Origin of the sequence: Indolivaga capnocytophagoides DSM 22835 (assembly GCF_000426485.1) — a bacterium.
Classification (GTDB): Bacteria; Bacteroidota; Bacteroidia; order Bacteroidales; family Dysgonomonadaceae; genus Dysgonomonas_A; species Dysgonomonas_A capnocytophagoides.
This window is the reverse complement of the sequence record NZ_KE384529.1, coordinates 860,779-918,449: the sequence shown is the minus strand read 5'-3', so window position 1 is coordinate 918,449 and position 57,671 is coordinate 860,779. Positions and strand designations below refer to the sequence as shown.

Below are 57,671 nucleotides of genomic sequence, written 5' to 3'. Positions count from 1 at the left end.
CCCAAAATACATTCTATTTAGATCGACCAGATAAAACTGAAAATCTTCAACAGATTGCTTGTAGAGAATATTCCCGGGCGAATAGTCCATATGCAGGATTTGCTTTTCATGCATATCTGCTGTGAATTGAGCAAACTGTTGCAATAATCTTTCCCTGCCTGCTAAAACTCCCTTTTGGAATTCTCTCATGATTCCGTCAAAGTCTTCTTGTATTGAAATATAGAAACTTTCACCAAAGCTTATTCCAGATCTTAACTCCATATATCCGATAGGATTAGGAGTGTGGATGTTATTTTTGATTAGTATGTTAGCGTATTCAAATGATCTCTGAGCTTTAGATTTTCTAAAATTCCCGTATACAAATTTATTTATAATATTAGGTTTCCGAAATGATTTAACGTTAACTTTTATATTGTTAGTATTTATTATTTTAATAATATTCCGTCCGTCATATATGGTCTGGCCTGTAAAACCAAATATTTTCGGAAGATTTCGGATGAAATCTTCCAACTCTCTATACTCGGGGTTTATGATTAATTTAGTTTTCAAAATTCGGATGTGAAGTGGAAACGTATATCTTTAAAATCTTGTTGAGCCATCATCAATACATAGTTTGAGTCGGCAAGAAATACATCTCGCCCTTCCTTGTCTTTTGCCATGTATTGGGATTTTCGTTTTTTGAAGTTCTCTAATTCATCCTCATTGTCGCTTTCTATCCAACATGCTTTGAACAGATTGATTGGTTCCCATTTACACTGAGCTCCATATTCGTGGAGCAGACGGTATTGTATAACTTCGAATTGAAGCTGACCAACGGTTCCGATGATCTTACGTCCGTTAAACTGGTTTATAAAGAGCTGTGCGACACCTTCGTCCATCAACTGGTCAATACCTTTTTGCAACTGTTTGGTTTTCATCGGATCTGCATTCTCTATGTATTTGAACATTTCAGGAGAGAAACTTGGCAAACCTTTGAAATGGAGTTCTTCACCTGATGTCAGAGTATCACCGATCTTGAAGTTTCCGGTATCGGGTAATCCCACAATGTCTCCGGCAAAAGCCTCATCTACAGTCTCTTTTTTCTGAGCCATAAATGCCGTTGGTGAAGAGAATCGCATCTGACGGTTAAATCTTACATGCTTGTAATTGACATTACGTTCAAATTTACCTGAGCATACTTTTACGAATGCAATACATGAGCGATGGTTTGGATCCATATTGGCATGTATTTTAAATATAAAGCCTGTAAATGCTTCTTCTTCGGGTTTCACTACACGTTCTACAGCCTCGATAGGGCGGGGAGAGGGGGCGATTTTTACAAAACAGTCCAAAAGCTCCTTTACCCCGAAGTTATTCAGCGCTGATCCGAAAAATACGGGAGCTACTTCTCCTTGCAGATAGGTGTCTATATCGAGTTCGGGATATACTCCCTCTATCAGTTCGATGTCTTCTCTTAATTTTGCAGCAAGCGAGTCTCCGATATGTCTTTCGAGTTCGGGACTGTTTATGTCCTTAAATTCGATAGATTCAGTAACGGTCTGTTTACTTGGTGTATATAGGTCAAGCTTTTCCTGATATAAGTTATATACACCTCTGAAGCTTTGTCCGCTGTCGATAGGCCAACTCAGAGGACGTACTTTTATTTTTAGTTCTTCTTCGAGTTCGTCTAATAAATCGAAAGGATCTTTTCCGTCCCTGTCCATCTTATTGACAAAGATCATCACCGGAGTTTTCCGCATGCGGCAGACTTCCATTAGTTTTCGGGTTTGCGTTTCAACCCCTTTGGCAACGTCTACTGCTATGATAACACTATCTACAGCTGTGAGTGTACGGAAAGTGTCTTCTGCGAAATCCTGGTGACCGGGTGTATCCAGAATGTTGATTTTATAGCCATCGTATTCAAAGCCCATCACAGATGTTGCAACCGATATACCACGTTGCTTTTCTATTTCCATCCAGTCGGATGTGGCTGTTTTTTTTATCTTATTCGATTTTACAGCCCCGGCTACGTGGATTGCACCCCCGAATAGCAGAAGCTTTTCTGTTAAGGTAGTTTTACCCGCATCGGGATGGCTGATAATCGCAAATGTACGTCGTCTATGAATTTCTTTGTCTAACTCGCTCATATATTTACTTAAGGTCACAGACCTATTGTTGTTATGCTTGATAAAACCTGAAAAAAGTATCAGACCTTTTTCAAGAAGTGCAAAGATAATACATAAACCGAAGAGTGGAAAATATCAGGCAGTTTATAAAGGATTTATGTACTTTATATCCGTATGATAGATAGGATTGATACATGCTGTAAAACATCTTTAATTATTTGTCTCGAATCCTAATCAAAGTTAAATAATGGTTAGTTAGTGTAAAAAATACTCTATTTTTTTTCAAAATTGATAAGACATGTCTATATTTGCAACGTGTTTTTCATAGTATTAGATTTAAGGTTAATAATTGAGAATTAGGTTGTCGGGATGACAACCTTTTCTTTTTTATATAAGGTTGTCGAGTAAGTTTTTATAGGTGATTTGATAGCCCCCAAACTATATATTTGTAATAAAAAACGTTCAACCTATCAAAAAATGAAAGATTGAACGTTAACTGAGTCGACATGGACTTATGCTTCTAATTGAGCTCCTCTGAATTCAGATTTCAGCCTTTCGATAACTTCTTTCACACTCGAAATTTTTTCAGAAAGGTGAACATTGATTCCTGTGAAGGCATATCCTTTTTTCATATTTCCTTTTGCTGCCTGATAAAGAGCTTGTACGATACAGTAAGGGCTTTTACTATAGTCGCATGTCTTGATACAATGAAATGGACAACTTTTGGGCACTTCCTGTCCTTTCTCCACACTTCGGATAAATTCTCCGTCAATAGCCCGTCCGGGCATTCCCACAGGGCTTTGGATTATTTTTATATCTTCTCGTTTAGCATTAACGAATACATTTTTGAATTCGGTTGATGCATCACACTCTTCCGTAGTGACAAATATTGTTCCCATTTGAACTCCTGAAACTCCCATATCCAAAAAATGGTGTATATCTTTACCCGAAGAGATACCTCCCGCTACTATTACTGGTATGTCCTTTTCCTCTTTGTATTGAGTAGTGATATTTAAGACTTCAGGTATGATTTGTTCGAGAGAGAAATGTTCATCGTCTATTTGTTCTGTTTTAAAACCCAGATGTCCTCCCGCTTTAGGTCCCTCTATGACGATAGCGTCGGGAAGATAATTGTAGTTGTTTTTCCATTTATCGCATAGTATCTTAGCAGCTCTCGATGAAGATACAATCGGGACTAATTTTGTGGTGCTTTCTTTGGTCAGATAAGACGGCAGATCGAACGGCAGTCCGGCTCCTGCAAAAATCACATCTACTTTTTCTGAGATTGATGTTTTTACCATATCAGCATAATTGGTAAGTGCCACCATGATATTTACTCCTATTATGCCATTGGTTTTTTCTTTAGCCTTGCGTATTTCTTCTTTCAATCCAGAGATACATCGGCTAAGGTAGTTGCCCGGCTGTTTGCTGTATATCAACCCTAAGCCTGCACACGATATAACTCCGATACCTCCTTCATTGGCTACTGCCGATGCTAATTTGGATAAAGAAACCCCAACACCCATTCCTCCTTGAATGACAGGAAGTTTTACTTCCATATTTCCGATAAAAAATGATTTCATGAAATTATTATATGTTTAATTCTGAAAAAAATGTTGCTTAAACAATGAAATTGCTTTCTTATTGCAATCTCGTTTCAAAAGTAACTATTTAAAATGAAACTATTTTTGATTGACATAGATTTTTATTTTCTTTTTTGTAAAATTCTATAGTATAGAGTGTTAGTTTGTGTTTGATTGTTCCTTATTAGAATGCAAATGATTGTATTTGTTCTTTTGTCGCTTGATGGAGTTAGGCTGATATCAGTATTATTGCTACTTTTAGGTTTCATTTAGGGTCTCGGACTTTTCTCCTGAGATAATTATAATTACTAATGCTGTTCTGGCTTAGAAGTGTGACATATATAACTATAAAACCAATGCGAAAAATCATCTCATATCCTCTTTCTGTAATTTATTACCTGCTTTTTGGCTTGACTCTTGTTATTTTCCATGTTATACAATGGCTGAGTTTCAATTTATTCGGATACGATGCCCATAAGAAAAGTGTAGATGTATTGTGTTTTTTCTTGGTATTTAATACATACGTTCTGGGAACCCGATATAAAATAGAGGGGATTGAGAATCTTCCGGCAAATGAACCCTTGATAATTGCATCTAATCATCAGAGTTTGTATGATATAACTACGATCGGATGGTTTCTGAGAAAAATACATCCCAAATTTGTAAGCAAGATAGAGTTAGGAAAAGGTATTCCCAGCATTTCATATAATCTTAATCATGGAGGTTCGGTACTTATCGACCGAAAAGACGCTAAACAGTCGTTGTCTGCTATCAGAAAATTAGGAGAATATATTGAGGAGAATAAACGTGCAGCGGTAATATTTCCTGAAGGAACAAGAAGTGTAACCGGAAAACCCGGGAAGTTTGCAGAGAACGGTTTGAAAATACTTTGTAAATATGCTCCGTCTGCTTATATGGTTCCCGTAACAATTAATAATGCATGGAAAATGACTCGATGGGGTGTATTTCCTCTTGGAGCCGGAAATACCATTATATTGACTGTTCACAAACCGATTGCAGTGAATAGTATGCCTTTTTCTGAAGTTTTTGAGAAAACAGAGCATGCTGTTGTAAGCCGGATTATTTAATTATTAAAGCTCTCAGACCCACTCGTTATGTTGTGCAGGCGTTGCAATACGCCCGCACAATACAATTATTTGTATATGGCCTTTTTTCCTGCTAAAAGAGTATTTCCCATAAGCGAGATAATAGTCATCGGTCCCACACCTCCGGGAACAGGAGTAATATGACCTGCTTTTTTTGCGACTTCATCGAAAGCTACATCACCTTTTAATTTAAAACCCGATTTGGTTTCTGTTGAAGGTACACGGGTTGTACCGACATCAATAATGGTAGCACCATCTTTTACCATATCACCTTTCAGAAATTCGGGTACACCCAATGCTGCGATAATAATATCCGCTTGCAGGCATATTTCTTTAATATTAGGAGTGCGGCTGTGGCAAACAGTTACTGTTGCGTCTCCGGGATAACCTTTCTGCATCATCAGATTAGCAACAGGTTTGCCTACTATATTACTTCTGCCTAGTACAACACAGTTTTTACCCGCTGTGGGTATTTCATAACGTTTCAACAGTTCCAATATACCGGCGGGAGTTGCCGATACAAAGCAGGGCAGCCCGATAGACATACGTCCTACGTTGATAGGGTGAAAACCATCTACATCTTTTCGATAGTCGATGGCTTCAATTACTTTTTGTTCGGATATATGTTTGGGCAGAGGTAATTGAACAATAAACCCGTCAACATCAGTATCGTTGTTCAGACGGTCTACACAAGCCAGAATCTCATCTTCGGTTGCATCGCTTTCGTATCTGATAAGAGTCGATTTGAATCCTACTTCTTCACAGGTTTTTACTTTATTGGCAACATAGGTTTCGCTTCCTCCGTCATGACCAACCAATACTGCGGCCAAATGAGGGCGTTTTCCTCCCTGTTCTACTATTTGTTTTACTTCTGCCGCTATTTCCTGTTTCATTTGGGCAGATACTGCTTTTCCGTCTATTAAAATCATTGTTAAGGAAAGTTTTGGGTTGATATAATTTTCTGAAAAATGAAAGAGGAATATCTCAATGGAATATTCCTCTTTATATACAGGTGGATAGTTTTATCTTCTCATTCCCGGCATTTTTGACATCAGTTTGCCTGCGCCTTTCATTTGAGTCATCATTTTCATCATTTTGCGGGTTTCGTCAAATTGCTTGATCAATTTGTTCACTTCCTGTATCGAAGTGCCGCTTCCTTTTGCTATACGTTGACGGCGGCTGCCGTTCAGTAACTCGGGACTTGTACGCTCTTGTGGAGTCATCGAGTAGATAATGGCCTCGATACTTTTGAAAGCATTGTCGTCTATATCTATATCTTTCATTGCTTTGCCGACACCGGGTATCATTGCAGCAAGATCTTTGAGGTTACCCATTTTTTTGATTTGCTGTATCTGAGATATAAAGTCGTTGAAATCGAATTGATTTTTTGCAATTTTCTTTTGAAGGCGACGGGCTTCCTCTTCATCGTATTGCTCCTGTGCACGCTCTACAAGTGAAACGATATCACCCATGCCGAGTATACGGTCAGCCATACGTTCGGGGTGGAACACATCTAGTGCATCCATTTTTTCGCCCATCCCGACAAACTTGATGGGTTTATTCACAATCGAACGTATCGAAAGGGCAGCACCACCACGAGTATCACCATCTAATTTGGTAAGAACAACACCGTCGAAGTCTAATCTGTCGTTAAATTCTTTGGCAGTATTTACAGCATCCTGTCCGGTCATAGAATCTACGACGAACAATATTTCATTTGGTTTTACGGCTTTTTTGATTGAGGCGATTTCTTCCATCATCGCTTCATCTATCGCTAAACGTCCGGCAGTGTCTATGATAACTACATCGTTTCCGTCGGCTTTAGCTTTCTTTATTGCGTTTTGAGCAATTTCAACCGGATTGTTATTGCCCTCTTCAAAGTATACAGGAACATCTATTTGGGTTCCTAATACTTTCAATTGTTCTATTGCAGCCGGACGGTATATATCATCTGCTACAAGCAGAGGTTTTTTCCCTTTTTTTGTTTTAAGCAGATTCGCTAATTTTCCCGAGAAAGTAGTTTTTCCCGAACCTTGCAAACCAGACATCAAGATGATCGAAGGAGAACTTTTCAGGTCGATGTCTACAGCAGTTCCACCCATAAGCAAAGCTAGTTCGTCATGAACGATCTTTACCATCAATTGTCCCGGTTTTACGGCAGTAAGCACGTTTTGTCCGAGAGCTTTTTCTTTTACGGTTTCAGTAAATTGCTTTGCTGTTTTAAAGTTTACGTCGGCATCAAGTAAAGCACGGCGTACATCTTTTAAAGTCTCCGCTACATTGATTTCGGTGATTTTTCCTTCACCTTTCAAGAGTTTAAACGATCTGTCTAATCTGTCACTTAAATTTTCAAACATAGAATTATGGTGTATCCTTAATTATGTAAATTGATAGAATTAATGATATGTTCTCAACCATAACCAAACTTCGGTTGTTCTATTTATCGAAGTGATAAAAGACTTATAACCTTAAATTCTGGAATATGTGTTGATAGACTGCACAAAGATAATAAAGTTTTTTTATCTCTGGTTGAGATTACTAGGTTAGCTTTTCTCTTGTATTTTTGGAATTAAGTAAAAAGCGTATATTTGTTTATGAATAGAGTGGTATAAGAGATGAACTGTTATTGATTATGCCATTGTGACGGGGATATATTAGGTGTAATATAAGCTTATCCTTCGAGCGTGAAATGAAAAAATAAATGGGTCAAAGACCTTAAAAAACAGTAAAATAAATAATATGAGCAAAGTAGTAATTAATTCATTCGAAGATTTTGAAAAATATGTAGGACAGGAACTTGGTGTGTCTGATTATCTAAAAATAACTCAGGACAGGATCAATCTTTTTGCAGATGCTACATTAGATCATCAGTGGATACATGTTGATGTAGAAAAGGCTAAAGAAAAAAGCGCTTTCCATAATACTATTGCTCATGGGTATTTAACTCTTTCGTTATTACCTTATTTGTGGGATCAGATTGTGGAAGTGAATAATCTGAAAATGATGATCAACTACGGTATGGATAAGTTGAAGTTCAATCAGGCAGTGGTGGTTGACAGTGAAGTAAGGATCAGGGTGAAGTTGTTAAGCCTGCTCAATTTACGAGGAACTATCAAAACTGAAATGAGAGTAGTAATGGAGATTAAAGATTCTAATAAGAATGCTTTCGAAACGAATGTATTATTCTTATACCATTTTAATGATTGATTTAATAAATATTAAGGGGCTGATGAAGCCCCTTATTTTTTAGAAGTTCAGACTTGTTTATAGCTTAATACAATTACTTGCAAAATAATTTACGATGAAAAAACAATTGCTTTTTTTTAGCTTTTCTATGCTGAGTTTAATTTCTCAAGCACAATGGAAAGACGGAGGGACGAAAATTACCACAACTCAGAATGTCGGCATCGGAACTGAAAATCCGGGATATAAATTGGATGTGGCGGGGGATATTCGGTCTCAGAATATAATAGTACCCAATGGTTATCGTATAACACGCAGTCCTAATGATAATTTCAATTATGACAGTAAAGTAATGGGCCATTATGCTCTTCAATGGGCACAAGACTCATGGAATACAGGTGGAAGTTCTTTTGGTTAAGTGCATATGGTGGAATAAAAATCTTTACAGCGGGGTTATATCGTTTAGGCATTACTGGAAATGGTAATGTTGGCATCGGAATAGATAATCCAAATTATAGACTTGATGTAAATGGTACAATTGCAGCAGGCAAATTGTATTTAAGAGCGAGTGGTGTAAATTCTGGTTGGAGACAAACTATTGTAGAATATGATGGTCATGATTTTATTATAGGGAGTAAAGTTGGAATAAATGCTCACAACCAGTTACTATTAAGACCGGGAGGTGGAGGCACAGAACAATTGTACAGTGCTATTGAGATGTATAGTACTACAAAAAATAATGAGTATCAGCGTAAAGTGTCGATTAGTACCGAAAGAGCGACTTTCTTCAATGGGGGCAATGTCGGCATTGGAACAGATAATCCCCAAAATAAACTAGACGTAGTAGGTACCATTCGTGCAACCGAAGTAAAAGTAGAGACCGGTTGGGCAGATTTCGTTTTCGATAAAGATTATAAGCTTCGTTCCTTAGAAGAAGTCAAAGCTCATATAGATGAACACAAACATTTACCTGATATTCCATCGGAAGCAGAAGTTAAAGAGAACGGAGTAAGTTTGGGTGAAATGCAAGCTAAATTATTACAGAAAATAGAAGAGCTGACTTTATATGTGATAAAACAAGATGAAAAAAATAGGGCTTTAGAGAAGGAAATTCAAAGCCTAAAAGCTATCTTAGCAAAAGAATAAGGGCGTAGACCTTTTTTGTCTACTGTCATACTTATACAAAACTTACCCGACTGAATTATGAAAATAAAAGAAATATTATCAGTGATAGAGCATTTGGCTCCGTTGCCATTACAGGAAAGTTTTGATAATAGTGGCGTTCAGATCGGCGATGTAAATCAGGATGCCAAAAGTGTCTTGGTTTGTATCGATGTAACGGAAGATGTAATGACCGAGGCTATTCGTCTTGGCTGTAATCTGGTGATATCCCATCATCCGTTGGCTTTTCGCAGTTTTAAATCTTTAACGGGAAAGACGTATGTCGAACGATGTATGATTCAGGCATGTAAGCATGATATTGTTGTATATGCAGCTCATACCAATCTGGATAATGCTTTTGGTGGTGTAAATTATGAACTTGCCCGAATCTTGAATCTTGAGCATGTGAAAATTCTTGCACCTCAGAAAAAAATGTTGACCAAGCTGGTAACCTTTGTTCCTCAGTCGCATGCCGAAAGTGTACGTGCCGTACTTTTCAATGCGGGAACTGGAAATATCGGGAATTACGATGCCTGCAGTTTCAATGTTCCAGGTGAAGGAACATTCAGAGCCGGAGAAAATACCCATCCTTTTGTCGGAGAGAAAGGGGCACTGCACATAGAGGCGGAAGTTCGTATAGAAGTCATTCTTCCTGTATATAAACAAAACGATGTACTCAATGCTCTATTAGCTATTCATCCGTACGAAGAGCCTGCTTATGATTTCTATATGCTCGAAAATTCGTGGGCTCACGCCGGCAGCGGTATAGTGGGTACATTGCCCGAACCGATGGAGGAGGAGGATTTTCTCTATCATTTGAAAGATACTTTAGGCTTGTCCAGTATTCAGCATTCGCCATATTTAGGAAAACAGATACACGAAGTCGCCTTATGTGGTGGTGCGGGTGCGTTTTTGATACCTCAGGCTATTGGATACGGTGCGGATATATTTATAACGGGAGAGGCTAAATACAATGATTTCTTTGATGTTGAAAATAAAATACTGCTGGCTACCGTAGGACATTACGAATCGGAAGTTTGTACAAAGAATATTTTTTATAATTTACTATCTGAAAAATTTCCGGATTTGGAACTCAATTTATCTCAGTTTGATGAGAATCCCGTAAAATACTTGTGAAATATAGAAGCTAAAATACAATTATTAGCCCTGAATATATTATCTTTGCATCCGGATAACAAATAGTAATCCGTTGTACGACGGCAGAGATATACTCCTGCAAAAGTATAAGATGTGGTAAATAAACAGGCGACTGTTTGCATACCGCATTTTTTTATCGAGAAAATTGAATAAATTAAATAAAAATGGCTAAGAAACAAGCAGAAAAAGAAATTCAGGTAGAAGATAAGCTGAAAACGCTTTATAACCTACAGGTTAAACTATCGGAAGTAGATAAGATTAAAATACTTAGAGGTGAGTTACCTTTGGAAGTTGCAGATTTGGACGATGAGATTGCCGGTTTGAAAACCCGTATCGGAAAGAATGAATCGGATCAGAAGGAATTCGAAACAGCTGTTTCGCAACAAAAACAAAAAATACAGGATTGTAACCTGAAAATTGAAAAGTATAAAGAACAGCTAGATAATGTTCGTAACAACCGTGAGTACGACCATCTAAGCAAAGAGATTGAATTTGAAACTCTTGAAATAGAACTGGCAGAAAAACGTATTAAAGAATTTACTCAGAATGTGAAAGCTTTAAAAGAACAGATCGAAAAAAGTAAAACATTCTTAGAGGAACGTTCTGCAGACCTTCATCAGAAGAAAGACGAATTGGACGAAATTATTGCTGAAACCAAACAGCAGGAAGAACAACTTCGTGACGAGATCAAAGGTATTGAAGCCGAAGCTGATCCCCGTTTGCTACAAGCATTCAAACGTATACGTAAAAGCGCACGTAATGGATTGGCTATCGTAGCCATCGAGCGTGGTGCATGCGGAGGTTGTTTCAATAAGATTCCACCTCAAAAACAAATGGATATTAAATTGGGTAAAAAAGTAATCGTGTGCGAATATTGCGGACGTATTATGATTGATCCTGAAATGGTAGGTATGGAAGAATAAACATTTTTCGATATATCATATAGGGGGCTTTTGAGTAAAATCAGAAGCCCTCTTTTTTGTATAGTCGTTAATTTTTCTTGTTAAAATAGAGAACTCACCACGAAAAAAGTATCTTTGCTTTTGGTTATTTTTACAAAGATTAAGGTCTCAGACCTATTTTATTACTTTGGTAATTATAAATGTAACAGATAGCTAAATTGAAATAATATATCGTTAAATACTAGCTTTTGCTTAATGGGAAAAATTCACATTTCATTTTATGCAGTACTTGCTGTATTGCTTTGTTCGTGTGGCTCATCTAAAAATATATCCTATTTTCAGGATCTGGATTCTTATTTACAAAAAGAAGTGGCTATGAATGATTCGTTAAATCCGGTGCAGATTAAAACCGGAGACGAACTTGCAATTGTCGTTTCATCGGTCGAACCTCAGGCTGTAACTCCATTTAACCTGCCTTCGGGGCAAGGTAAGATGTCGTCGTATATTGTAGATGAACAGGGAGAGATCAACTTCCCGACTTTAGGTAAAATAAGGCTGAAAGGGCTATCTACAGATGAAGCCGTTGATTTATTACAGACCCGTTTGGAAGATTATGTGAAGAATCCGATTGTAAATGTACAGATCATGAATTTCAGAGTTTCGGTGTTAGGCGCAGTAAATGCTCCGGGTCCCGTCTTTTTTACAGGACAGCGGATGTCTCTGCTCGATGCTTTGGCTAATGCACGTGATCTGACCTTATATGGCAGGCGTGATAATGTTCTCCTGATAAGGGATAATGATGGTAAAAAGGAATTTATCCGTTTTGACCTTACAAAAAGCAGCGAAGTGTTTTCTTCCAAATATTTTTATCTGCAACAAAATGATATTATCTACGTTGAATCTAATAACGAGCATCAGAAAGATGCTAATATGAGCCAGCAAAAGCAGTTCAATCTGACTTTGATTACGACTGCTATTACTACTGTGATCAGTACAGTATCTTTAATTATTGCGGTGTCAAATAAATGAGGCTGCTTGCTGTTAAAAAGTATGAGTAAAAAAAATAATTCAGAATTTGTAAATGTAGGGGACGTTATTCTCAAATACAGCCGGCATTGGAAATGGTTTCTGATATCCATTGTCTTGTGTGTATTTGTTGCTGTAGCATACATTAAAACGGTAGACCCTACTTACTATATATTATCGAACATAAAACTGAGATCAGAAGAGGAGGGGACAAAGATAGCATCGTCTCTTGTGAGGAGTTTTGGTTTAGGCAGTATTGCCGGATCGGATAATATTACTGACGAATCTGCTGTTATCAGTTCACAGAGCCATATGCGGGATATGATTTACAGTCTCGGTCTGCATACTACATACGACCTTAAAAAAATTCCGTTTGATAAATCTTTGTACAATTCGTCTCCTGTTATTTTGGATGTATCTCGGAGTGTGATGGATACTTTATCAATGCCTATTGAATTTACGGTGAAGGTAAATGACGACAAGTCGGTAGAAATAAAAGCTGAGGCAGATGACAAAAATATAGGAGAATATAACTTTTCTACATTACCGGCTGATGTGAAGACTATTTACGGAAGTTTCCATTTTAAATATTCAGGGAAATCAATTGGTAAAACCTCTTATAAACTCGATGTTAATTTATACGGGTTGGATTATGCCGCCGAAAAGTTTAAAGACCGCATAACTGTTGCGCCAACTACTGAAAAATCAGATATTATTTATCTAGGCATAAAAGATGTAGACCGTCAGCGTGGGCGGGATATTTTGAATAAACTGGTGGAACTTTATAATGAAGATGCTAAACTGGAGAAGAATGAGGAAGCCGAAAATACGGCGTCATTTATAAAAGACCGTATTGATTTGCTTGCGACTGAGCTGAGTGTTATAGAGAAAAAGCAGGAAGCCTTCAAGCGGGATAACGGTATAACAGATATTGCCATAGAGTCGAGAGCGTTTATCGATAAGTATCACGATTTGCAAGAGAAAACAACCGAGGCTAATATTCAGATGGATATTGCTTCGATGCTTGATAAGTATGTAAACGATCCGAGGAATAAATACGAACTGATACCTACCAATACGGGTGTTCTTCCCGGAACTATAGACGCTATACGAGCTTATAACAGTGCCTTATTGGAACGTACCCGCTTACTTCAAAATACAAAAGAAAGCAATCCTGTACTGATTTCTCTGAATGAACAGATCGACTTGCTCCGTAAGAATGTGCAGACCAGTGTAAGCAACTCAAAAAGAGACTTGACTATGCGCAAAAAGGATTGGGCAGGTCTGGAAGGTGAAATGCAGTCTAAAATGTCGGGGATGCCAAAACAGCAGCGTGAATATATCGAGATAGAACGCCAACGTCAGGTTAAATCAGATTTGTATGTTTTCTTATTGACCAAGATGGAAGAAACTCAGCTTACTCTGGCATCTACTACACCCAAGGCAAAGGTGATAGATGGTGCATATAATATATGGAAGCCTATTGCCCCCCGAAAGATGATGATATTGGCTATAGCACTGCTTATGGGGGTGCTGTTGCCTGTAATTATTCTTTATCTGATAGATGTATTTAAGTTTAAGATAGCGTCGAAAGAAGAACTCGAAGAGGCGACCTCGGTTCCTGTTTTGGGCGAGATCTGCTTAGATAAAAACGCAGGGAATATTGCTGTATCCGAAGGAATCAGCACTTCTACGGCTGAACTGTTCCGCCTGGTGAGAACCAATCTTCAGTTTTTGATGAAGAAGCATGAGAAGGTGATATTGGTTACATCGAGTATCTCAGGTGAAGGAAAATCTTTCTTTACGGTGAATCTGGCTTTGTCTTATTCATTGATAAAAAACAAGAAAGTAGTACTTGTAGGTTTGGATATACGTAATCCTAAATTGAGTGAGTATTTATCCATTCAGCGCAAGGACGGGATGACCGTTTATCTGGCATCGGATGAAATGAAACCGGAGGAGATAATTATTCACAGACCCGATTTGCACGAAAATATTTATGTTGTGCCTGCGGGACCTATTCCCCCCAATCCTGCTGAACTGTTATTGAATGATCGTCTGGATGAAATGTTCGATTATCTGCGGGCTAATTTCGACTACGTTATTGTAGATACGGCTCCTGTAGGGATGGTATCGGATACTTTCAGTCTCGATCGGATTTCTGATGCAACGGTTTACCTGTTTAGGGCAAACTATACGAATAAATCTCATCTGAAATTTGCCGAATCGATAGTAAATGAAGATAAACTGAAAAAGATGTCGATCGTAATCAATGGCACTACAACCAAAGCTGCTTATGGATATGGGTACGGACATCAGCACAGTACTGTAAACAAGAAATAGCATATCATTTTGAGTAAGATAGTTATCACCCGCAAAGATGTTATATGGGGATATGTAGCTCAAGCATGTAATATCGGGGCTAATATTCTTGTTCTGCCCGCTATTTTTAAATTTCTACCATCCAGCACCTTAGGAGTCTGGTATGTATTTGTTAATCTGGGAATGTTCTCCACTCTTATAGGAATCGTTTTCCAGAATTCTTTTTCCCGAAATATAGCTTATGCTTTCGGAGGGGCAACCTCTTTACTCGAAGACGGAGTTGATGAAGAAGCTCAGGTATTGACCGATGCCAACTATCCGTTTATAAAATCTCTTTTGTATGCTATGCAACGCTTTTATGTCTATGTCTCGCTGGGGATGGGCGTATTGTTGATTTCAGCAGGTTCATTATATATCTATTATCTGACAAGGGATTTTCCTGATCAGTCGGTTGTATTATATTCGTGGGTGTTGTATGTCGCCAGTACTGTATTCGGTTTTTACTGCATCAACTTTTATAGTATTCTGCAAGGACGTGGATATATAAAAGAACACAATCAACTGATGATTATCAACAGGACAATTTACTTGTTGTTAGCTTATATTTTCTTGTTCTCTGGGTATGGGATACTGGGTGTTGTAGCAGCTAATTGCATTTCAGGAGTAGTTAATTTTCTGACCGGAAGGTTAATGGCGTACAAAGATGGTTTAAGACATATTCTCAAAAATGTAGAAATATCTTCGGTAAATATGATGTTGGTAGTCTGGCGAAATACATACAGGCAGGGTATAGCTAATCTGGCTATGTATATTTCGACTAAAGGCAGTTTATTTTATGCATCACTCTTTATTCCGCTTGCTACAATCGCTAAATACGGATTGAGTTTACAGGTTATAAATGTATTGACGACTATAGCTTTACTCTATTTTTCCAGTTATCTGCCTTATGTTGCCCAAAGTTGGATTACTCATAATTATACGAATATCCGCCGGATATATACTAAAAGTCTCGTATTGATGCTTATTCTGTATATTTCGGGATGTACCGCTGTATTTCTATTCGGAAACTGGGGATTAAGGCTTATCGGTAGCGGAACTACCCTGCTGCCTGCAGAACCTCTGTTGTTATTGTTCGTTGTATATCTGCTTGATTCCAATCAGGCTTTGGCCATCAATCTGATATCATCGAGTAATAAAGTACCCTATATGCCGGCTGCTATTGTGTCTGCCGTTGCAATATTTATACTTATGCCCGTATTGATTATTGTATTTGATCTGGGTGTTAGTGGGGCTATACTGGCAATAGGACTGGTGCAATTATGTTATCAGAATTGGAAGTGGGTTGCAGATGTGTCAAAACGTCTCAGATTAAATTATATACAACAGATACAGCTGGGTGTACAATGTTGGTTAACTAAGGATAGGGTAAGGCGATGAATGATATTCTTGAGAAAATACGAAAGCCCAGCTTATTTATCTTGTTGTTGATACTCAATTTCAGATTTCTATTTACGGTGGTATTAAACGACCGGATGGAGATTCTCTCTGTATTGACAATTGTGTTTTGTCTGCTGTCTTTCGATTATTCATCCCTGCGTAAAGAATACCTCTATTGGCTGGGAATATTCATTGTGATTTCGGTTTTCGATTTTACGAAATATAAGCTCAATGTACTCACTCCGTTAATTATAATGCAATGTGTTTCTACATTTAATCTGAAAGAATACCTTCGTTTCAATATACTGATTCTCGGAACAACTGCGGTAGGTATGCTGCTTGTTTTTGGAACAGGGCATGTTATTCAATCCGATTTTTTCAGTATAATACGTGTCAGAAGTGATTTTGGATACGGGCATCCCAATACTGCAATGATTTATTACTGGGGGCTGTTTGTTTCTCTCGTTTTATATTGTTATTTGTCGAAATACCGCAACTTTATGTGGCTATTGTTGGGAGGGCTTCTTCTGGCTAGTACTTATTTCTATTTAGAGACTGATTCCCGAAGTTTTCTTTTTGCGGTGGTTGTTTTTGTTTTTGTGCTTGTCTATTATGGTCTAAGAAAGAGGTCGGTACGTGATTATCATATAGGCTATTCCAGATATATATTATACGCTTTGCCCGTTGTTTTTACATTGCTGTCACTGTACTTTGGAATATTTGCAAATGATTATCCGAAGATTAATATCCTGTTCAGTACTCGTCCTGCCTTATATAACGAGTTGCTGCAAAGTTTGTCTCCTCTGCAATACCTTTTCGGAACAACCGCATTTGACCGTATTATTATCGACAGTACCTATATGCATTTGCTTTTCGAAGCGGGTGTTCTGTTATTTGTGTATTTTGTCTGGCTGTATTATTTCGCCATGAAGAATATTGTAAAACAGCAAAATTACATTGTGATTGCGGTGATGGTCAGTTTTCTGGTATACGGATTGATGGAGTCTTTGCTTTTGTTCTGTGTAATTATCGGCAATAACCTGTTTTGGGTATTGATGTATCGTTACCGCTATGGAATAGAAGACGGCTTTGATGTTGAACGAAAAACGGAAGAAGAATGAAAATTGTATATTGTATGATAGATTCCTCATCATCAGGAGGTATGGAGCGCAGTATATGCACTAAAGCTAATTATCTGGTTGATGTATGCAGATATGATATCACCATAATAACGACTGATAGGGGAGAGCGTCCTAATTTTTTCAATTTCTCCACAGCCATACGCTTTATAGATCTTGGCATTAATTATAAAGAACTACAACAAAAATCATTTATAAAAGGAGTCTTCAGCCAGATAAGAAAGAGAAAACTCCATAAAGAAAGGCTGGAACAGGTTTTGAATGAACTAAAGCCAGATATATGTATTTCTACATGTACCCATGAGTTTACGATTTTACCCCGTATTCATGATGGAAGCCGTAAAATAGCAGAGTTTCATTTTTGCCGTCCTTATAAAGAAATAGAATACAGTTTATTACCTGTCTCTTATTTAACACGTCTCAAAGCATTATGGGGAGAGAAGAACAAATACCGCTATGTGGGTAAGTATGATGCTTTTGTTGTTCTGACCGAAGAAGATAAGAAGCGTTGGAGCGAATTTTCGAATGTGGAGGTTATACCGAATGTGCTTTCTTTTTATCCTGAAAATTATAGCTCTTACAGCGAAAAACGTGTGATAAGCGTGGGACGGTTATCTCCGCAGAAAGCTTTTCATTATTTGATAGATATCTGGAAGATAGTAAATGAAAAACATCCCGATTGGGTTTTGGATATTTATGGCGAAGGCAGTGAATATGATTCTATTGCAGAAAAGATCAAGATAGAAGGCTTAAGCAGTAAAGTATTTTTGCACAATCCCGTACAGAATATAGAAGATGCTTATCAGCAGGCATCGATTTATGTGATGTCATCACTGTATGAAGGTTTTGGTCTGGTTTTGGCTGAGGCTATGGCATACGGATTGCCCTGTGTCTCCTTTGATTGTCCGAGCGGCCCATCGGAGATTATTTCGAATGATAGGAACGGATATATTGTTCCTGTTGGAGAGGTCAATCTTTTTGCAGAGAAGATTATTTCTCTGATCGAAAACGAAGAACTTAGAAAACAGAAGGGAAGTATGGCTCATGCTGATATCAAACGCTTTTTGCATAATAATGTGATGCCGGATTGGATTCATTTATTTGAAAAGATGAAGGGTAAGAAGTCGGAATTTTATCTATAGAGAACATCAGTCATCAGTCAACAGGTATCAGCTGAAAAGGAAAAAAGGAACATCAGAAAGTGTACATAAAGTGTGTTACCTTTGTAACCTTTTGAACAATTATCAATGATCAGTAAGTGATGAACGATGAAGAATTACCGCTGATAATTGTTTATTGATAATTGAACATTGAGATTGTTACTTTTGTAACCTTTTGGAAAAATAAATAATGCTAACTGATTTAGAATAAAAGGAATGGAGGTAAATAGAAATATAACGGTAGTCGCTTGTTATTTCGGTCCTAAATTGGGGGTAGGGGTTTTTACTGAAAAGCTCTTAACACATCTCTGTCCTTTATTGTTAGAGAATGGATACAACGTATCCTTAATCACGAATAACAATGTTTTGAATAATTCGCCTCAGATTAATATTGACGGTGTCGATATTGTCTGCCCTGCGGAATTAGACAAAACGATTCCTTCTAAAATGTATTTTCTGCGGAAGTTCGCGAAGACCGTTTATGTGAAAGATGCTAAGTATGTTTTATTTCTTGCCGATTCGGTGATTGGTGCAGGTATAACTAATGCGGTGTCTATCGTTCATGATATTAATGAGTTTGATATCGAGAATAAATTTGGATTGATCAGAACATGGTTTCGTAAAAAGATGATCGGTTCGGTTATTGAGAGGGCGTATAAAATTGTCACCATTTCGGAGTTTGTGAAAGATCAGATTGTTAAATATTTTCCATGTAAACAATTCGAAGGGCGTTTATCCGTTATCCATAATGGAATAGATTTTGCGGAATCATCTGCGATTGAGATTTCAGGCGATAATTCGGCTCCTTATTTTTTGATTGTCGGGCGTATAGATCCTAAAGGGAAAAAATTATATGAAGCTTTAAAAATATATAAGGCATATAAAGCTAAAAATCCGGAGTTCAGATTAAAAATAGCCGGAGCTGTAAACGAGTTCTGTGAAAAAGAGGCGACCGTATTTTTGTCCACCATTGAGAAAATGGATGGTATAGAATATTTGGGGTATGTGAGTGACGAAAATCTCGATGGCTTATACCGGAATGCTTTTGCTACAATCTTTTATTCGGAATTTGAAGGATTTGGATTTCCTTTGCTCGAAGCTTTTTATAGGGGATGTCCTGTGATAACAAATTCGGATAATCAGGTCAATAACGAGCTGGCTGAGGGGTATGATGTGAAAATATCTCCACAGGATCTGGATAATCAGGAAATGATTTGCTGGAAGATCGACATGATCCGTCAGATGGATCGTGAGGCTCTCAAGTTAATAGCAGGGCACTATACATGGAGCAAAACTGCCCGTGCATATTTTAACTTACTCAACGAATGATAAATGAACAAGATACCATTACCAACTGATGTTTCAATAATAACAACCTATCGATGCCAGATGCGTTGCCAGATGTGTAATATTTGGAAATATCCGTCTGATTCGAAACTCGAAATATCAGCTCGTGATCTGGAAATACTGCCAAAGTTGAAGTTTGTTAATATTACCGGTGGAGAACCGTTTCAGCGGAAAGATATATCGGATATCGTTGCCGTTGCATTCGAGAAAGCTTCACGTGTAGTTATTTCAACATCCGGATGGCATTACGACAGGATTGTCGATTTGGCAAGACAGTATCCGAATATAGGAATAAGAGTAAGCATAGAAGGGCTTTCGCAGCTTAATGATGAATTGAGAGGACGTGCCGGAGGTTTCGACAGAGGGCTGAAATTGCTTTTCAAACTTCGTGAAATGGGTGTAAAAGACATTGGCTTTGGCATTACGGTTTCGAATCGTAATTCTCAGGATATGCTCCAGCTGTACAGATTGGCAAAGGAACTGAAGCTTGAGTTTGCTACTGCCGCTTTTCATAATTCATTTTATTTCCACAAGGAAGATAATGTTATAACCAATCAAAATCAGGTTATTGCCGATTTTGAAGAATTAATCAATCTGTTGCTGAAAGAAAATCATCCTAAAAGCTGGTTCAGAGCTTTTTTTAATTTAGGATTGATCGGATATGTTAAGGGTGAAAAGCGTATGCTGCCATGTGAAGCCGGAACGGCAAACTTCTTCATCGAACCTTATGGAGATGTATATCCGTGTAACGGCCTCGAAGACCGGATTTGGAAGGAAAGTATGGGGAATATTAGAGATTTTTCGTCATTCGAAGATTTATGGTATAGTGTGCAGGCGGAACGGGTTAGGGATATGGTTCGCCAATGCCCTAAAAATTGCTGGATGGTTGGGACTGCTGCTCCCGTGATGAAAAAGTATATAAAGCACCCTGCTATGTGGGTGATTAAAAATAAGATAAACAGCTTATCGGGTAAAAAGGCCGATACTGGTAATATTCCATATTTTAATGTCGGACAGGATATACGGCAGGGAGACCTTGATTTCTCGAGGATGCAGCCGTTTACCGATACCAATGGGGTAAGACCCGATGCCACACTGCCCTTAGTTGAGGAATAGGGATTTATGCCTTTTTTTGATTCATATTATGAAAATATTTGTTACAGGTACACGAGGAATACCCCATATACAAGGGGGAGTAGAAACACACTGCGAAAATTTGTATCCACGTATCGTAGGGATAGGAGGAGATGTTACACTTATACGACGCTCTTGTTATGTAGATGAGAACAATAAGATTCGGATTTTTAAGGGAGTGAAGCTGAAAGATACATATGCTCCGAGGAAGAAAAGTCTCGAAGCTATAGTGCATACATTTCTTGCAGTGATATATGCTTTCTTTAAGAGAGCTGATGTGATCCATTTTCATGCAATCGGACCATCTATATTTTCACCTTTGGCAAAAGTTTTAGGTATGAAAGTGGTTGTAACACATCATGGGGCTGACTATGAAAGGGAAAAGTGGGGATTGTTTGCCAAATTTATTTTAAAGACCGGAGAGCGTATGGCTGTATTATTTGCCGACCGTATTATTGTAATATCAGATAAGGTTAAAAATGATGTTGCCTCTAAATATGGGAGAACCGATGATGTGTACCTTATTTATAATGGAGTAAATAAAGCTCATATAATAGAGTCTGCAAGTTACATCTCGACTTTAGGTTTGGAGAGCAGAGGTTATATTCTGGCTTTAGGACGATTTGTTGAAGAAAAAGGCTTTCATAATCTTATAGATGCTTATCTGGAGAGTGCAGCAAAAGATCATTATCCTCTGGTGATAGCAGGTGATGCAGACCATGCTACTAAATATTCCATAGCCTTGAAGAAGAAAGCAAAGAACAGTGGTGTAATTTTACCCGGAATGGTTATGGGTGATAATCTGGCTGAATTATATTCGCATGCCCGATTATTTGTGCTGCCTACATTTCATGAAGGTATGCCTATTTCCTTATTAGAAGCTATGAGTTATAACTTGGATGTGCTTGTCAGTAATATTCCTGCAAATATGATGCTGATAAGAAACGATGAATCGTTGTTTAATCCACATGATATAAGGGAATTATCCTCTAAATTAGATAGTAAGATACAAAAAGGATTAGTCACAAAAATATATGACCTGTCAGATTATAATTGGGATGAAATAGCTGATAAAACTTTTGATGTACTGAATTTTACGAAGAAATGAACTTTTCTTCACTTTAATATGTTTTCCAATAGTATTAGATTCAAGGTTCGGTTATGCAATATTAGTAAATATTTTATCAGAGAGTTAGAAAAAATATATGTTCTTTAACATCCTTTAGATTTATCGTGTTCTAAAGACTATTTTTTATTAAAGAAGTGAAGTCAGACTTGATAAATAAATTCTATTGACTTTTGTCGTTTCTGATATTCTTTGCTTCGCAATAACTTTTATCTTTGTATTATGAAAGAATTCTCCTTACATATAAACTCCTTGATTCAAAAGCACGATTGTGTTATTATTCCTGATTTTGGAGGATTTGTCTTACGGCGTGATGTTGCTAAGATTGCTGATGACGGAGCTATTATACCTCCTCAGGTATCTGTCGGCTTTAATCCCGATCTGAAATACAATGACGGGTTGTTGGCTGAGTCTTATATGAATATGTACTCTATATCTTATGATATTGCTTGTAAAAAAATAGGTGATGTTGTGTATCGCCTGAATACGATATTAGGTTTGAGACAACCTGCGCCTATAGGCAATCTGGGTACTCTGATTTTAGATGAGGAAAAAAGGTTGAGTTTTATTCCTAACAGAGAATTTTCTTTATATCATCCTGAAACATTTGGGTTGGATACCTTAGAAATAAAAAAACTTGCTGATATTGAAGTAAGCCGTAAAGTGGAGATTGTTGCAAATCGCAAAAATCTATATCAGAGGATCGTTGTTAGTGTAGGTGCTGCAGCTGCAGCTGTTGCTGTCTTTTTTGTGACATCAACTCCTATATATGAACCCAAAGAAAGCCAGATGCAAAAATCGGGATTCTTTACAGATATCATAACACCTTCTCAGTCTGCAAAAAAGATCTCTCAATCTGAGATAGCTCATAATGCTTTGAGTAGTGTAGATGTTGTTGAACCTTCTGAGAATGCTCTTTCTGAGTCTGTTTCAGGTAATGATCCTGAAAATTTGAATAAGAACGAGATTAAGTCGGTCTCTGATGTTTCGAATAATGCCTCCTTGAATAATAAAGGACAGGATAATAATAAGAATTTGTCAGCCGCAAAAACAACAGCAGTAGAGAATACTGTGAAAACTAATTCTCATCTGTATTATGTTATTATAGGTAGTGCCAGCTCTAAGACTGAAGCAAAACGTTTGTTACTTCAATTGAAATCTCAGGGTTATAGAAATGCTTCGGTTCTTGAATCTAAAGAAAGACCACGTATATATATAAGTGTATTCGAAGATAAGGGGCAAGCTGAACAATATGCAGCTAATTTTAGACGCAATAATCCTAAGTTGAATGATGCTTGGATTTACTCTAAAAGAAATTAAGTTTATCTCCTTTGTAATAAGAATTATTCTATTTGACTATATTTGAATAAAAGCCGAAAGTTTAACTTTCGGCTTTTTATTTACTTGAAAACTAGAAGGTTTTTGTTTCTTTGTTTTAGTGATATATAAAACTATGTCTTTTATGAATCCTTTATTTGATTAGTTTTATATAATTGTAGTTTTATTTATTTAGCTCCTGTTTCAACTGAGCTACCCAATTGCTGATGCGTTCTTCATTTTTGCTTGCCTGATTTTCATAATCGATCACCAAACCTAAGAACTTTCCGTCTTTAAGAGCTTCTGAATGGTCAAATTTATAACCTTCAGGAGATGTAAATCCAACCACTTTGGCTCCGTTTGTCTCGAATAGTTTGGCCAGAATTCCTATGCCATCAGCAAAATTATCAGGATACTTTACTTGATCTCCAAGACCGAAGATTGCCACTTTTTTACCCTTCATCTTTACTGACTCCAAGTCTGGTAATAGTTCGTCCCAATAGGATGGAAGTTCTCCATCAAACCAGGTTGAAGCACCGGCGATAATATTGTCGTACTTTTCGAAGTCTTCAGCTGATGCTTCTTCTATGGCTATTATATCTATATCGGCATCACCAAAAGCTTCTTTGATCTTCTTTCCGATCTTAGAGGTTTTACTAGTTTCTGTGCCGAAGAATAATCCTATCTTTTTCATAATTTCGTGTTTTGTCTATTTTAAGTATATCCCGTTTTGTTAGAATTCTAATATTCTCTTTGCAGCCTCGTAGATCTTTTCTTCATTTGGTAAAACTGCTCGTTCTAGAATTGTATTGAATCCTACAGGGGTGAAAGTTGAACCGACACGTTTAACCGGAGCATCGAGATATTGGAAAATCTCTTCATTGATAGATGAAACAATTTCACCGCCAAAGCCGCCGAATACTTTATCTTCGTGTACAATCAATGCTTTATTGGTTTTCTTTATAGATTCAAAGATTGTTTCTTTATCAAGAGGCATCAATGTCCGCAGGTCTATTACTTCAACACTCCAACCATTTTCCTGAGCCAGACGTTCGGCTACAGTCAAACTAAATAAGAGGGTATTACCATAAGTGATGATTGTAAGGTCTTTTCCTTCTCGTCTGATACGGGCTTTTCCGAATGGTACTTCAAAATCATCGGGAATCACAGCTGATGCTTCTACGGAGTTATATTGGCATTTGGGCTCTAGGAATACTGTCAAGCCCTGTGAGCGTAAGCTCGTGCGAAGCAAACCTGCTGCATCGTCGGCGAAACAGGGATACACGACGCGTGATCCTGGTAATGTTGTAAATACGGCCTCGAGATTCTGAGAGTGGTACATACCACCTCCGATATAACCTCCGGATGCCAAACGAAGTGTAATATTGGGTGAAAACTGTCCGTTACTTCTCCAATAATCATGTGTACATTCTATATATTGTTCCATTGCCGGCCAGAAATAATCCGCAAATTCAGCTCCTTCGACAACTACTCTGATCTTCGGATCAAACCGGCTCATTCCGTTGGCTGTACCTACAATGAAGTCTTCGGCAATCGGAGCATTGAATACTCGCTCTTCACCAAATTCTTGCTGCATTCCCTTTGAAACATTAAAGACTCCGCCTTTCTCCTTGTTAGCGACATCTTGTCCCCATAGGAAAGTATCAGGATTGTGTCTGAACTCGGCTTTAAGTGTTTCATTGATAGCTGTTACCAGATTTTTCTTTTCTCCTTGTTCGTCATGAGTCCCGTCAACATACTTTTGAGGCACATAAGGATCAGGAGTCACAAAATCGAAAATAGATTTAGGATCCGGATCCGGTGCAGCCAATGCTTTCTTATTAGCCTGACTCAGTTCTTTTTTGACAGCTGCTTCAATTTCTTTTAATTCTTCTTCGGTAAATCGTTTGTAACGTATCAGCATTCTCCTGAATTTCAACAATGGATCGGCTGCTTTAACATAAGCCAATTCATTTTCGTCGCGGTATAGTGTATGTTTATCCGAATTGGAGTGAGAGCCTATACGAACGCAGTTGGCTTGTACTATTACCGGAGTACGGTTTTCGATAGCATATTCGCGAGCTTCTGTCATTGCATTCATAGAATCGAAAACGTCTTTTCCGTTACAATGAATAATGCGTAGATTTTTAAAGCCACTGAAATTATCTGCAACCTTACGGTTTGCGGTCTGGTCCTTTTTAGGAACCGAGATACCATAGCCATTGTCCTGAATAACGAATATCACGGGCAGGCGTTCTTTTGATGCTCCATTAATAGCTTCATATACATAACCTTCGGATGTAGCTGAGTCTCCATGAGAAGTGATCGCTACACCTTTATGTTTATAATAAACCATTGCACGAGCTACCCCTACAGCATGTAAATCGTGGTTACCTGTTGCTGATGATACATTTTCGATGTGCCATTCGGGTTTAGCGAAGTGATTTGACATGTGTCGTCCTCCACTCGCAGGATCGGTAGCTTTAGAGATACCATTAAGAATCAGTTCCTCGGCTGTTACTCCCGCTGATAATACTGTAAGCATATCTCGGTAATAAGGGAACATAAAGTCTTTGCCTTTTGTGAAAACCTGTCCCATAGCCAACTGTATCCCATCGTGCCCTGCATAAGGAGCATGGTAGGACCAGCCTAATGACTGCAAGAGATATGCAGGAGCTTTTTCGTCGATAGCTCTACCTAGTGTCATCAGGTGATACCACTTTTTCAGAGTTTCTTTATCTGTACTTTTTATGTCGTATTTCTTATTCATGTCTGATTTGTTTTAGTCATTGAACATTGGAAAATTAAGGCTTTTAGCCTTAATCTTCCCAATTTTGTAAATATTCGGCAATGCGGTGCAGGAAGTTTCCTCCGAGCATACCGTCTATTACTCTGTGATCGTATGATAATGACAAGTACATTTTATCTCTGATAGCGATAACCGGCCCATCAGGAGTTTCAACTATCGACGGTTTCTTTTCGATGATACCGACTCCCAATATAGCTACCTCGGGTTGGTTTATAATCGGTGTTCCGAATAAGCTCTTGAATGATCCGAAGTTAGTAATCGTAAATGTACCACCCTGAATTTCATCGGGCATCAGTTTATTACGTCTTGCTTTGTCGGCCATTGATGCGATATTGGCTGCCAGTCCACTTATATTTAACTTGTCTGCATTCTTAACCACGGGTACTATCAGGTTTCCGTCTGGTAGAGATACTGCAAAGCCGACATTGATATATTTCTTTTCGATAATGTTATAACCATCAACCGAAGAGTTTACTCTAGGGAAATCTTTCAATGCTTTAGCAGAGGCTTCTACTATTGCAGGCATGTATGTAAGGCTGATACCTTCGCGTTTTTTGAATGCGTCTTTGTTTTGCTCGCGCCATTTTACCAATTTGGTAACATCCACTTCTATCACATTGGTTACGTGTGGAGAAATCTTCTTGGACGAAACCATACGGTCTGCAATGATTCTGCGGATAGGATCCATAGCGATAACAGTTTCGTTTTCGCCTGCAGAAACCGGAGCAGAAACAGTCTTCGGTGCACTTTCCTGAGCCTGAGCTGGTGCTGCTTTGGGGGCTTGTGGCACTTCTGCCGGTTGAGCTTTTGGTGCGGGTGCCGGAGCAGGTATACCTGATTTTTTACTTGCGATATACAAATCGATATCCTTTTTGCTCAAACGACCTTCGTAGCCTGTGCCGGGGATGGCATCAAGTTCTTCTTTTCCTATTTTAGCGGTTTTTGCTACTTGAAGTACAACAGGTGAATACCATCTGTCGCCGCTTGATTTGCTTAGCGGTTGATTTGATGCTTCCTGTGCCGGAGCTGCTACCGGAGTTTCTGTTTTTGTTTCTGCTGCCGGAGCAGATTCTTCTACGTCGCCTTCTCCATCGAGCGAAACTATAGCAACAACAGTACCTACGGCAACGGTGTCTCCTTCGTTGAATAACAATTTCAGAATTTTACCTTCTACCGGAGATGGTATTTCAGCACTTACTTTAGCCGTGTTTACTTCAAATAATATGTCGTCTTCTTCGATATTATCTCCGACCTTAACAGACCAGGAAATAATAGTACCTTCAGTGATACTTTCGCCCAACTTGGGCATTTTTATTTCAAATGTTGCCATAAAATTTATAGTTTTAAGGTCGTGCAGACCTATTTGTTATTTTTTGTAATATGAAATCCTTTTACGGTCTCAGAGCTTTTTATTGACTTTGCAAGCATAAGAGCAAGACTTGATTATGGTTTACAATGTGTCATTAAATACACTCGGTTGCTTAGGGAAACGCCGTTGACTTAGAGACTTGTTTCTCTGCTTTTCCGTAAAAGTTCCATTCTTTAGTTGAATATTTTTTTTCTTTTAAAATGTTGATAGCATCTATATCCGTATCGTTGATCTTGTATATTTTGTTTTGCGGGTTTTCATTCAGAAAATAATTGAAAACGAAATCCTTTAAATAGGCGATATCCATAGGACGATCCAGATTTTCGAGAATATTGGTTACCGGGCTTTTTACTGATTTGACGTAAACTTTCGAATCTTTTATATTTTCAACCTGTTTAGGGTCACTGTCCAAGGTGGTCGTTAAAGTTTTCAAATCAGAAGAGAAGAGCAATGTAGCGTGATACATGACCCTATCTTTGTGGACGCACTGCGCACTTCCCGATATTTTCAAGCCGTTGACATTAATCGTGCGTCTATTGTCTGATTGAGCCTCTATACCGAGGTTTGACAATAAATCTACAGTCCGAGCCGTAAAGCGGTCGAAATCGGCATTGTTGTTTCGCTCTATAAATGTCAGGTTAATGTTCCCGAGATCGTGAAATACGCTGCCGCCTCCGGTGAGCCGTCTAACTATTTTTATCTGTTTTTTCTCTACAAAATCAAGATTTACTTCTGCCAGCACATTTTGATATTTACCTATAATGACGGATGGCTCATTTTGCCACAACATAAAAATGTCTTCCGAAAAATTTTTCAGAAGATATTCCTCCATTGCCATATTGAAATAAGGATCAGTGTATGTGTTGTTGATACAGAGCATATATTTGGTTCTTTTTAAGAGAATAATGTTTCGTGAATGATCTCTCCCACAGTAGGGTGCGGGTAAACATGCTTACGGAATTCTTCTACTGTATCACCGTTCTCGATAGCGATTCCTGCGACGAGTATCAACTCCGATACAGGGTTGCCTAACATGTGGCATCCGATAATCTGCTCATTCGAATTGACTATAATTTTGCATAGTCCGCTTCCTCCTTCGTTTTCAGCTATAAAACGACCCGAATATGACATGGGCAATTTCAAAACCCGGAATGCTTCGCCATTGGCTGTAAGCTCTTCTTCTGTTTTGCCTACTCCTGCAATTTCGGGATTGGTATAAACTACTCCGGGTATAGCTTTGTAGCTCATGCGGTCGTCTTCGCCGGCAATATGGTGAATAGCTACCTCTCCTTCGCGTATAGCTGTATGCGCCAACAGAGAGAATCCTGTGATGTCTCCGGCTGCATATACACGGGGATGTGATGTTTGCATGAATTCATTGACTGCAACGCCATTACCCTTCATTGCAATGTTTAGCGTTTCGAGTCCGAGGTCTTTAGTAACAGGACGACGGCCAACACTAACCAATACTTTATCGGCTTCTATGGTTTGAGATTTTCCGTCCTTTTCGACTACTACACCTTTGGCGGTTACTTCGGTAACTTTGGTATTCAGATAAAATTTGACACCTTTCTTGCCATAGTCAGTACGGAGCATTGCAGATGTTTCTTTATCCATAGCTCCAAGTATTTCGGGCATCATCTCGATAATGTGTACCTGAACACCCATGCTGGTGAATATTGAAGCGAATTCCATCCCGATAACACCACCGCCTATGATCGCCAGTGATTTAGGAAGCTCAGTGCTTTCCAGAGCTTCTTTAGAAGTCCAGAATTGAGTATCGGAAAGTCCTTTGATCGGAGGGATAACTGTTTCTGATCCGGTGCATAGCAGTATATATTTTACACTGTAAGTTTTTCCGGCAGCCGAAATTTGGATTTCATCATCTTTTTCACCCAGAATGGTTGCCGTTTCTTTCACTACGGTTACTCCTGCCGATGACAGTTTATAACCGACTCCTCCCGTTAGTGTCTGTACAACTTTGTCTTTGCGCTTGATTATTTTGGGATAATCAGCGGACGGGTTTCCGTTAACCGAAATTCCATACTTATCGGCAGTTTTGAAACTGTCGAATATCTTAGACGAATACAAAAGTGTTTTGGTTGGTATGCAACCCTCATTCAGACAAACACCTCCAAGATATTTTTTCTCGAAGAGTATTGCCTGCAATCCGTTTTCGGCAGCCTTTTCTGCTGCGTTGTATCCGGCGGGGCCTCCTCCAATAATTGCTATATCAAAATCCATGATTTATTTATAAATTTATAGTTGTTTATTATAAGTAACAGTAAGTATTTGGTGACATATTCGGCTGGATAACTTTTTATAGAAATTCGGCTGATAAATCACTAAATAGGTCTGAGACCTTCTAATGATAGTCTTAAAACACTTATATGCTGAAATATGTTTAATAGACTATGTTTATGTGAGATAGAGTTATTGCTATCTGCACTTGAAAGTATCCTATGTTTTTGACGGGCAGAGAGAACAAATGGTCGATGAATTTTTATTTTTTATCGAATAAAGTGTATAGTTCTTGGGTATTTGGTTTTCTTTGTAGAAATTTGTATGAAATAGCTTCATTTATTTCTTAACAACTTTTCTGCTAATGAGAACTAAATTTTTCCTTTTTTTATTTTTAGCTGCGTTCGCTCCTTTGTTTTTTGCTTGCAGCGACGATGATAATAATGACGATGCCAACGTCGATAATCCCGGTGAACAATCGGATAATGCTTATGTAAATAACTGGACTTATGAGAAGATGGACGAATGGTATTTGTGGCGTGACCAGATGCCCCAGAAAACATCTCTGAATTTTGAGTCCAATCCCGAAACGTTTTTTAATAGTTTGTTGTATTCTAATGAATGGCCTAAAAATGCAGGTTCTTATTTTTCAAGAATAGAATCTTCTCACGATGATCTGTTGAAAACTGCGTCTTTAGAGTCTTCTACCACAACTGCTTCTATTGGATTTGAGTATATCGCAACTTATACTGATAATACTTATACTGATGTTGCATTTATAGTAACATATGTGTATCCGAAAACTAATGCAGCGGAAAAAGGCTTGAAACGTGGCGATATCATTTTTAAGGTTAATAACCAGACAGTGACGAAGACTAATTACTCTACGATCTTATCGGGGAGTGACAGCTACACTTTCTATATTAATAATTATGCTGATTATAAAGAGTTTAATCTTACCATAACCGCAACTCTTAATTACGAAGAAAATCCGATATTTACTGATAGTATTTATGTTAAGAATGGTCATACAATAGGATATCTGGCTTATAATTCATTTACTCCGAAAGATTTGATAAATAGGGAGTACGATGTTCAATTGCTAAATATACTGTCTGATTTCAAATCGAAAGGGGTTACCGATGTCGTCTTGGATCTCCGTTACAATGGTGGTGGATACTTATCCTCTGCTCAAGCATTGGCCAGTGCTTTAGTTCCGACCCTGAACACATCCAATATAATGGATATAATGAACTATAATTCTGTGAAACAAGCAGAATTAGATAAATTATCGGATACAAATGCTACGAAAATCAGTTATATGTATGATTATTTTGTAGATAAGATTTATAGCAGTTCTAATAAACAGTTAGCAACGGTTGCTAATTTGGGGAGTCAGTTGAATAGCTTATATATAATCGGTACAGAACAGACTGCATCGGCAAGCGAATTGATTATAAATGCCTTGAAGCCTTATTATTCGGATGCTTCTAAGACGCTGAAAGTCGTAGGAGAAACCACCGTAGGTAAAAATGTCGGGTCTTTTGCTATTTATGAAGATGATGACGACCGCAATACATATGTCTTATGGCCTATCAGTTTTAAAATATATAATAAAAATAAAGAGTCGGATTATTCTAATGGTTTCACTCCGGATATAGTTGTTGATGAATTTGACTACCTGACAGTGAAAAATGTCGGTTGGAAAGAATTGGGAGATACCGATGAAGCTTTATTCAGTGCAGCTATTGCCGATATGACCGGAGTCCAAGCCCATTCGGCTGTATTACGTTCTTCTCCTGCTCTTAATTTAAAAGTATTAGGTTCTTCGAATGATAAAAAAGTGTTGAATAAGAAACTGATACATCTGAAAAATATATACTCTCTTTGAGTCTGATTCAGAGCATATATAAAAGGAAGCGCCTGTCTTTAATAAAGACAGGCGCTTCCTTCGTAATTTATTTTATAAGAAAAGATTGCACCATTGGTCGAATTGGTTTACTGAGCGTTCACCGAATCGGGCAAGCTTATATCGTATTTTTTCAACAGATTTTTCCTGTCCCAGATGTGTTTTAGAGAAGAAGCAGTCTGCAAAACAAATAACCTGCTCTTCGATGCTTATAGGCATCATATCCCGATGAGGTACCGGTAGATTTTGATCTATAATCTCCTGTAATTGAAGACCTGCTCCTGTATGACGTTCACAAACAAGAGCATGTTTCGGGAAACCCTCCTTTTGCAATAATTCACTACCCAAATATCCGTGTGCCATATAGGGGTATTCGCCATGGCAATCAATAGAAGGCGCATTCGTTTTGAATATACCAATATCGTGCAGCATTCCGGCTTCTCTTACAAACTGGATGTTAATATTTAATTCGGGATGGTTGCGGGCTATATCCAAAGCCTTTTTGGTAACATCCGAGCTGTGATTAATAAGGATGTTATAAAGATTCGAATTCTGTTCGTAGTATTTGTTAATTATATCTATCGGGTTCATTTTTGTCTTTATTCTATGATCTTAAGCTAAATCATAATGTATTATAATATAATAACATTTATCTTTACAAGGTAAATAACGGATTCTATGAAAAAAGGTTTTCTTTTGTCGCTTGTTTTTTTATTACTCGCTTTCCAAATTCAGGCAGTGAGCAATATTAAGGTCGGAGCCGACCGCTTCGATAAACTTTTACCTCTGATAAATAATAAACGTGTAGCTCTGGTGGTAAATCATACCAGCTGCCTGTCGAACGGTACACATTTATTGGACGCATTGATATCCGAAAGTGTAAATGTAACTAAAATTTTTGCGCCTGAGCATGGATTCAGAGGAAATGCAGATGCGGGCGAGCTAATTGTCAACGGAAAAGATCCGAAGACAGGTCTGCCTGTTGCCTCTCTGTATGGTCGAACTAAAAAACCGACTTCTGAAATGTTACAGGATGTGGATGTGGTAATTTTTGATATACAAGATGTCGGAGCTCGTTTTTATACATACATCAGCACAATGCACTATGTAATGGAAGCATGCGCTGAGAATAATAAGCTCTTGATTGTTCTGGATAGGCCTAATCCCCATGATTATATTGACGGCCCGGTGTTGAAACCTGCTTATAAATCGTTTGTAGGAATGCACCCTATTCCGGTATTACATGGATTGACTATCGGGGAATTAGCCGGGATGATTAACGGAGAAGGATGGCTTTCGGGTTCGAAAAAATGTGATCTGACAGTAATAAAGGCAGAGGGCTGGAAGCACCGTGATAAATATTCGTTACCTATAAAACCCTCACCGAATCTTCCAAATGATCAATCAATAAGTTTATACGCATCGTTGTGTTTTTTTGAGGCTACAAATGTAAGTGTAGGGCGTGGAACATATTATCCTTTTCAGGTAATCGGTTATCCCGATTCTCGTTTCGGCTTGTTCACCTTCACTCCTGTTGCTCTTGAGGGATTTGATAAAAATCCTTTGCAAAAAGACAAGATTTGTTATGGTATTGACCTGCGGAACGAGAAATTTGATCAGGGATTGACCCTGAAGTACCTGATACAGTTTTATAAAAAATCGGGGCAGGGAACTAAATTCTTCAAATCTCCTAAATTTATGAATATGCTGGCCGGATCGGATCAGTTGCAACGGCAAATTGTATCGGGGATGTCTGAGTCTGCCATCCGTAAAACTTGGGCCGGTGATTTGATGTTATATAAGAATAAGAGAAAAAAATATCTTCTTTATGAAGACTAAGGCTATAAGCCTTTCGTGATGTTAATGAGTAACAGAAAATATTAGTGATATATTAAAAAAAAATAACTGGCTGATGCTGTTATGTTTGTAAAGTTAATAGATAGGTCTGAGACCTCAAAAGAAACAACGAGACTGTTATAGATTGTTAGGTAAAAAATAAAAAGAGATGAGTGAAGTCAGATATTGCCCCCTTTGTGGCAAGCCGATAAATGGTAATGAGGATTTTTGTGAAGATTGCCATGACCATATGGAACATCAGTATGCAACTGATTTTCTCGAAGCTACTCCGGCGCCGTTGTATGATATAACCAAAGATTATAAACCCGAGGAAGAAGATGTTGAGGAGGAAGACGATACTGAATTCGAAAAGGATGAAGAAAGGCCTCTTATAGAACCAAAGAAAAAGAAAGGTCTGTCGAAGAGAGTAATTTATCTTATAATTCTATGTCTTGTTTTGGTGGCGGCCGGTGTTTTTGTTGGGATAAAGATGTATCAGCAAAAGCAATTTGAAGAACAAGAATTGAAGTTCTGGAATAGTTGTGTGGAAGAAAATACTCCCGTGGCTTACTCTAAATATCTGGTCACATATCAGCATGGAAAGTTTGCAGAGGAGGCTAATAAACGTATTCGGGATATTCGGAAAGCAGAAGCTGATAATTGGGAGAAATTAAAAAAATCGTCTGATATCAATGCTTTTTATACTTATATAAGCGAAAATCCAAAGACTCCATATATGTCTCAGATAAGGAATATAATGGATTCGTTGTCATGGCTATCTACGGTAAAGGATAATACTGCTGATGCTTATAAAGCTTATCTGGAGAATGTTAAACTGGAAAATGTTTCGGGACAGCATGTCGAAGAAGCAAAAGAACATTATGCTTATCTGTCTTCTATTTCTGTAGTAGAGGGTGCTGCTTTGGCTAATGTGAAACTCAGTATCAATGATTTTTACAAGAAACTGTCTCAGAACAATCAAAAAGACCTTTTGAAAGAATTTGCTTCTTCCGTATTTTATTATACACAGCAAATGACTTCTACCGATGTTGTAGCCCAGATTACAAAAGAGAGAAAAGATAATAAGATCAAAAAAGTGACTTATACGCCTGTTGAAGAGTCTATTTATGCAAAAAAAGATAACAAAGGCAGTTTTTTTATAGAGTTGGCTGTCAAATCGGAAACTTCTTACAATATAAGAAAGAAGAAAGACGAAACTCATACATCCAATCTTGTGATGGAGCTCGACTCTACAAGGCTGGTTAGATCTATAAAAGTAAAGGGATGATATGACCGTAGAGAAAGAAATTGTCGATAGCGAAGAATTATTGATTCATGCAATGAAAAATGCCGATGTGGATGTCTTGGATAATCTGATTTCAGATAGTCTTATCTTTAATGCCCCAACGGGAGAGATTATAACCAAGGATATGGATTTATCGACTTATCGTTCCGGAAATATGGTTTTGGATAACCTCGATTGTCTTAGCCGTGAGATTCGTGTTTTTGATGATGTGGTTGTAGTTTCGGCAAAAGTATTCATGAAAGGGGCTTTTTTTCAACAGCCTATTGAGGGTGAAGTCCGTTTTCTTCGTACATGGAAAAAGTTTTCCGGGCGATGGATGGTCATTGCCGGATCGAGTGTATTTATTCATTGAATCGATTAATACTATAATAAAAAAGGGAGTCTTTCGTCGACGAAAGACTCCCTTTTTTATTATAGTTAGTGACCTTACATTATACCTCTTTCACGAAGTTTTTCCTGCCATTTCCAGGCAGAAGCCATAGTGTCGGATATAGGAGTCTGAGCAGTCCAGCCTAATACTTTATTGGCTTTCTCCGGATCAGCCCATATCTTAACGATGTCTCCTTCGCGGCGTCCGACAATTTTATAGTTCAGTTTTACGCCGGTAACTTTTTCGAAGACATTAATCAGTTCCAAAACAGATAAACCTGTTCCGGTTCCTAAGTTAAATATCTCTACTTTGTCGTTCGATTTATCCTGTAGCATTCTGTCCATCGCTACCACGTGAGCTTTAGCCAGATCCACCACATTGATAAAGTCACGTACGCATGATCCGTCAGGAGTTTCGTAATCGTCGCCGAATACACTTAATTCTTTACGGATACCCATTGCAGTCTGTGTGATAAAAGGAACCAGATTTTGAGGAACTCCATTAGGCAATTCACCTATTTCTGCAGAAGGATGAGCTCCTACCGGATTGAAATAGCGAAGGATAATGCTTTTGATATTTGCTCCTGATCTGATGAAGTCCTGAATGATTTCTTCATTAATCTGTTTCGTGTTTCCATAAGGAGAAGCAGCAGGTTTGATCGGTGCGGTTTCGTCAATAGGATTAACATCTGGCTCTCCGTATACAGTACATGATGATGAGAATACAATGCCTTTTACATTAAATTCGGGCATCAATTCAAGTAAATTGATAAGCGAAACCAGATTGTTTTTGTAATATAACAGCGGTTTCTGTACCGATTCTCCGACAGCCTTGCTTGCTGCAAAATGGATAATTCCGTTGATCGGTGCATATTTAGTGAATACATTTTTCATTGCGTCCGAGTCATTGCAGTCTACTTCTTCGAAGGCAGGGCGGATACCTGTTATACGCTCTATACCATCAATGCTGTCGGCTGTCGAATTAGACAAGTTATCTACTACTACCACATCGTATCCGGCATTTTGAAGTTCAACCACTGTATGTGAACCTATATATCCGGCTCCTCCCGTAACTAAAATTTTTTGTTTCATTGCAGTACTTTATTAGTATGATTATTTTTTATCTTTCCATTCTTATATGCGGAATATCGTCTTCAAGATATGGTTCGCTTATCTGTACAAAACCATGGTTTTCGTAAAATGTTTTCAGATATTGTTGAGCTGATATAGTTAGAAGGGTTTCTCCTAGTACGGTTTTCTGTAATTCTATAGCTTTATCCATCAATATGTGCCCGTATCCATATCTTCGGCAGTCGGCAGGAACGACTACACGTCCTATGCTGGCGTTTTCGAAATAGTCGCCCTTAGCGAACAAACGGCAGTAGGCAATTAATCTGTCTTTAATATATCCTTGCAGGTGTAAAGCCTTCTGATCTTTAAAATCAGGATCGAGATATGGGCATACTTGTTCTAAAACGAACACATCGGATCTTAGATGAAGTATTTTATACAATTTATGTATATCTAGTTCATCGAATTTGTCGATTACCCATCTTATAGAATTTCCATCGTGGGACATTAGCATTATGTTAAAGCGAACTGCAAATTTATATTATTTTTTTTATTCGTACGTCTACATATCGGTCAATTTTAAGCAGATTTGTGTTATAGACTGAATTTAATGGAGTACGGGATGATACGAGCAGACTGTAATGTAAATTTTATCTAGGGAGCCAGCCCCTTTTGTCTTTTTTATCTATCGTAAAAGCGTTCTTTGAATGGTTGGTATCTGATGAGACAATTTGAAAATATGCCAATAAGGTAACAATGAGAAAAGTGTATTTTCAGTGTAACCTTTGTCACCTTTTATTATTTATCTTTTCGGAAAATATCGGAAAGCCCTATAACCTTAAAACAGAAAAGAGTATCTTTGTTATATTAATAAGTTACAGCAAGTATTTGATGATGAACTCCGGAAAACCTATATATACATTGACGAAAGACGAACGGATATATGCGCAAAAACGTATTGATGTACTTTTTGCAGGAAGTGAATCTTTCATCGCTTATCCGTTGAGGATTGTATTCTCTCGGCGTGAACCGGAGGAGGGAAAGCCTCTTGCTGCGATGCTGGTGAGTGTATCGAAAAAACGATTCAAACGAGCTAATAAACGTAATAGTGTGAAACGGATGGTGAGGGAAGTTTTTCGTTTGCATAAACATCGCTTTGCGGATGTTTCTGCGACAGCCGGAATATCTTTAGATGTTGCGTTCCTTTACCTGAAAGACGAACTTCCGTCTTTCGCGGAAATAGAAAAGTCGATGCTGAAAACGATAAATGTATTAACCGATAAATTGACGAAGAAGGATCCGGATGAAGGTAATTCGTAAAATATTATCAGCTATTGTATTGGGGTTGGTTTACTTTTACCGGTATTCTATCTCTCCTTTGAAGCCTCCTACATGCAGGTATAGTCCTACATGTTCGGAATATGCGATACAAGCTGTGAAAAAATACGGACCGTTTAAAGGAACGTGGCTCGCTATAAAGCGCATCGGCAGATGTCACCCGTGGGGAGGTCACGGATTTGATCCGGTTCCTTGACGTAAAAGAACATAAACAAAAATTATATTATATAGAGACTTATTGATGATGCAGTCTCGCAGAAATAACCTTACCTTTATAATCGAAGAAAGAAAAACAAACAAATAACTTATGCTTAATATAGGATGTCACTTGTCGTTGTCGAAAGGATATGAAGCGATGGGTAAAGATGCTCTTAAGATAGGAGCCAATACATTTCAGTTTTTTACACGTAATCCTCGTGGTGGAAGTGCCAAAGAGATAGACCCGAAGGATGCCGATGCTTTGGCTGTATTAGTGAAGGCTAATAATTTTGCTCCATTGTTGGCGCATGCTCCGTATACGATGAATTTGTGTTCGGCAAAACCCGAAACTCGTCAGTTTGCCAAAGAAATGATGGCTGACGATTTGGCTCGTATGGAAATTTTGCCTTGTCATTTGTATAATTTTCATCCAGGCAGTTACACTACACAAGAGATCGATGTGGCTATCGGTCAGATTATAGATGCATTGAATGAGGTAATCAAGCCCGATCAGACTACGATAGTTTTACTCGAAACTATGGCAGGCAAAGGCAGCGAAGTTGGTCGTACATTCGAAGAATTACGTCAGATTATCGATGGTGTTAAACTTCAGGATAAGATGGGTGTTTGCTTAGATACCTGCCATGTATACGATGCAGGTTATGATATTGTGAATGATCTGGATGGTGTGATCGATCATTTTGACAAGGTCGTAGGGCTGGATAGGTTAAAAGCAATTCACCTCAACGACAGCATGAATCCGATGAACAGCCACAAAGACCGTCATCAAAAAATAGGAGAGGGAAGTTTGGGCTTAGAAACATTCCGTAAGGTCATTAATCACCCGAAACTACGTCATTTACCGTTTAATCTGGAGACACCCAACGAGCTCGACGGATATCAAAAAGAGATAGAGTTGTTGCGCAGCGAGTATGTTGAAACAGTAGCACAGCTTGTTTGATAAAAGTTGTATAATGCACAAACAATTGCCCCCGAAAGTTTGTTCTCTAGGGGAGATTAAATAGGTCTGTGACATAAAAAATCAAAATACATTATGATATATATAGCTCTGCCTGATGATAAAGTCAGAAGGCTTTCTTTTTATCTGGCAATGGAAGAATATATTGCCCATAATATAGATGAGGACGAATGTTTCTATATGTGGCAAGTGAACCCAACTGTGATCTTTGGTCGCAATCAGTTGATGGAAAACGAGGTGAATCTCGATTATGTTCGTGCCAACGGAATAGAAACATATCGCCGGAAATCGGGTGGGGGATGTGTCTATGCCGACTTTAGTAACATCATGTTTTCATACATAACTAAGGACCGAAATGTGAGTTTTACTTTTCTCAGTTATCTGCAACGGGTGGCTTTAACTCTGCAAAAACTGGGAGTTAATGCTATTGCTTCGGGTAGAAACGATATTACGGTTGATGAGAAAAAAGTTTCGGGTAATGCATTTTACCGAACATCCGAAAAAAGTATTGTACATGGAACCATGCTGTTCAATACCGATTTGGAAAAATTGGTGTTGTCTATTACCCCCAATGATAAAAAACTGATCAGTAAAGGTGTGGAGTCGGTTCGGAAGCGAGTGACTAATCTTTCCGAATATTTAGATATAGATATAGAGGAGTTCAAACGTTTTGTACGTACACATCTTTGCGATAGCGAGCGTACTCTTACTTACGAAGAGGTAGCAAAAATTGAAGAGATAGAAAAAGAATATCTCAGCGAAGAGTTTATCTACGGTAACAATCCTCGCTATACCGTGGTAAAGTACAGTTATGGTGATGCAGGAGATATTCAGGTACGATTGGAACTGAAGAATAATGTAATAAAAGACATAAATATTGTAGGTGACTATTTTTTGGTCGGCGATATAAATGTGCTATTCAAAATGCTGCATAATGTAGATTATGATCGTGAAACGATTGAATCTCTGTTGAAGGATGTGAAAATGGAAGACTATATCTTTAATTTGGATAAGTCTCGTTTTATAGATATCCTCTTTCAGGAAGAATAAAACTTAAAACAAAATATACAAAAAAATATGGCAAAAGTAGTAGAAGGACTCTTGTATACAAAGTCACACGAGTGGGTGAAAATTGAAGGCGAATTTGCTTTTATCGGACTTACCGAAGTAGGGCAGCATGAGTTGGGTAATATCGTATATATCGATCTGCCCGAAGTAGACGAAGATGTTTCGTTAGGCAATGAATACGGTGCTGTAGAAAGCTCTAAAGCAACTAGCGATTTATTATCTCCTGTTTCGGGAAAAGTGGTAGAAGTAAATAATTCATTATCGGATACCCCTGATAAATTGAATCGTAATCCGTTCGATAGCTGGATTATTAAAGTGAAATTATCTGATAAGAGCCAACTGGATAAGTTACTCGATAGTAAAGCATATAAAGAATTGATAGAGAAATAAAATCTCAATTCTCAAAAAATCAAAGTGCCTTTCGATTTGGGCACTTTTTTATTTATTACTGCTTTATAACAAGAAGTCTGTCACAAACAAACTTACTTAGCACCTCATTTTTATTGCCATTGTAGCTGACCGTCATGCTGCCGTCGAATGTTTCTATAGCATCAATTGTTATTTCGATGTTTAACATCAAATGCCGTTTAGTTAAGAATTGAAGAAACTCCGCATTGGAATCTATTACAGCCGAAAATACAGCTTTATCATTGACCTTGCAATCGCTTAGTTTCAGGTAATTTGTAAGTGCTATATTGCCATTTTTGTCGGGTATGGGCGATCCATGTGGATCGGCAACAGGATGGTTCAGTAGTTCGTCTATTTTATCGAAAAATATAGGCGATTTAATATGTTCTATCTGTTCGGCTATCTCATGTACATGTTCCCATCCGAATTCCATTTTTTCGAACAAAAACATTTCTACAAGTCTATGCTTTCTTAAAATTAATGCAGCTTGTCTGCGTCCTTCTTCCGTTAGGGTTATAGGCTTGTAGCTTTCGTAGTGAACCAGACCTTTTTCTGCAAACTTTTTTATCATACTATTTACAGTCGACATCTTTATATTGAGCAATTTACTCAATTCATTTGCAGTTGCTTCACCTGTTTTATCTTCTAAATGAAGCAATGTCTTTAAATAGTTCTCCTCTGTTGACGATATCATTTTGCAAATATACCAAAAAATGAAATCTGTCAGAGTAAATATTATTCAAATAAATTTGTTAGATTGATCTAACTTTGTATTTTTGTGATTCTAATAAATGCTTTCAGTTTATAACGGTCTTTGGTCGTTACTCTTACCAAAGTAATAAAAAGGTCTTAGACCTTAAGTTTGAATTATGAAATATATATTGTTTATAGTTTTAGGTATTAGTTTGATTGTACAGGAAGGATTCTCTCAGAATGTAGTAAAGGGCTTTGTCAGAAATAACGGCGAGCCTCTTGATTTTGCTTCAGTAAATATTCCGAAATTAAATGTCGGGACAACCACCGATTCAACAGGATATTTCGAAATACGAAAGATTCCTTCCGGTACATATCAGTTACAGGTTAGCAGTTTAGGTTATAAAACCTATAAAGGGAATGTTGCTGTAAAAAATACATCCTCACAAATGCTCAATATCGAGCTTTTGTCAGATGACAGTTCTCTGTCTGAGGTTGTGGTAACAGGTACTATGCGCCCTGTAAGCCGATTGAATAGTCCGATTCCGGTTGAGGTGGTTACTCCTGTTCTTTTTCATAAAAATCCGGCACCCTCCTTATTCGAGTCAATCGGGATGGTGAATGGAGTAAGACCCCAAATCAATTGTAATGTATGTAATACGGGCGATATTCATATAAACGGCATGGAAGGTCCTTATACTATGATATTGATAGATGGTATGCCCATTGTAAGTGCCTTATCTACTGTATATGGTTTGAATGGTATACCTAATAGTCTTATCGAGCGGATAGAGGTAGTAAAAGGTCCTGCATCGTCGTTATACGGATCCGAAGCTATGGGAGGGATAATAAATGTTATAACTAAAAATCCAGAGAATGCGCCTCTGGTTAGTTTCGATGCTTTCGGCACATCTTGGAACGAATATAATGTAGATGGTTCTCTTAAACTAAATATGGGTGATAAGGTATCTACCTTATTGGGTGTAAACTATTTTAATTATAATGACAAGAAAGACAAGAATCACGATAATTTTACGGACGTGACTTTGCAGAACCGAATCTCGATCTTTAATAAATGGAATTTCAAACGCGATGATAATAAGATAGCTAATATCGGTGCTCGTTATGTATACGAAGATCGTTGGGGTGGACAGATGAACTGGGATAAAAGTTGGAGAGGCAGTGATTCTATCTATGCTGAAAGCGTTTATACTAATAGGGTAGAACTGTTTGGCGCATATCAATTACCTACTACCGAAAATATATATACTCAGTATTCGTATAATTGGCACGAACAGAATTCGTGGTACGGCAATACTCCTTATATGGCAAAACAGCAAGTTTATTTTGTGCAGGCATATTGGGATAAACCATTGGGTGAGAAAAATAATTTACTGGTAGGGGCTTCGTTTCGCTACAATTATTACGACGATAACACTCCTGCAACCTTGTCGGCTGACGGAACTAAAAATAAACCCAACAAAATACCACTTCCGGGTGTTTTCATACAGGACGAATGGCATATAAACAGTAAGAATACCTTGTTGGGAGGCTATCGGTACGATTATGACAAAAATCACGGAAGTGTACACTCTCCTCGTTTTGCATATCGTTTTTCTCCGAATAGTAAGAATACATTAAGGGCAAGTTTCGGTACAGGATTCAGAGTCGTTAATTTATTTACCGAAGATCATGCTGCTCTTACGGGAGCCAGAGAGGTTGTAATCAAGGAAAATCTGAAACCCGAAAGGTCGTATAATGCCAACCTCAATTATGTATTGAAAGTGAATACTGATAATTTTTATGTGGGGTTTGATATGACAGGCTTTTATTCGTATTTTACAAATAAAATAATAGGTGATTTTGATACTGATCCTAAAAAAATTATTTATTCGAATCTTGATGGGCATGCAATTTCTCAGGGTGCTTCGTTGAATATGGATTTTGTATTCAATATTCCCTTGAAGATATCTTTGGGTGTGACTTACGAGGATGTATTTTCGAAAGAAAAGGATGAAAACGGAGCGATGGAACGTATTCAGCAGTTGCATGCACCCAAATGGGGTGGTACATATACTGTGGATTATGATTTACCAAAGGACTTTTCTGTCAACTTTACAGGAACCTGGACAGGGCCGATGCGCCTGCCTATCGAACCGAATGATTACCGTCCGGAGTATTCTCCCTGGTTTACTTTGGCTAATATACAAGTAAGAAAGGCTTTTAAAGGATCAGGATTCGAAGTATATGGAGGTGTGAAGAATATTTTTAACTTTAGACCAAAGTATTCTTTAATACGTGCTGAAGATCCATTCGATAAGAATGTTGATGATCCTATTAATAACCCATATGGATATACTTTTGATACCAGTTATAATTATGCTCCTCTGCAAGGAACAAAATTATTCTTGGGGGTAAGGTATAATTTGTGGTAAGAATGATTTTATCTATAAGTAAAATAGTTATAAGTAACAAGTTACGAGAAAAAAGGTTATTGATGAAAAAGTGCAATTTTAGAATAACCTTTTGAGGATAACTGATTGATAAATAACGGAAATGAAATTGTCAGAACTGAAATATGGCGAAACAGCCAGCATTACGGGGCTATCGGATCAATGCAGAGGAGAAGCCAGGCGACGCTTACTCGATTTGGGGTTTGTTCGTGGCACAATTATAACTGTGCAAAACATAAGTCCTTTGGGAAATCCTATCGCATATAGTCTGAGAGATACGTTGATCGCTTTGCGGAAAGAGCAGGCCGATAAGGTTTTTGTAGAAAGAGAGGTACTGAAAAATGAATGAAATATGTGATACTTGCAGTTATAATACAGGTGCAAATCTGAAAAAATTAGGTGATCAGGCGATGGCTTACGACTATGTGGTAGCCTTGGCGGGAAATCCTAATACCGGTAAAAGTACCGTATTTAATACTTTAACCGGCTTGAGACAGCATACCGGCAATTGGCCGGGCAAAACAGTTGCTACGGCCATGGGGAGCTTTTCATTTCTGGATAAGACATTTAAATTGGTCGATCTTCCCGGAACATATTCCTTGCTTTCGACTTCGGAAGATGAGGAGATTGCTCGTGATTTTATCCTTTTCGGAAAACCTGATGTGACAATCATTGTTGCTGATGCGGGGCGGTTAGAAAGAAATCTTAATCTGGCATTGCAGATTCTGGAAATTACAGATAAGGCTGTGCTGTGTCTTAATCTGATGGATGAGGCTCATCGGCATGGAATTGATGTTGATGACCGTACTTTGTCGAGGGACTTGGGGATTCCCGTTGTTCCAACAACGGCACGGGCAAATAAAGGTATAAATGATCTGTTACAAACCATATATGATTTGGCAGCAGGTAAGATTATAACCAAACCTCACCGAATAAAAAACATGTCTGACGAAACTGCGGATGCTATTCAGAGATTGAGTGATAAATTAGTCCAACTTTACCCCGATTTACCAAACAGTCGATGGATAGCCATGCGGCTACTGGAGGGAGACGAAAGTATAAAGAAAGCACTGCAGGAAGGGAGGCTTGTTTGATATGAATGATAAAGAACAATTGTTACAAAGTTTGTTGTCTGAAGCTGATGACTTGAGATTGAAGGTTGGGGGAAGTCTGCATGATGATCTTACTGAAGGTATTTATGTAGATGCTGCCCGTATTGTCGAGAGCTCGGTGAAGACAAAGGATAAAAAGCAGGCTTTTCGGATCGACAGGGCTATCGATAATATTGTAACCAGCCGTGTATGGGGATTTCCTATTATGCTGCTAATGTTGGGTATTGTACTTTGGATTACTATTGTGGGGGCAAATTATCCTTCGCAATTGTTATCGATACTATTGATTGATAAAGTCTATCCCTTGTTGAAAGATTTAGGTATATTACTCCATTTTCCGGGGTGGCTTAGCGGAATATTATTCGATGGGGTTTATCTGGCTACGGCATGGGTTGTAGCTGTGATGTTACCTCCCATGGCTATTTTCTTCCCTCTATTTACTTTGCTCGAAGATTTTGGCTATTTACCACGTATTGCTTTCAATCTCGATAATATTTTCCGAAAAGCAGGGGCACACGGTAAACAAGCCTTGACTATGAGTATGGGATTTGGATGTAATGCCGCAGGAGTAGTGGCTACACGGATTATAGACAGTCCTCGTGAACGATTAATAGCCATTATTACGAATAACTTTTCGCTGTGTAATGGTCGGTGGCCTACTCAAATACTCATAGCTACTATTTTTATCGGGGCGGTTGTGCCATCGGGATTATCGCATTTAGTGGCTACAGGCTCGGTAATCGGCATTGCTGTTTTGGGTATTGCTTTTACTTTTCTTACATCTTGGTTTCTTTCAAAAACATTATTGAAAGGTAAGTCGTCTTTCTTTGTTTTAGAATTGCCACCTTATCGTCCACCTCGATTGTGGCAAACTATTTATACATCTATTATCGATCGTACATTGATAATTCTTGGTCGTGCCGTTATGTTTGCTGCACCTGCGGGGGCTGTAATCTGGCTGATAAGCAATATCGATATCTCGGGGCAAAGTATTGCTGTATGGGCTATAGATGCATTCGATCCTTTTGGCTTGTTTCTGGGGTTGAATGGTGTTATTCTCTTGGCTTATATTGTGGCTATACCTGCTAATGAGATTGTTATTCCTACTATTCTGATGCTGACAGTGCTTAGCCTGAAGTCTGTAACTATGGGGAGTGGGGCAGGAGTTTTGTTTGATGGTACAGAATCGGAGATTGCAGATATTCTTCATGCAGGAGGCTGGAGTTTACTTACAGGTGTTAATCTGATGTTGTTCAGTCTGCTGCATAATCCTTGCAGTACTACTATTTACACTATTTATAAAGAAACCAATAGTGCTAAATGGACTGTTGTGGCTACTATATTGCCTGTGATTTTAGGATTTATTGTTTGTTTCTTGGTTACGCAGATATGGCACTTATTTATATAAGGAGTATAAAATTGGATATAGAGAAACAGCTGCAAGTTTATTCTTGCAGCTGTTTAGTTTTACCCTAGTGATTAGGTAATATTCAATTATTGAGCTTAATATGTAGTATTCTGAGGATCGAAGTTAGCCCATCCTGCTGTCCAGTCGTCAGATGTAGCATCGCTGGCAAAAGCTCCGGCATAAGTAACTTTATCGAAACCTGATTGAAGTAATGCGTCAGTAAATACTGCGCCATTTAATAACGGACTTCCTGTAGAAGGAGCATAGCTAGGACTAGCTACCAAACTATTAGGTTGTTTTAGTTTCAAATCAGAAATATTAGCATATGATTTGTTATTATTTGCTGCCAGCTTGAAGAACGAACTAGAGAACGATTCTTTTGTTTCGTCAGCAATTGTTTTACCATCTGTAGAAAGTTGGTCAAGATATTTTTTATTGATATCGCTACCTAAGATAGTCATACCTGCGAAGAATAGGTTTTGCAGTTTCAGATTGCCATTGGTGGCAGCTGTTTGGGTCGCTCCTTTTTCGTTGTCAAGAATCAAACCTACAGGGAAACCTACTGCTACTGAATTGAAACAGTTTAGACGAGAATTACGACGGATTTGCATAGCTGCCTGGAAAGTTCCGAGTTTAGATCCGTTGTTAGGGTTTAGAGTTCCTCCTGTTATATATTGAGTTGTATTGGCAAATGAAGCATCTTGTCCGATTGGTCCAATAAATGTAACGTTACTGAATACTGCCGATGTGATAGGTTCGCTTGTTGTTCCATCTTTATTGTTATCTGATTCGAATCCGTTTGATAGAGATGTATCAGCGATTTTTGGATGACGTACAGCTAGTAAGTATTGTAATTTACCACTGAATCCGTTGTCTGTATCGAAATCATCGTCCCAACCATGATAAGCGATCAAATATTTCGCATTAACAGAGCCTCCGAACCATTCGAATGAATCGTCATTACTGTATGATACCTGAATATGATCTAATTTTGTTCCAGATCCTACCGATCCTAATGTAAGACCATTAATTTCTTGGTCTTCTTTGAATGGATAGCCGGCAAACTCGATACGGGCATAGCTCAATACTCCCGAGTTGTCGGTATCGTCGCTACCACCATGTTCTGCATCAGGGCCACCTTCTACAGTCATTACACTTGAGTTATTTTTCGCTTTTCCTAAGATAATAACACCACCCCAATCTCCAGGTTTACGGCTTCCTTTGGCTTGGTTAGAAGTGAAGATGATAGGTGAAGATGCTGTACCTTGTGCACTGATCTTACCTCCTCGTTTAATAATTAAAGCAGCTTTAGTATCCTTGTCGCCTTTTATTATAGTTCCGGGTTCGATTGTAAGTGTTGCACCTTCTTCAACATACACCCAGCCTTTCAGAACATAAGTTCCTTTCTTTATGGTATGGCTTTCTTTTATTTTGAATTCCTGTTCTCCATTACCTATTTGAGTTCCGTCTCCAAACAGAATCTGTTCGGTTGAACTACCTCCGCCTCCATTATTGTCATCATTGTTGTCATTATCGCTACAAGCCGTTAGGATAACCATACTTGCAACGAATAGCGTTTTTGCTAATAATCTAAATGTCTTCATAATTAATCAATTTATTTTCAAAAGGTTTAAGGTCTCAGACCTTCTTTGTTATAGTAGTGTACTATTAGTTATTATTATTCCTTAGAAATTGAATCTTGCCGTTAACGAAATATTACGTCCCGGTTTAAATTCTTTAGTAACCTGTTCGCGTTCGTGTATATTCCCTTCGCTGTCTTCGAACTTAGGAAACTGCTTGAACTGAACTTTTTGAGCCAGAATATCTTTTATGCCAGCATTAACTTCAAATTGTTTTCCGATTTTTTTAGTGAAAGAAAAATCGATTGTATTACGCGGCATTTCGTACATATCGGGGATGTCGTTGTTGATGGTCGATCCTTCGCTTGTATCTACTTTACCGATACCTACGATTCTCTTTCCGATGATGTTATACAGAAGGCTCGATGTTAATCCCCATTTGTCATTTTGGTAAAATACTCCTGTATTGATCAGGTAAGGAGATTGTCCCTGCATCGGGCGATCGTGATCGTTTATGGCACCTTCTTCAAATTTTACTTTACTGTCTATAATAGCTCCATTGAAGGTGAAAGAGAAGTCTTTCAGTCCGATAAAATCGAGGCTCTTTTTGATATCTAATTCAATACCGTAGTTATTAGCCGATTTTGCATTGATGAAAGTATATGTGTAACTACCTCCTGCATCAAGATAAGTCCATTCAATAGGATCTTTGAAATTCTTATAGAAGACTGCTAATGAAATAATTTCTGAAGATGAAGGATAAAATTCATATCTGACATCGAAGTTGTTAATGTATGCGGGAGTTAAGTCGGCATTTCCTTTTACATCGCTGAACATGTCGAAATCATAGTAAACAGATGATGATACTTCTCTGAATTCCTGACGGTTGGTCGAACGTCCGTAAGCCAAACGAACAAGGTTTTCTTTATTGATGTTGTATGTAACATTCATCGAAGGAAAGATATCTGTATAGGTATAATCCTTTGTTTTGGTTGCATTTTCTTTAATTGTAGTGTAGCTTTCGAGCTCCATTTTGTTATGCTCCAAACGTACGCCTGCATAGATATTCCATTTGTTGATAGGCAGATTTACCGCTACATATCCGGCAGCTAAAGTATTTTTTCCTGAGTAGCTGTTGCGGTTATCTGTATCTTCGTAGATATATAGTTTCGAAGCATCATAATTTTCAGGGATAAGAATTTCCGAAACTACATCTCTGTAAGGAAAATCTTCGGGCATATTATTTTGATACCAACGATAGTAAAAAGCCCTGTTTTTATATTTGCGATCACGGTATTCGGCATAAGTTCCTGCTTTGAATACTGGTTTAATTCCATTGTCGAAATCAAAAACATGTGAATAGTTTGTGCCTAAAGAATAGGTGTATTCATCGAGTTTGCTGTAGTCGCGGCTTATTTGATTCTGGTCTATCATCATCTCACCTTCGTGTGCATCACCCACAAATCCGTTTTCGTCCCAGTTGATCATGCGTCTGTCCGGCTGTTTTTTATTAGCATAAGAGAATCCTAGAGTCCAGTCCAGATTATCTTTTGCCGATAGAATGTGTGAACCGGCAAATTGTCCCGAATAAGTCATTCTGCTATTGTATATATACTCGGCTTTGCGTTGTACATACAGTGCGCTGATATACTGATATCCGTCTCTTTCTGTATAGCGGTTACGTCCTAATTGGTTAAATATATTACGGAATTCGAACTTGTGCTTATCGTTTGGTCTATATATCAAATTAGCCAATGCTCCTACACGAGCTTCCGATGTGTATTGGTTATCTGTATATTTGTATAGGTAAACCGATTCGTCTTTGTCTGAATTATATACCCCGAATCGAGAGTTTTCCATATCGGTATATGTTTTGTTGGTATTACTGTAATTAAGTGCAGCAATTAATCCCCATAAGCCATTATCGCTTGTTTGATATTTACGGTTGATAAGGAAGCTAAACCGTTGATCGGGTAAAGGTTTCTTGTTTTTTACAGTCCAGTCGTTATTAAAGCCATTCCGTGTAGCATCGGTTACGGCTGTTGCATCATTATTATCGAGTAAGCCTTTTACTGATCCCGAAAGAGATCTCATACCACTATCGAATCCTAAGAAATCGGTTCCGCTGCCTTTATTATACTTAAAATCGTGAAACTGAGTTTGTGTATTTACTCCCACACCATAGCTTAATTGTATTGCATTTTCGTTGGGAATACCTTTTGTTTCGACTTTTACGAATCCACCTGAAAAATCAGCAGGTAATTCCGGTTGAGGCGATTTTACAATCATTATATTTTCTATCTGAGAACTTGGGATGATATCGAACGAAAATGCTCTTGTATCAGCTTCCGAACTGGGTATTGCACTGTTGTTTACCCATACATTGTTATATCGTTGAGACAATCCTCTGGCAACAACAAATTTGTCGTCGAGTATAGATATACCGGGAATACGTTTTATTACTTCTGATGCATCACGGTCTTGGCTCTTTGCAATTTGTTGAGCCGAAATACCACTAACTACACTTGTCGAGCTTTTCATTGAGTTGAGTAATGCAACTTCCGAATTAATTCGTCCGAGTCCTACTACAACGACTTCATTCAGTGCCTGAGCTGATTCGTGCATCGGAATGTTTAGTTCTGTGATCTCTCCCTTTTTTACTATTACGTCTGTGATTTCGAGAGTCGTATATGAAAGATAAGTTGCAGTTATAGTATATTTACCAGGGGCAAGTCGCATTTCATAGTTTCCATCGGCATCAGATGAAGTTCCGGATGCTGCATTTTTTATGGAGATAGCCACTCCGGGAAGCGTTTCATTACTTTTGGCGTCAATGACTGTTCCTTTTATGGCGGTTTGAGAAAATAGCGAATAAATAGATAAGATTAATAAGAATAGAATAGACAAAGCGTATCTTAAAATATGTCTTTGTTTCAGTAAAAAAATGTAATTCATTTGATGCATATAATTTCTAAATTTCAACTACACAAAGCACCTTTATTTTTGTTACGTAGGTTTTACACCAAAAAGAAGATAGTTTAAAGAATCTGTTACGAATTTGTTTTCATTGTTTTCTTTTAAGTAAGAATTATGATATAGATTTTATTTATGCTTTATCTTGCGATATCTATTTTATTTAAAAGGAGTATTTTTTGACATTTATTAGAAGTACCTTTGCATCCGCTAAGGTGATGTATCAGGATATTCGTCCAATACATTGAAAAGGGAATTCGGTCAGAATCCGAAACAGTGCCCGCTACTGTGAACTCTAGCAAGCTTAGGAACAAATCTTTTGCCACTGTTCTTTGATGAATGGGAAGGCGTTCGAAAGCAGAGTAAGTCAGGAAACCTGCCTAGCACAATAGTAAACTCAATATTCTCGGGGTCAAGAATATATTATAAATCTCTATTTTACTTCCATTTTTAATGAAAAAGAAGTTATTGCTGTCAGCATGGTTGTGCTGTATGCTGCATGTGGTCGTTGCGCAAGTTACATTTAAGGGTGTAGTGGTTGACGAATCAGGAAAAACTGTACCCGAAGCTGTAGTTCGTCTCGAGAAAACTTCGTTCTCGACTGTTGCTGATGATAAGGGAGAATTTGTATTAAGCAATGTTCCTTCGGGCGATTACACAATTCAGGCAAGTGCCATGAATTTTACGACAGGGCGTTTTCCTGTTACTCCCCAAAGCACAGATCTTAAACTGGTCATAGCCCGAAATTATCTGAATCTTAACGAAGTGGTAGTCACCGGAACAGGTACATACCATCGATTAAAAGATACTCCGACTCCTGTTGAAGTATTGACAGCAAAAGATATCGAAAGGACAGGAAGTGCAACTTTCGAAGATGCTTTATCTGCCTTGTCACCCACTATTTCGACTAAAGGCTCTTACAGTATTGTAATGGGAGGGCTTCGTAACAAGCAAGTCTTAATACTTATTGACGGAAAGAAGCTTTCGGGTGATGTCGGTGGAGATAACGATCTCGAGCGGATAGATATGAGTAATGTCAAGCGTATTGAAATCGTAAAAGGAGGAGCATCTTCTTTATATGGTTCGGAAGCTATGGGAGGTGTTATAAATATAATAACTAAAACTCCGACGAATAATATTGATTTTACTTCTTCGTACAGAGTCTCAAAATACGGAACTATCAACCAAACAACTAATCTTGGAGTGAATTTTGGCAAATTTACCTCTCAGACTAATTACCAACGTAGAGAATCTAAAGGCTGGCAATTGAGTAAATACGAGGAAAAAGCTCTAACAAAACCTACCCGTGATACCTTAGTAGAAACCAATAAGCAAGCTATGGCGGCTTATAGGTCGAATGTGGTTTCTCAGAAATTTACATACGATCCTACTAATATGATTTCTTTGTATGCAAAAGGTACATATTACGATAAACGTACAGACCGCCCTGTGAGTGACTATACTTATGATATGTTTTATAAAGATTATAATATGGCTGCCGGAGGGGAATATCATTTCCGTAAACATGTCGATTATATAACATTCGATGCTTATTACGACAATTATGAGTACGAAAAAGGGTATTTAAAAGAAACTAAAAGCAACAATATAACTTACAAGGTTGGTGATCGCCAGTTTACAAAACGTCAACGTTATTTCAATTCTACCTTGAAAGGGGTATTCAGTATCGGAGAAAATCATAAGCTGAATACAGGTTTGGACTTTGTAAATGATTACCTGAGAAATCCTGAAAGTATGGAGCAGGCTAAATCGGCTTATACAATGGCATGGTATGCTCAGGACGAAATAAAGATAATAGACAGATTATCTGTTGTCGCAGGATTCCGGTTGATACACCACGAAGTATTTAAAAATAAGTTTACTCCCAAGTTATCGGCTATGTATGCATTAGATCACTTCAATTTTCGTGCATCTTATGCAGCCGGATTCAGAACTCCTAATTTGCTTGAATTGTATTACGACAAATTATCGGGAACAACAATCAGTCAAGGTAATAAGGATCTGATTCCTGAAAAATCGAATTACTATTCGTTGAATGCCGAGTATATCAGTAAATATTTCACGATGTCGGTTACAGGCTATACAAACAATATACACGATATTATAGATCGTACGGTTGTAGACCTTACAGACGATGATAAAGCCAATGGTGTAACCAAACGTTATCTGTATAATAATGTATCTAAGGCTCGCACGCAAGGTATTGATGTTTCGATGAATGCTTTTCTCGGTTACGGTTTCTCTTTAGGGTTAGGATATAGTTATCTGGATGCTGTAAACAGAGTTGATAATGTGCCGTTGTATGGTGCAGGACGTCATACGGGAACTGTTAATGCAAATTGGAATAAAGAATGGAGTAAGTATAAGTTAAACATAAATCTGAACGGACGTCTGCAAAGCAAAGTATTTTATTCGGACGAAAATGCCCGTTCTTATAACCTATGGAATATAGCAACTACGCACTCTTTTTCGGGCAGTAAAGCATTTGTTATCGAGCCGGGATTCGGAGTCGAAAACATATTCAACTTCAAAGACGAGAGACCTTTTGGAAGCCGATATGCTACTACATCGTCAGGGAGAACTGTATATGCAAGTTTAACTGTAAAATTTAAACAATAATGAGAAGTTTATTAAGCCTGTTTGTAGTTCTGATAGTTTCGGTAGCTGTATCTGCCCATGGTGGAAAGAATTACGAAGATTCTGACATTCTTGCCAATCTGAAACCGGGAGATAAAGCTGCAATAGTGATGGTGCATTTCGGAACTACACACGATGATACCAGGGCATTAACTATAGATGCCTTAAATAAGAAGGCAAAAGAATCTTTTCCTTCAGTCGAAGTTCGTGAAGCTTATACCGCTCGTATTGTGATAAAGCGTTTAGGTGAAAGAGGTATTGTGAAAGAGAAACCTTTGACTGTTTTGCAACAATTGAAAAAAGAAGGATATACCCATCTGCTCATCCAGCCTTCAACTATTATTGATGGTGTTGAAAAAGAATCTTTGGATAAGGATATTGCAGCTGTTAAGTCCGATTTTAAAGAGATAAGGGTCGGAGATCCATTGCTTTATACTCCCGAAGATTATGAAAATCTGATAAGTGTATTAACTGATCATACCGACCCAAAAACAGCTTATGTATTAGTCGGACATGGAACATATGATTCTAATACTGCACAATATGCGATGTTGGACTATATGCTGAAAGCTAAAGGACGCAGCAATTTTTTTGTGGGAACGATAGAAGGATACCCTTCTTTCGATGATATGATGACTCAATTGAAAGCTTCTGGATTGAAACATGTAGAAATTGTACCTCTTATGTTTGTTGCCGGTGAGCATGCCAAAAATGATATAGCCGAAGACTGGAAAAACGATATCGAAAAAGAAGGTTATACAGTAAATGTTCGGATGGAAGGATTAGGACAAAATCCTCAGATTCAGGATTTATATATTACACATCTGAAATTTATCGCTAAGCATCGCAAGTATGGAATTATGGAAAAGAAAGCCATCTATGAAGTTACAGGCGAAAAAATGGAGTAAGGTCACAGGCCTTTCTATTTCAGGTATATCAATAAAATAATCTCAGGAATTTACATTTATGAAAAAATATATATTAACTGTTGCTATTCTGATAGCAGCAGGAGTACTAAGTGCTCAAAATAAGGCTATGACTGATACCGTTTACTCAATTAAAGAAGTGGAGGTTGTAGACTTTAGTCCGAAAAAAGTAAGTATAGGCAAGTTCAATGTTCCTCTTCGATATTTACCCGTTTCGGTAAATACTGTATCAGCAAAATTACTTGAATCAAGAGGGATTGTAAATCTGGAAGATGCCGTGAAGTTCTTTCCCGGTGTGAGAATGAATACCAGTTACGGTGCTTTCAATACCTTGTATATTCGTGGATTTTCTAATGCTCCCGTTTTGTTGGATGGAGTAAGAGACGAACGTACAATGATAAATTCGAATCCTTTCTCAGATCTTAGTTCTGTCGAATCTATGGAAATGCTGAAGGGACCCGGCTCAGTCCTTTACGGGCACTCGGTTGTCGGTGGAGCTTTGAATATAGTACGTAAAGCACCAACCGATCAAAAATTGGCAAGATTCAAAATGTCATATGGCAGTTGGGAAAATAAGCAGGCTACCATGGATTTAGGAGGGAAATTGGCAGGGCCTGTAAATTACAGGGCTGTTGTAAATTATGCTGATCAGGAGGGTTGGAGACACAATGGTAACCAACGTTTGTCTGCTTATATGGCTTTGGGAGCAAAATTAGATGCTACCAGCAATATTGATATTCGGGGAGGCTTTAATCGCGATTTTTATGGAACAGAGATAGGTTTACCTCCTAATATGTCTTACGATACTTATAACCTTGATGGTACTTTGTATCTGAAAGCAGGTGAAATGCAACCGGGACTGAACCGTAAGGTTCGTTACAACAACGAATCTGATTTCTTTAAAAATAATGGATGGAACATTGCAGCGAAATACGAAAAGAATTTTAGTGAGAATTTCAAACTTCAGAATAATATTTCTTTTAATGCCGATGATATCAACTATTTCGGTACAGAGGAGCTAAGTTATCTCGAAAGTGCTGATCCGATCTATAAACATTATTACCTGACTGCGGATAATAAAAAGCAATACATCAGCCTTGATACTGTCCAGCTCACTTATCCATTGAGATTTTCACATAAGACAAATGTATTGAACGATCAGTTGGACTTCTCGGGAAAGTTCTTTACCGGAAATATTAAGCATAGTTTTATTGCAGGTTATGCATTTACTCAGATGTTCCGCAATTCGTATACGGGTTATAATTTAGCTCCAATGGACGATCCGATGAACAGCAGTTACAATGTATATGGTCCCGGATTATATTCAAAAGTAGCTGTAAATGATCCGCAAAGTGGTGGTTACATGAAATCTAATTTCGGTAAGGCTACTATTACCCGTACTTATTCTCACGGTATTTATTTTCAGGATTTGATGGAGGTAACTGATAAACTTAAAGTATTGGTTGCAGGTCGTTACGATTTCTTTAAATATTTGAGTTCGTCTGCTCCCACTTACGATGGCAAAAGACAGTATCACAAAGCAGACCAAACAGCCTATAATGTAAATAATACAAGCTCATTTACCTATCGTGCAGGAGTAGTTTATGATGCAGCAAAAGACCTGACAGTATATGGCTCTATGGCATCATTCTTTATGCCTTACCGTGATTTCTATAACGAAAAGGTTATCTATGTAAATTCTGACGGTAAACGTTTTTATCCTGAAAAAGGTGGTGAGATATTCAAGCCTCAAACAGGTTATCAGGGCGAAGTCGGAGCACGTTATGCATATAAAACATGGCTTCAGGCAACAGCATCGGCTTTCTATATCAAACGAAACAACGATAAAAGAACTAGAACTAATTACGAAGATACAGATGGCATAAAGAAAACAGTTACTGCTCAGGTTGGTACAACAGTATCTCAAGGAGTTGAACTGGAGGTGAAACTGACTCCGGTTCGTAACTTGTTCTTTCAACTACAATACGGATATACCGATGCTAAAGTTTCAAAGATGAAGTCAAACGAATATATTCCCGTAGATCCTCAGAAAGATTATAAACTGACTCTTGTTCCTGCAAATACTTTCCTTGCTGCTGTTGATTATACAATTGGTGCAGGTGTATTCAAAAACTTAGGATTTAATGCAACTGTATCATACATGGATAAAACATACCGTAATACTACTAATACAATGACATATCCATCTTATTGGTTAACCGATTGCGGAGTATCTTACAGGATGGATAATGGTGTTACATTATCGGCTAACGTTAATAATATATTCGATAAGAAATATTACAATCAGTCGTTGAGCTATCAAATGGTGCCGAGTATGCCTCGCAATGTATTGGTTTCGTTAGCTTATACATTGAGATAAACGGATGAATAGGAATGTAATAATAGGTATTGAATGATGATTGTCAAATGTCGTTTTTATGCTTAGCAAATTAATAAAAAGGTCTGTGACCTCTTTGCACAGGATACTGGGAACAATTCTCAGTATCCTGTTTCTCGTTTGGTTTTTATCGGGATTTGTGATGATTTTTCATGGCTTTCCTCGGGTTAAACCTTCCGATAAGTATGGATATGCCCAAGCATTGCCGAGCCGATTACCGGCAATAGATTCGGTGTTGAGTATACTTCCCGATTCGGTTACTGCAACAAAGCTGAATCTGAAATCTTATCCGGGACAAGCTTATTTTTCGCTATCTGCACAAGATAGTATTATAAAAATAGCTTTGGGGGCGGATAAAGAAATACACCCTTTTTCATTTTCTGATATTGAGCAATATGCAAAACAGTGGAATAGTTCGCAAATAGATCGTGTAGATATTTTATATAAAGTAGATCAATGGATTCCATTCGGATATCTGAAAAAAGATATGCCTATTTATAAGTTTTATTTTGCAGATACAGAAAAACATCAGCTATATATTTCGTCACAGAGCGGAGAAGCTTTGCAATATACCGACAATAATAGCCGCTTTTGGGCTTGGGTAGGAGCAATTCCTCATTGGATCTATTTTACCTCATTGCGTCAGGATAGTGCAGCTTGGATTTCGACCGTTATCTGGCTGTCGGGAATTGGCTCAATTATGTGTCTTTTAGGGCTTGTCTATGGTATTTATATTTTGGTAAAGCAGTATCGAAAGAAAAAATCGTTATCCGTTCCGTATAAAAAGTTTGTATATCGTTGGCATTATCTTACAGGATTTATATTCGGCATATTTGTATTTACTTTTGTTTTCAGTGGAATGATGTCTTTAACGGATGTTCCTCAATGGATGGTGAAGGTGCATGACGAAACTTTGTCGATGCAATCGTATATGCCTTATTCGAAAACAAAACCGCAGGATTATCCGCTCGATTACAGATCAATTGTAGAAAGTTATCCAAATCAAGTAAAAAGTATTGAGTGGTCGGGCTTTGGTGATATTCCTACTTACAAAGCCGTAATCGGAGACAGCTTGTCTGTTTTTGATGCATCTTCATCAGAGTTGAAAAGTCTGATGTTGACTGAAAGGCAGATAATAGACAGAATAAAACAAATACATACCGAAGGTATTTCTATTGTACAACTTACCGAATACGACAATTATTATATCGATCGTAAACGTAAATTACCGCTTCCGGTCTATAAAGTAGAGGTAAACGATGCCGATAAAAGTGTTTATTATGTCAACCCCAAAACAGGAGATACCCGTTATTTCAATAACAATAGCAGAGCCGGAAAATGGATGTATCAAGGTCTGCATAGC

At 38.0% G+C, this 57,671-nt stretch carries 46 protein-coding genes, 1 pseudogene and 1 riboswitch (2 of these 48 only partly in view); of the genes and pseudogenes, 31 read left to right on the top strand and 16 right to left on the bottom strand.

The window, feature by feature from the left end:
• The 3 genes from K322_RS0117235 to K322_RS0117225 form a co-directional block, all read right to left on the bottom strand.
• Positions 1 to 549 carry the 5' portion of a lipopolysaccharide kinase InaA family protein gene (locus K322_RS0117235; RefSeq protein ID WP_026627997.1) on the bottom strand. The gene continues 201 nt to the left of window position 1, outside the view, so the window shows 549 of its 750 coding nt (coding positions 1-549); its start codon is at positions 547 to 549; its stop codon lies off the left edge, out of view.
• Entirely contained in the window at positions 546 to 2,126 is a 1,581-nt protein-coding gene (locus K322_RS0117230; protein ID WP_026627996.1) for a peptide chain release factor 3, read from the bottom strand. The genes K322_RS0117235 and K322_RS0117230 overlap by 4 nt, the downstream gene beginning before the upstream one ends.
• Before the next feature lie 491 nt (positions 2,127 to 2,617).
• Positions 2,618 to 3,688 (bottom strand): NAD(P)H-dependent flavin oxidoreductase, encoded by a 1,071-nt coding sequence (locus K322_RS0117225; protein ID WP_026627995.1) that lies wholly within the window; start codon positions 3,686 to 3,688, stop codon positions 2,618 to 2,620.
• Between the two features lie 356 nt (positions 3,689 to 4,044).
• Here K322_RS0117225 and K322_RS0117220 point away from each other — a divergent pair, with 356 nt between their 5' ends.
• Entirely contained in the window at positions 4,045 to 4,776 is a 732-nt protein-coding gene (locus K322_RS0117220) for a lysophospholipid acyltransferase family protein (protein ID WP_026627994.1), read from the top strand.
• 65 nt (positions 4,777 to 4,841) lie between these two features.
• On the opposite strand, the gene folD is transcribed toward K322_RS0117220, so the two are convergent.
• Both folD and ffh read right to left on the bottom strand, forming a co-directional pair.
• Positions 4,842 to 5,723 (bottom strand): bifunctional methylenetetrahydrofolate dehydrogenase/methenyltetrahydrofolate cyclohydrolase FolD, encoded by an 882-nt coding sequence (folD, locus tag K322_RS0117215; RefSeq protein ID WP_026627993.1) that lies wholly within the window; start codon positions 5,721 to 5,723, stop codon positions 4,842 to 4,844.
• A gap of 93 nt (positions 5,724 to 5,816) precedes the next feature.
• On the bottom strand, positions 5,817 to 7,151 hold the full coding sequence (ffh, locus tag K322_RS0117210; protein ID WP_026627992.1) for a signal recognition particle protein: 1,335 nt from the start codon (positions 7,149 to 7,151) through the stop codon (positions 5,817 to 5,819).
• 382 nt (positions 7,152 to 7,533) lie between these two features.
• Between ffh and K322_RS0117205 the strand changes: the two genes are divergently transcribed.
• The 14 genes from K322_RS0117205 (at position 7,534) to K322_RS0117140 (ending at position 23,209) form a co-directional block, all read left to right on the top strand.
• Positions 7,534 to 8,001, top strand: coding sequence for a MaoC family dehydratase (locus tag K322_RS0117205; RefSeq protein WP_026627991.1), 468 nt, complete (start codon positions 7,534 to 7,536; stop codon positions 7,999 to 8,001).
• Positions 8,002 to 8,095: 94 nt separating this feature from the next.
• A complete protein-coding gene (locus K322_RS0117200; RefSeq protein ID WP_026627990.1) occupies positions 8,096 to 8,395 on the top strand; it encodes a hypothetical protein in 300 nt (99 codons plus the stop codon).
• Positions 8,365 to 9,123, top strand: a complete 759-nt coding sequence (locus K322_RS21045) for a hypothetical protein (RefSeq protein ID WP_051290910.1) — start codon at positions 8,365 to 8,367, stop codon at positions 9,121 to 9,123. The genes K322_RS0117200 and K322_RS21045 overlap by 31 nt, the downstream gene beginning before the upstream one ends.
• Before the next feature lie 57 nt (positions 9,124 to 9,180).
• Positions 9,181 to 10,275 carry a Nif3-like dinuclear metal center hexameric protein gene (locus K322_RS0117190; RefSeq protein WP_026627989.1) on the top strand — a complete coding sequence of 365 codons (1,095 nt, stop codon included), beginning with the start codon at positions 9,181 to 9,183 and terminating at the stop codon, positions 10,273 to 10,275.
• A gap of 179 nt (positions 10,276 to 10,454) precedes the next feature.
• Positions 10,455 to 11,219 carry a zinc ribbon domain-containing protein gene (locus K322_RS0117185; protein WP_185095096.1) on the top strand — a complete coding sequence of 255 codons (765 nt, stop codon included), beginning with the start codon at positions 10,455 to 10,457 and terminating at the stop codon, positions 11,217 to 11,219.
• 234 nt (positions 11,220 to 11,453) lie between these two features.
• Positions 11,454 to 12,227, top strand: coding sequence for a polysaccharide biosynthesis/export family protein (locus K322_RS0117180; RefSeq protein ID WP_035332346.1), 774 nt, complete (start codon positions 11,454 to 11,456; stop codon positions 12,225 to 12,227).
• Positions 12,228 to 12,248: 21 nt separating this feature from the next.
• Positions 12,249 to 14,567 (top strand): GumC family protein, encoded by a 2,319-nt coding sequence (locus K322_RS0117175; protein ID WP_026627986.1) that lies wholly within the window; start codon positions 12,249 to 12,251, stop codon positions 14,565 to 14,567.
• Positions 14,568 to 14,576: 9 nt separating this feature from the next.
• Complete coding sequence (gene wzx, locus K322_RS0117170) at positions 14,577 to 15,983, top strand: O-unit flippase-like protein (protein WP_026627985.1); 1,407 nt, start codon at positions 14,577 to 14,579, stop codon at positions 15,981 to 15,983.
• Complete coding sequence (locus tag K322_RS0117165) at positions 15,980 to 17,104, top strand: hypothetical protein (protein ID WP_026627984.1); 1,125 nt, start codon at positions 15,980 to 15,982, stop codon at positions 17,102 to 17,104. Before wzx ends, K322_RS0117165 begins: the two co-directional genes overlap by 4 nt.
• Positions 17,101 to 18,264: a glycosyltransferase family 4 protein gene (locus K322_RS0117160; RefSeq protein ID WP_026627983.1), complete on the top strand. Its 1,164-nt coding sequence runs from the start codon at positions 17,101 to 17,103 to the stop codon at positions 18,262 to 18,264. Before K322_RS0117165 ends, K322_RS0117160 begins: the two co-directional genes overlap by 4 nt.
• Before the next feature lie 234 nt (positions 18,265 to 18,498).
• Positions 18,499 to 19,611 (top strand): glycosyltransferase family 4 protein, encoded by a 1,113-nt coding sequence (locus K322_RS0117155; protein WP_026627982.1) that lies wholly within the window; start codon positions 18,499 to 18,501, stop codon positions 19,609 to 19,611.
• Positions 19,612 to 19,614: 3 nt separating this feature from the next.
• Complete coding sequence (locus tag K322_RS19915) at positions 19,615 to 20,745, top strand: radical SAM protein (protein ID WP_084158605.1); 1,131 nt, start codon at positions 19,615 to 19,617, stop codon at positions 20,743 to 20,745.
• A 28-nt stretch (positions 20,746 to 20,773) separates the two neighbouring features.
• The gene (locus K322_RS0117145) at positions 20,774 to 21,871 is read left to right on the top strand and encodes a glycosyltransferase family 4 protein (protein ID WP_026627981.1); all 1,098 of its coding nucleotides are present in this window, start codon (positions 20,774 to 20,776) and stop codon (positions 21,869 to 21,871) included.
• Positions 21,872 to 22,111: 240 nt separating this feature from the next.
• The gene (locus K322_RS0117140; RefSeq protein WP_026627980.1) at positions 22,112 to 23,209 is read left to right on the top strand and encodes an HU domain-containing protein; all 1,098 of its coding nucleotides are present in this window, start codon (positions 22,112 to 22,114) and stop codon (positions 23,207 to 23,209) included.
• A 181-nt stretch (positions 23,210 to 23,390) separates the two neighbouring features.
• Here the strand turns inward: K322_RS0117140 and K322_RS0117135 are convergent, their stop codons facing one another.
• The 5 genes from K322_RS0117135 to lpdA form a co-directional block, all read right to left on the bottom strand.
• A complete protein-coding gene (locus tag K322_RS0117135) occupies positions 23,391 to 23,900 on the bottom strand; it encodes a flavodoxin (RefSeq protein ID WP_026627979.1) in 510 nt (169 codons plus the stop codon).
• A gap of 39 nt (positions 23,901 to 23,939) precedes the next feature.
• Positions 23,940 to 25,976, bottom strand: coding sequence for an alpha-ketoacid dehydrogenase subunit alpha/beta (locus tag K322_RS0117130; protein ID WP_026627978.1), 2,037 nt, complete (start codon positions 25,974 to 25,976; stop codon positions 23,940 to 23,942).
• Between the two features lie 49 nt (positions 25,977 to 26,025).
• Positions 26,026 to 27,345, bottom strand: a complete 1,320-nt coding sequence (locus K322_RS0117125) for a dihydrolipoamide acetyltransferase family protein (protein ID WP_026627977.1) — start codon at positions 27,343 to 27,345, stop codon at positions 26,026 to 26,028.
• Between the two features lie 151 nt (positions 27,346 to 27,496).
• On the bottom strand, positions 27,497 to 28,264 hold the full coding sequence (locus tag K322_RS19910; protein ID WP_035332345.1) for a lipoate--protein ligase family protein: 768 nt from the start codon (positions 28,262 to 28,264) through the stop codon (positions 27,497 to 27,499).
• A gap of 14 nt (positions 28,265 to 28,278) precedes the next feature.
• Complete coding sequence (lpdA, locus tag K322_RS0117115; protein ID WP_026627976.1) at positions 28,279 to 29,628, bottom strand: dihydrolipoyl dehydrogenase; 1,350 nt, start codon at positions 29,626 to 29,628, stop codon at positions 28,279 to 28,281.
• 361 nt (positions 29,629 to 29,989) lie between these two features.
• Here lpdA and K322_RS0117110 point away from each other — a divergent pair, with 361 nt between their 5' ends.
• Positions 29,990 to 31,516 carry a S41 family peptidase gene (locus tag K322_RS0117110; RefSeq protein ID WP_026627975.1) on the top strand — a complete coding sequence of 509 codons (1,527 nt, stop codon included), beginning with the start codon at positions 29,990 to 29,992 and terminating at the stop codon, positions 31,514 to 31,516.
• Positions 31,517 to 31,588: 72 nt separating this feature from the next.
• On the opposite strand, the gene K322_RS0117105 is transcribed toward K322_RS0117110, so the two are convergent.
• A complete protein-coding gene (locus tag K322_RS0117105) occupies positions 31,589 to 32,125 on the bottom strand; it encodes an HDIG domain-containing metalloprotein (protein ID WP_026627974.1) in 537 nt (178 codons plus the stop codon).
• Between the two features lie 87 nt (positions 32,126 to 32,212).
• Here K322_RS0117105 and K322_RS0117100 point away from each other — a divergent pair, with 87 nt between their 5' ends.
• The 3 genes from K322_RS0117100 to K322_RS0117090 all read left to right on the top strand — a co-directional run bounded on the left by K322_RS0117100 (position 32,213) and on the right by K322_RS0117090 (position 35,028).
• Positions 32,213 to 33,373 carry an exo-beta-N-acetylmuramidase NamZ family protein gene (locus tag K322_RS0117100; RefSeq protein WP_026627973.1) on the top strand — a complete coding sequence of 387 codons (1,161 nt, stop codon included), beginning with the start codon at positions 32,213 to 32,215 and terminating at the stop codon, positions 33,371 to 33,373.
• A gap of 166 nt (positions 33,374 to 33,539) precedes the next feature.
• Complete coding sequence (locus K322_RS0117095) at positions 33,540 to 34,658, top strand: zinc ribbon domain-containing protein (RefSeq protein ID WP_035332344.1); 1,119 nt, start codon at positions 33,540 to 33,542, stop codon at positions 34,656 to 34,658.
• A gap of 1 nt (position 34,659) precedes the next feature.
• Positions 34,660 to 35,028 (top strand): nuclear transport factor 2 family protein, encoded by a 369-nt coding sequence (locus tag K322_RS0117090; RefSeq protein ID WP_026627971.1) that lies wholly within the window; start codon positions 34,660 to 34,662, stop codon positions 35,026 to 35,028.
• A gap of 74 nt (positions 35,029 to 35,102) precedes the next feature.
• On the opposite strand, the gene galE is transcribed toward K322_RS0117090, so the two are convergent.
• Both galE and K322_RS0117080 read right to left on the bottom strand, forming a co-directional pair.
• Positions 35,103 to 36,137 carry a UDP-glucose 4-epimerase GalE gene (gene galE / locus K322_RS0117085; RefSeq protein WP_026627970.1) on the bottom strand — a complete coding sequence of 345 codons (1,035 nt, stop codon included), beginning with the start codon at positions 36,135 to 36,137 and terminating at the stop codon, positions 35,103 to 35,105.
• 28 nt (positions 36,138 to 36,165) lie between these two features.
• Positions 36,166 to 36,624: a GNAT family N-acetyltransferase gene (locus K322_RS0117080; RefSeq protein WP_084158604.1), complete on the bottom strand. Its 459-nt coding sequence runs from the start codon at positions 36,622 to 36,624 to the stop codon at positions 36,166 to 36,168.
• Between the two features lie 383 nt (positions 36,625 to 37,007).
• Here K322_RS0117080 and K322_RS0117075 point away from each other — a divergent pair, with 383 nt between their 5' ends.
• From K322_RS0117075 to gcvH, 5 genes are all read left to right on the top strand, one after another.
• Positions 37,008 to 37,436: a ribonuclease P protein component gene (locus K322_RS0117075; protein WP_026627968.1), complete on the top strand. Its 429-nt coding sequence runs from the start codon at positions 37,008 to 37,010 to the stop codon at positions 37,434 to 37,436.
• Positions 37,420 to 37,650 carry a membrane protein insertion efficiency factor YidD gene (gene yidD / locus K322_RS0117070; RefSeq protein ID WP_035332342.1) on the top strand — a complete coding sequence of 77 codons (231 nt, stop codon included), beginning with the start codon at positions 37,420 to 37,422 and terminating at the stop codon, positions 37,648 to 37,650. Before K322_RS0117075 ends, yidD begins: the two co-directional genes overlap by 17 nt.
• A 111-nt stretch (positions 37,651 to 37,761) precedes the next feature.
• A complete protein-coding gene (locus K322_RS0117065) occupies positions 37,762 to 38,613 on the top strand; it encodes a deoxyribonuclease IV (protein WP_026627966.1) in 852 nt (283 codons plus the stop codon).
• Positions 38,614 to 38,706: 93 nt separating this feature from the next.
• The gene (locus K322_RS0117060) at positions 38,707 to 39,681 is read left to right on the top strand and encodes a lipoate--protein ligase (protein WP_026627965.1); all 975 of its coding nucleotides are present in this window, start codon (positions 38,707 to 38,709) and stop codon (positions 39,679 to 39,681) included.
• A 27-nt stretch (positions 39,682 to 39,708) separates the two neighbouring features.
• Positions 39,709 to 40,089 carry a glycine cleavage system protein GcvH gene (gene gcvH, locus K322_RS0117055; protein ID WP_026627964.1) on the top strand — a complete coding sequence of 127 codons (381 nt, stop codon included), beginning with the start codon at positions 39,709 to 39,711 and terminating at the stop codon, positions 40,087 to 40,089.
• Between the two features lie 55 nt (positions 40,090 to 40,144).
• On the opposite strand, the gene K322_RS0117050 is transcribed toward gcvH, so the two are convergent.
• Positions 40,145 to 40,801: a metal-dependent transcriptional regulator gene (locus tag K322_RS0117050; RefSeq protein ID WP_026627963.1), complete on the bottom strand. Its 657-nt coding sequence runs from the start codon at positions 40,799 to 40,801 to the stop codon at positions 40,145 to 40,147.
• Between the two features lie 175 nt (positions 40,802 to 40,976).
• Here K322_RS0117050 and K322_RS0117045 point away from each other — a divergent pair, with 175 nt between their 5' ends.
• The 3 genes and pseudogenes from K322_RS0117045 (at position 40,977) to feoB (ending at position 45,773) form a co-directional block, all read left to right on the top strand.
• Complete coding sequence (locus K322_RS0117045; RefSeq protein ID WP_026627962.1) at positions 40,977 to 43,235, top strand: TonB-dependent receptor; 2,259 nt, start codon at positions 40,977 to 40,979, stop codon at positions 43,233 to 43,235.
• Positions 43,236 to 43,356: 121 nt separating this feature from the next.
• Entirely contained in the window at positions 43,357 to 43,602 is a 246-nt protein-coding gene (locus K322_RS0117040; RefSeq protein WP_026627961.1) for a FeoA family protein, read from the top strand.
• Positions 43,595 to 45,773, top strand: a pseudogene (gene feoB / locus K322_RS19905) (ferrous iron transport protein B). The gene K322_RS0117040 and the pseudogene feoB overlap by 8 nt, the downstream one beginning before the upstream one ends.
• A 95-nt stretch (positions 45,774 to 45,868) precedes the next feature.
• Here feoB and K322_RS0117030 read toward each other — a convergent pair.
• Both K322_RS0117030 and K322_RS0117025 read right to left on the bottom strand, forming a co-directional pair.
• Complete coding sequence (locus tag K322_RS0117030) at positions 45,869 to 47,377, bottom strand: hypothetical protein (protein WP_035332339.1); 1,509 nt, start codon at positions 47,375 to 47,377, stop codon at positions 45,869 to 45,871.
• 81 nt (positions 47,378 to 47,458) lie between these two features.
• Positions 47,459 to 50,308 (bottom strand): TonB-dependent receptor, encoded by a 2,850-nt coding sequence (locus K322_RS0117025; protein ID WP_307986730.1) that lies wholly within the window; start codon positions 50,306 to 50,308, stop codon positions 47,459 to 47,461.
• 214 nt (positions 50,309 to 50,522) lie between these two features.
• Positions 50,523 to 50,724, top strand: a riboswitch (cobalamin riboswitch).
• Between the two features lie 55 nt (positions 50,725 to 50,779).
• On the opposite strand from K322_RS0117025, the gene K322_RS0117020 reads away from it, so the two are divergent.
• The 4 genes in view from K322_RS0117020 to K322_RS0117005 are tightly spaced (at most 58 nt apart) and all read left to right on the top strand, a layout consistent with a single transcriptional unit that may run on beyond the window.
• Complete coding sequence (locus tag K322_RS0117020; protein ID WP_026627958.1) at positions 50,780 to 52,966, top strand: TonB-dependent receptor; 2,187 nt, start codon at positions 50,780 to 50,782, stop codon at positions 52,964 to 52,966.
• On the top strand, positions 52,966 to 53,892 hold the full coding sequence (locus K322_RS0117015; RefSeq protein ID WP_026627957.1) for a sirohydrochlorin cobaltochelatase: 927 nt from the start codon (positions 52,966 to 52,968) through the stop codon (positions 53,890 to 53,892). The genes K322_RS0117020 and K322_RS0117015 overlap by 1 nt, the downstream gene beginning before the upstream one ends.
• A gap of 58 nt (positions 53,893 to 53,950) precedes the next feature.
• Complete coding sequence (locus K322_RS0117010; protein WP_026627956.1) at positions 53,951 to 56,290, top strand: TonB-dependent receptor; 2,340 nt, start codon at positions 53,951 to 53,953, stop codon at positions 56,288 to 56,290.
• A gap of 58 nt (positions 56,291 to 56,348) precedes the next feature.
• Positions 56,349 to 57,671: the 5' portion of a PepSY domain-containing protein gene (locus K322_RS0117005; protein ID WP_026627955.1), read on the top strand. Its footprint extends 162 nt past the window's final position; the window shows 1,323 of its 1,485 coding nt (coding positions 1-1,323); it begins with the start codon at positions 56,349 to 56,351; its stop codon lies off the right edge, out of view.

What these genes read in the sequence shown, in the direction of transcription:
- K322_RS0117230 (WP_026627996.1), bottom strand. Translation starts at nt 2,126, where the DNA reads ATGAGCGAGTTAGACAAAGAAATTCATAGACGACGTACATTTGCGATT.
- K322_RS0117225 (WP_026627995.1), bottom strand. Translation starts at nt 3,688, where the DNA reads ATGAAATCATTTTTTATCGGAAATATGGAAGTAAAACTTCCTGTCATT.
- K322_RS0117220 (WP_026627994.1), top strand. Translation starts at nt 4,045, where the DNA reads ATGCGAAAAATCATCTCATATCCTCTTTCTGTAATTTATTACCTGCTT.
- folD (WP_026627993.1), bottom strand. Translation starts at nt 5,723, where the DNA reads ATGATTTTAATAGACGGAAAAGCAGTATCTGCCCAAATGAAACAGGAA.
- ffh (WP_026627992.1), bottom strand. Translation starts at nt 7,151, where the DNA reads ATGTTTGAAAATTTAAGTGACAGATTAGACAGATCGTTTAAACTCTTG.
- K322_RS0117205 (WP_026627991.1), top strand. Translation starts at nt 7,534, where the DNA reads ATGAGCAAAGTAGTAATTAATTCATTCGAAGATTTTGAAAAATATGTA.
- K322_RS0117200 (WP_026627990.1), top strand. Translation starts at nt 8,096, where the DNA reads ATGAAAAAACAATTGCTTTTTTTTAGCTTTTCTATGCTGAGTTTAATT.
- K322_RS21045 (WP_051290910.1), top strand. Translation starts at nt 8,365, where the DNA reads ATGGAATACAGGTGGAAGTTCTTTTGGTTAAGTGCATATGGTGGAATA.
- K322_RS0117190 (WP_026627989.1), top strand. Translation starts at nt 9,181, where the DNA reads ATGAAAATAAAAGAAATATTATCAGTGATAGAGCATTTGGCTCCGTTG.
- K322_RS0117180 (WP_035332346.1), top strand. Translation starts at nt 11,454, where the DNA reads ATGGGAAAAATTCACATTTCATTTTATGCAGTACTTGCTGTATTGCTT.
- K322_RS0117175 (WP_026627986.1), top strand. Translation starts at nt 12,249, where the DNA reads ATGAGTAAAAAAAATAATTCAGAATTTGTAAATGTAGGGGACGTTATT.
- K322_RS0117165 (WP_026627984.1), top strand. Translation starts at nt 15,980, where the DNA reads ATGAATGATATTCTTGAGAAAATACGAAAGCCCAGCTTATTTATCTTG.
- K322_RS0117160 (WP_026627983.1), top strand. Translation starts at nt 17,101, where the DNA reads ATGAAAATTGTATATTGTATGATAGATTCCTCATCATCAGGAGGTATG.
- K322_RS0117155 (WP_026627982.1), top strand. Translation starts at nt 18,499, where the DNA reads ATGGAGGTAAATAGAAATATAACGGTAGTCGCTTGTTATTTCGGTCCT.
- K322_RS19915 (WP_084158605.1), top strand. Translation starts at nt 19,615, where the DNA reads ATGAACAAGATACCATTACCAACTGATGTTTCAATAATAACAACCTAT.
- K322_RS0117145 (WP_026627981.1), top strand. Translation starts at nt 20,774, where the DNA reads ATGAAAATATTTGTTACAGGTACACGAGGAATACCCCATATACAAGGG.
- K322_RS0117140 (WP_026627980.1), top strand. Translation starts at nt 22,112, where the DNA reads ATGAAAGAATTCTCCTTACATATAAACTCCTTGATTCAAAAGCACGAT.
- K322_RS0117135 (WP_026627979.1), bottom strand. Translation starts at nt 23,900, where the DNA reads ATGAAAAAGATAGGATTATTCTTCGGCACAGAAACTAGTAAAACCTCT.
- K322_RS0117130 (WP_026627978.1), bottom strand. Translation starts at nt 25,976, where the DNA reads ATGAATAAGAAATACGACATAAAAAGTACAGATAAAGAAACTCTGAAA.
- K322_RS0117125 (WP_026627977.1), bottom strand. Translation starts at nt 27,345, where the DNA reads ATGGCAACATTTGAAATAAAAATGCCCAAGTTGGGCGAAAGTATCACT.
- K322_RS19910 (WP_035332345.1), bottom strand. Translation starts at nt 28,264, where the DNA reads ATGCTCTGTATCAACAACACATACACTGATCCTTATTTCAATATGGCA.
- lpdA (WP_026627976.1), bottom strand. Translation starts at nt 29,628, where the DNA reads ATGGATTTTGATATAGCAATTATTGGAGGAGGCCCCGCCGGATACAAC.
- K322_RS0117110 (WP_026627975.1), top strand. Translation starts at nt 29,990, where the DNA reads ATGAGAACTAAATTTTTCCTTTTTTTATTTTTAGCTGCGTTCGCTCCT.
- K322_RS0117105 (WP_026627974.1), bottom strand. Translation starts at nt 32,125, where the DNA reads ATGAACCCGATAGATATAATTAACAAATACTACGAACAGAATTCGAAT.
- K322_RS0117100 (WP_026627973.1), top strand. Translation starts at nt 32,213, where the DNA reads ATGAAAAAAGGTTTTCTTTTGTCGCTTGTTTTTTTATTACTCGCTTTC.
- K322_RS0117095 (WP_035332344.1), top strand. Translation starts at nt 33,540, where the DNA reads ATGAGTGAAGTCAGATATTGCCCCCTTTGTGGCAAGCCGATAAATGGT.
- K322_RS0117090 (WP_026627971.1), top strand. Translation starts at nt 34,660, where the DNA reads ATGACCGTAGAGAAAGAAATTGTCGATAGCGAAGAATTATTGATTCAT.
- galE (WP_026627970.1), bottom strand. Translation starts at nt 36,137, where the DNA reads ATGAAACAAAAAATTTTAGTTACGGGAGGAGCCGGATATATAGGTTCA.
- K322_RS0117080 (WP_084158604.1), bottom strand. Translation starts at nt 36,624, where the DNA reads ATGTCCCACGATGGAAATTCTATAAGATGGGTAATCGACAAATTCGAT.
- K322_RS0117075 (WP_026627968.1), top strand. Translation starts at nt 37,008, where the DNA reads ATGATGAACTCCGGAAAACCTATATATACATTGACGAAAGACGAACGG.
- yidD (WP_035332342.1), top strand. Translation starts at nt 37,420, where the DNA reads ATGAAGGTAATTCGTAAAATATTATCAGCTATTGTATTGGGGTTGGTT.
- K322_RS0117065 (WP_026627966.1), top strand. Translation starts at nt 37,762, where the DNA reads ATGCTTAATATAGGATGTCACTTGTCGTTGTCGAAAGGATATGAAGCG.
- K322_RS0117060 (WP_026627965.1), top strand. Translation starts at nt 38,707, where the DNA reads ATGATATATATAGCTCTGCCTGATGATAAAGTCAGAAGGCTTTCTTTT.
- gcvH (WP_026627964.1), top strand. Translation starts at nt 39,709, where the DNA reads ATGGCAAAAGTAGTAGAAGGACTCTTGTATACAAAGTCACACGAGTGG.
- K322_RS0117050 (WP_026627963.1), bottom strand. Translation starts at nt 40,801, where the DNA reads ATGATATCGTCAACAGAGGAGAACTATTTAAAGACATTGCTTCATTTA.
- K322_RS0117045 (WP_026627962.1), top strand. Translation starts at nt 40,977, where the DNA reads ATGAAATATATATTGTTTATAGTTTTAGGTATTAGTTTGATTGTACAG.
- K322_RS0117040 (WP_026627961.1), top strand. Translation starts at nt 43,357, where the DNA reads ATGAAATTGTCAGAACTGAAATATGGCGAAACAGCCAGCATTACGGGG.
- K322_RS0117030 (WP_035332339.1), bottom strand. Translation starts at nt 47,377, where the DNA reads ATGAAGACATTTAGATTATTAGCAAAAACGCTATTCGTTGCAAGTATG.
- K322_RS0117025 (WP_307986730.1), bottom strand. Translation starts at nt 50,308, where the DNA reads ATGAATTACATTTTTTTACTGAAACAAAGACATATTTTAAGATACGCT.
- K322_RS0117020 (WP_026627958.1), top strand. Translation starts at nt 50,780, where the DNA reads ATGAAAAAGAAGTTATTGCTGTCAGCATGGTTGTGCTGTATGCTGCAT.
- K322_RS0117015 (WP_026627957.1), top strand. Translation starts at nt 52,966, where the DNA reads ATGAGAAGTTTATTAAGCCTGTTTGTAGTTCTGATAGTTTCGGTAGCT.
- K322_RS0117010 (WP_026627956.1), top strand. Translation starts at nt 53,951, where the DNA reads ATGAAAAAATATATATTAACTGTTGCTATTCTGATAGCAGCAGGAGTA.